Below are 57,671 nucleotides of genomic sequence, written 5' to 3'. Positions count from 1 at the left end.
AGTCTCATATTTACCAAACTGTAAGATATTACCACCTTTAGTTTGAACAGCACCGTAATCACCTTGAATAAATGTTGCCCATTCCCAAGCCTGAGATCCAACGAATATTAAACCACCAATGATGGTTAAGAACATGTAAAGCGTCACTTTGGCCTTATTCATGTGATGACCTGCATCTACAGCTAGTACCATAGTTACAGAAGACATAATAAGAATAAAGGTCATAAATGCCACATAGATCATTGGTAATTCTTGTCCATGTAAAAACGGAACGTGAGTGAACACCTCATCTGCAATAGGCCATTCCTTTATAAATTTAAATCTTGAGAAACCATAGGCCGCCAAGAAACCAGAAAATGTTAATGCATCAGACAAAATGAAGAACCACATCATCATCTTACCATAACTTGCTTTTAAAGGCTTATTACCTCCATCCCAAGTATTTCCTTCTGTGCCAGTACCAACTACTGTAGAATCCATAAAATTGATTTAATTTTTTTTTAAGATTGGACAAAAATAATCAAATTATATCTCTAAAAAAATATAAAAACAAAAAGAGCACAAGCCAAAGCAGGTCTACGAAATGCCAGAAATTAGCAGCAAGTTCTAAACCCAACATATTATTGGGATTGTACTTTTGTTTAAAATGATTATAAATAACAACAATTATTGATAACAACCCAGCAATAACGTGTCCTATGTGGACAATTGCTATCAAATAAATGTAAGACATCGTAATGTTACTTGTTGGACCTGTAAAATTGTAACCATTACTTATAATTTGATTAAATCCTTCAAATTGACTGTAAACAAATCCAATACCCAACACCAAAGTAACCAATAGCCATATAGTAGTCATCTTTATATCGTTATTTTTTAGAGCTTTTTTAGCTAAAATGAACGTTAGACTACTTAATAAAATGACACCTACACTTACTAAAAAAGCATCAGGTAATTCATAATTTAATAACCAATCTTTATCTTTTCGTTGTTTTGAACTTACAATAAATGCACTGATTAATGCCGAAAATGACATTATTAGTGAACCTATCCCAAACCAAAGCATCATTTTCTTTGATCTCGCATTCTTCTCCTTCTCTGTACCTTGTGTTAAATCCATTTCTATCTCAAAAATTTATCTGCTACATAAATAATCTGAAGCATCGTTATATAAAAAACGCTAGATAACATTAACTGCTTCGCTGCCTTAACTGTTCGTTTCTGAAAAAGTTTTAATGCATAAACTAGCATAAGTACACCCAAACCGAATACTAAAATCGCACCAACAATTGTTAATTTCAGTTCGCCTGTAAAACCAAATACCGGAATAATAGACGCCAATATTGTCCATACACTGTATAAGATTATTTGAACCGCTGTACCTTTATCTGGTTTTCCTGTAGGCAACATAAAAAATCCCCCTTTTTTATAATCTTCATACAAAAACCAGCCTATTGCCCAAAAATGAGGAAATTGCCAGAAAAACTGTATCGCAAATAATGTTCCGGGCTCAATTCCGAATTCGCCTCTAGCAGCAACCCAACCCAACATAAAAGGAATGGCTCCTGGCAAGGCACCAACAAAAACAGCTAATGGAGTCTTTGTTTTTAAAGGAGTATAAACACTAGTGTATAAAAAAATTGAAATTGCACCCCACATTGCGGTTTTAGGGTTTATTATATAAAGTGTGACTAATCCTAATACTGTAAATAAACTAGCAATAATAAAAGCTGTGGTTACTGACATTCTCCCAGCCGGAATTGGTCTGTTTTTGGTACGATCCATCAAAGCATCCAAATCTCGCTCAATAATTTGATTAAAGGCATTTGAAGCACCAACCATAAAATAGCCGCCTAATGCTAAAAGTAAAACGACATTAAAGTTTATTTCAACTGCACCTAATAAGTAACCTGCAATAGCAGAGAACACTACACTTATGGACAATCCCATTTTAGTGATTTCCTTAAAATCGGTGAGTACAGAAGGTGCTGAAATTGTAGATTTTATATTACTCAAATCTTAACGATTATTTCTTTTCTTAGCGAGTGCAAAGATAGTTTGAAAAATACTTCTAACCAATGCCAGATTTGAGATTTATTCTATTTAAAATAACTCTATTACCAATACTAAAAATCGTTATACCAATTAAATAGATCTGTTCTTACACCTATGCTAAACCATAAAGTGTTTGAACTCGTTGTTGAAGCTGTTATGGCTTGCGGATTAAAGTCTCTGTAGATGATATTGGTAAACAGTTTTAAATTTGTTTGAGGATTAATGAGATATCCTGCTTGTAGCTCTGTAATAAAACTACTGGTTTTATTTCCTTGAGCAATTTCGATCCCAGTATCGGAAACTCGTATATCCTCGTCACCATAAATATTTCCACCATAATTAAAACTGTCCTCTGGTGTATTAAAATCAAAGCCTCTTTCTCCAAAAATAACTTTGGCATCTGCAAACCATCTCTTATAGTTATACCGTCCTATAAGAACTAATTCTCTAAAATTAGAACCCCAAAGATGCGCCATTGGTTGATTAAAATGCGCATAGTTAAGTATTATAGAATTATGCGCATATGTGTATGGTCTCACTTGATTATACTCTGCTTGTAATAATAAATTATCAACTTTAAATGCATTATAATATTTGACACCTAATTGAAAACCTAATTTATTTTTCCAGCTTTTTTCCCCACCACTGATGTCACTTAATGAGAATTCATCAACCACAAACTGTCCATATATATTGACCTTATTATTCCATTTATATTTTGCACTTAATCCTAATATTGCATTTCCGGCATCTTGACCTGTCTGAAACTCAATAGCTCTAAAGAAGATAATCGGATTAAGATAATTGACATCAAAACCTCTATTATTAGTGTCAGCCCACATAACAGACTCGAACAATCCGATATTAAGACGCTTAGAAACATTCCAGCTTAAGTAATGATTAGCTATATATTTTGTAAAAAATGCACCATCAACCGTAACTGCATCTCTTACATCTTTTAACCACATCCATGTGCTCGTATATTTTATCTTCCAAAAACTAGAATTTAATTTTAGAAACGGATAAGGGCTAGCAACATCACTTTGAAATAATGATCTGTACCCATCACCTATAAAATTCTTGCCATGACCAAATTGAATATTTAAAAAATCTGCTGGTGTATAAGACAAGTAAGCTTCTGCAACAGGATAATCATATGAGTTTTCTTTAAACCTTTTGGCTATTCCTCGACCCGGAATGACAGCAGGATCTGGCCCAAAAGCCTTTAAACTCTCTGCATAATTATTAAAGTATTCTGCAAACCGACCTTGACTTTCATAAACTGAAGTGGACAAATTAAAGCGTTTACCTAATCCTGCTTGAATAAAAATTCCTCTAGTATTATTCCAAGTACTATAATCCGCTTCAGAATCAGAACCTACTTGTAGGTCTAATATAGGATCTACAGTAAACCAATAATCCTTGCCTTGTACTTCAACCAAATGCTCATTATATAACTTTCTTCCAATCCAGGAATCGGTCTGCTTCACGAGTGTTTCTTTTTCAGTCTTTATATCATAATACTTAGCTACATCTGAATAAATAAATGGTTTCGCTGCTGTATGACTATTGGTGCCAATTGCATTCATTTCATCATCAAACCGTGCATAATAAGAATGAGTGAATGGAATATTTAAAACACTACTATATTCTAAATCTACGTAAGGTGTAATTTGAGCATTTACGCTATCAAATTCATTAGATAATGTTGCATTTAAATCATTATTTGCATCAACTGTTTCATTTAAACTCCCATTCTCTTGTTTTAGTGGTGCTTTTAGTGGAATGGATATACTAACAGAATATTGAGAAAAGATTGGTTCACCGTTATATGTCGCTGGTTTTATTTGAGGCAGCATTTGAAACACACGTTCGCTCTCTCTCTTTAACTCCTCATAAATTGCATCGATATATATAATCTTGAATTGTCCCTCTACATTTACTTCAAACAAAACTTGGATATCACCTTGATAATTCTCTTTGTTTACTACTTCAGGAATTTGGAAATTCTCAAAAATGAATGTGTTAAGTGTAAAATTAAAACATGTCTTTAAATCTTGAACATCTTCTTGATTGCAAGCTTCAAAAACAGGTGGTTTTTCATATGCGGAAATATTCTGTGTCCAACCGTAGGACGAAAGAACTAATAAAGAAAATAGCCAGAAATGTTTCATTAAATATTACTATTTATTTAAGCGAAAGATACTTATTTTTTATTTCTAACTGATAGTATTCTATTTCAATAAAAAAGCCGTTATCAACAATAATAACGGCTTAATTTATATCAACTAAACTTATCTAGTTTATCACCTGGAAAGTGATTGGTAAGGTATACAGCACACCTACAGGCACATCTCTTTGAGAACCAGGTATCATTTGAGGTATTTTATTTATAACTCTACGTGCTTCACTTTCTAATTTAGGATGAGGTGCACGCACTTTTACATCTATTACTTTACCATTTTTATCAATAGTAAATTGGGTTTGAATCGTTTGTTTGCCGGATAAACCGTATTCTGACCCTAAATCTGTATTAAATTTCTTGAGCACTAACTTTTGTACCTTCTTTGACATACATTTTTTTCTCTTATCGTTAGTTTTATACTTTTCACAACCAGGATAAATTGGTACAGATTGAATATCTATAAAAGGCACCACAACATTTTCATCTTCAGGATCTTCTTCCTCACTTAAAGTACCAATCTCAACAGGCTCAAAATCATCTGTTGGATCTGTAATCATTAATTTTTCTTCATACTTTGGTGTGTCATCTGGCACTTCTTTTATTTTATCTTTTACTTCTGTTGCTCTATCTACCTTTGGCTTAGTTTCCTTCACCTTTACTTGCTCTACCTTAAATTCTGGTGCAACATCAATTAACGCAACCTCTTCCGTCGCTGCCGTATCAGGAATAAACTTTTTATCCTGAAATTCCATTTCAAAAAGTGCATAGGTACCTAACAAACAAAGTATCAATCCTATTTGAAAATATAGGGTTGAGTTTTTTTGTAGATTTGCATCATGCTTGTTGGACTTTTTTTCTTCAAGTGTGTTCTGACCAACACTCTTGAAATTCTTTTTAGAACTTTTCATAATTATTATTTAAAATGTTAATATTATGATAAAGTCACAATAAGCATACCAAAAGAAAATCCCGTCCAAAATAATTGAACGGGATTTTTATATTTAATGTTATCTTAACTTAAAGCTAATCTTGTACTTGGAATGTAATTGGAATAGAGAATGGCATTACCACAGCTTTACCCCTTTGTTTTCCAGGTTGCATTTTAGGCAACTTACCGATTACTTTTTTAGCCTCCTTTTCTAATGCTGGATGTGGACCACGTGCCACGATGTTAGTTACGTTTCCGCTTCTGTCAACTTTAAATTGGACAAATATTCTTTTCTTTCCAGGTGTTAGTCCTAAATCTTGGGCCAAATCTGTATTAAATTTTCTTGAAATGAATTTATTTACCAATTTGTTCATACAGTCCTTTTTAGCCGCATTACCCTTTTTCTTTTCACAACCAGGAAAAATAGCCACGTTCTCAATTACGTGAAAAGGTACTTCAAGGATTTCTTCTACTTCTTCTTCTACGATATCTTCAACCTCAGCTACTTCAGTCTCCATATCAACTTCTGTATCTTGGATTACAGTTTCTTCAACTTCAACCTCATCTTCAACTACCTCAATGACTTCAGGAGCTGCAGGTGGTGGAGGTGGTGGAGGTGGTGGTGTCGCAATTTGCTCAGTAATAGGCACATCTTCCTCTAAATCATCATCTAAATTAAGTGTATCAACTGCGATATCACTTTTTTCATATGTCTTATAGTTTATTGCCATATATGCTACACCTAACATTAAGGCAAGACCAACCGCGAAAAACAGTGAACTGTTGCGGCTTACGTCTGATTTTGGATTCTTTTTAGGTTCCATAATTTTTTCTTTTGTAAGAGTTGCTAATTTAATTAAATATTAACACAAAAAGCAACACTTAGAATTAATTTAACTTTAATATATTTAATCTAGAAGCAAGTAACGTGCCAAAAACAACACCAAAGCAATTTGCTAAAAGATCTATAAAATCATAAGTTCTATTTGGATTTAGTTTATTTTGAATCAACTCAAGAGTAACTCCAAACAAAAGCAACCAAAACAATATTCCCCAAATCTTTAATTTCTTAGGATAAGTTTTAAAATATAAAACCCACATAATACTAAGAACAGAATATGCTAGGAAATGATAAATCTTGTCATCAAATGATGATCCAAGACTTGGTACACCACTTAAATCTATCAACGTTACAGTAACTAAAATTATAGTGTATGTAACTGCTAATAGTAAAAGTAGATTTCTAACCAGCAATAAGTGCTTTGTAATCTTCAGCTGAAAGTAAGTTCTCAATTTCTGAAGCATCAGAGTATTTAACTTTTATCATCCAACCATCACCATACGGATCTGAATTTACTTTCTCCGGTTCATCTTCCAAACCTTCATTAAATTCAACGATCTCACCTGTTAAAGGCAAAAACAAATCCGAAACGGTTTTCACAGCTTCAACGGTTCCAAACACTTCTTCCGCGTCTAAAGTTTCATCTAAAGTATCTACTTCAACATAAACAATATCGCCTAATTCACTTTGAGCAAAATCAGTAATTCCTACGGTAGCTATTTCACCTTCAATCTTTATCCACTCGTGATCTTTGGTGTACTTTAATTCTGATGGTAAATTCATCTTTTTCTGTTGTTGTATATTAAAAAAACAAAAGTAATTTTTTAATTGCTCGTTTTCAAAAAAATATTGGTCTATTAATTTCCGAAATTATATCTCAATGTAAGACCAGACCTTAATGATGTTTGTGGAAAAGATGTAGAAATGGCGAAATCAGAAAACGTGTAGTCAAAATAAAATATTGCCGTTAGATTTTTACTAAATGCGTAATCTGCTGAAAACTTTGCATTCCATATGGTTTGACCAGCAGTTATCTGATTGTTCTCTAAGTCTAAATATCTTACTATAGTTTTATTATCTCTTACTGATACATCAGCACGCATATTTAAATCGCTCTTCACAACTTGTTTTGGCCCTGCTAAGGCAGATCTAATTCTTAAGTCCTTTATTCTATAACCTAAACCAAGTGTATATTCTCTTCCTTGGATCTCGGTTAATAGATTGTTATCTAGACTTAAGGACAACATACGGTCAGTTTTTATCTCTGTTAATACTTTAATTGAGTTTTTCATTTCAAACTCTAAACGTATTAACGGGCTAAACTGTTCTTCTAAATTAATATTACTAAATAGCGTTCTGTTCTTTAAATTCCCATTCGCATCTTGATTAATTGAATTGATTTCACCCAAGCCAGAATCTGGATTTAGCACTAGATTTTCTACATCATTATCATAATCTAAATTATTTCTGAACTGATTAATAGTATATCTAGATCTATATCCGTGTTGAATAGAAAAACGTCTAAAGTTTTTCTTAAACCACTTTAACTTCATTAATCCTGTGTACTTCAACGTCCAGTTTGGAATAGGTACGTCTCTAAACGCACTTGTGGTTATATTGTTTGGATCTACACCTTGATATGCGGATAAGAAAGCTGGAATCAACACACGTTGACTATTTTTACCAAAACCAATTGGGAAACCTTCTGCATCTGTTCCAAAAGGTGTATTACCATAAAAATCTCGTGCTAATCTATTTGCAATTATTAATCTATTTGCTCTAAAATCATCGAAAGTCTCTGATCTAACCTCATCACTTGGACTAAAAGCTGTCTTAATAAGAGATGTTGTTATCATTAAGTTACCAAATGAATTCGTAATTAAAGCCTCATATTCATCACTAAGACCATCTGGATCGTTAGGGTCATCTATACCCCTAAAGTTTTCTGAAATGTTTTCAGCAAAAGTTTTGTTTCCGACTAACGTAATTTTAAAGTCACGCATTGGCTCAAGATCTGCTGAGTAATCTAATGAACGATTTAATACTTCTGTATACTGCTGATTAAATTCAGGGAAAACAGTTAACCATCCGTTTCTAGCCACAAGTTGTCTAATATCTCTTTGACTACCAAAAGTATATCCTAAGGTAGGTCTCAAAGTTCCAATAAAACCAGGTGTTGGTAGATAACCTGGTAAAAATGTACCGTTATTTTCTGTATAACCTAATTGTACACGTTTTACCATAGTAACAATATCAATCAGCGTATTGTATGCCTTCTTTCCAGCACTTAACTTATTGGAAGAATTAGCTTGTTTATTATTATTGTTACCATTATCCTTTGAGTTGTTTCTATTTCTTCCTCCAGGATTTCTTTGTCTACCACGACCTCTTGGTTTACCCTTTCTAACCAACCCTAAAGACTTATACAAAGTCTCCATATTTAACGTTGAATTGATATTATGGGTATTAGAATTCTGAATAGAATGTCCTAAATTAAAGGTATTAAACTGCCCCGGATTATCAGGGTCTTCTAATTGTAAACCTTCATTTAAATCAGAACCTTTTTGCCACTGAAAAGTCCCTGTATAAGCATAAGTAGTTCTTAGAAAACTCAGTGCTGGTATTTTATATAAAGGTAATTCGTAGTTAACTTGGAGCTGTTGTGTCTGAAAGTTTGGATCGCCAAAATCAAAGAAACCATCCCAAACTCCTAACTCAGGATCTTGTCTACCATTAAGCCTATCATCAATAAAATAGTTTCGTACAATATTAGAATTTGCAGCGGTTAAGTTAGCACTTAATGCATCCGTTAAATTGAAGTTTATTGCATATTGGAAATCGAATGTATAATTTCTTCTGAACAATTCTTCAACACCAATATTGTCACCACCCAACTCAACTTCTCTAAACTTTTGCTTACTGAATTGTCTATTAATATCGGTATTTATAGATATATTGGTTGGTAGCGGATTTATATTGAAATCTTTTAAAATCTTCCAATACTTTCCTTTAAACAACGAATCATTTTTCTTGAAAGGTTCAATTCGTAATGGATTGAAATTATAGTTATAATTGACACCTGCTCTTATGTTTTGATCTAAAGCTTGCTCTATCTCAAAATCTCTATGCTCTACCTGATTATAAGAATAATTAAACGTAAGGTTTTCAACATCATAAAATCTATTTTTTGAGTCACCTGTCTTTTGCTTTCTAACCCCAATAAAGTTGATACTTTTCCGCTTCGTATAATCCTCAGACTGCTGTCTGATGCGTTCCTCCTCCTCATCAGAATCAGCTGCATCTAAACGAGACTCTAAGGTTAGGTCATTATAGAATCTATCGAATTTTGGTGTTACCAATTCTTCACTCTGTGCATAATTAAAAGGTATTTGAAGTCCCCATTTTTTCGGGAACAACTGTCCGATTTGCACATTAGTTACTAAATCATACTGCTGTACATCATCTAAACTTCTTTCATTAGGACCTTGTTCTATCCCACCAAATCCGATGGTACTCCTCCTTCCAGTTACACTAATATCCGCAAAATCCGCAATATTAGAATCCATACTTACCACAGCAGCCCAACCACCATCATTTTCAAGATCTGACATTCGTAATTCATTAAACCAAGCCTCACCACAAATATTCTGCATTGACCCTTCAGAATTAGCATTCTTTAGACCAACCATCAATACTCGAATATTCCCAAAATTCGGATTTCCCTTTATCGCAATACGTTGTTGTTTCACACCACCTGTTCCAACCGGATCGTAAGGAACGTTGCCATTGGCTAGAGGTGTCTCAATAAGGTTTCCGTCAATAACATTATAAAATGTTGGATCTAAATTAGTAAGTGTACCATCATCAATACCGAAAGCTTTAATCTGTTGCAAAAATGCTAAAGGTATGTTGATCTCATTTTCAGCTGGCCAAACACGTTCTTGTTGGGTACCACTTAAAACATCCTCAGTAGGTAATAGTGGAACTTCTATTTGATAAAAATTCTCAGTAAAATCGTTTCCTAATCTTATAAACGCAACCATCTCACCTGGATTCAATACTTCCCCATCTTGAGCCTCAGCATGAATAAACATGCGTAAGTTCTTATACTGACGCATATCTACATTGATATTCTTAAAAACCCCACGTGAATCTTCAGGTTCTAACTCGCATGCTTGTAACACCAATGACTGCTCGTTTTGGCGTATGATATTGTTGTTATTATTCAATTCTTCACGTCTTACACCCGGTGGAATAACGTAATCCCCATCGTTTTCTTGAACACCAACAATAGCAACATTAAACTCTGCATTTGCACTGTTATTTGATGTATCATTATCCAAATCTTGTGTAAAACGTCTCCAGTCACTTCTAACAAGATCTAATGTTGCAAAACGTAATACTGTATTTTCTGTAAACTCTCTTAAATATAAACGTGCGAAACGTACCGATCTAATATCTGAGATACCACCTATTGCATTTGTAGGTTCACTAATTGGTAATCTAAATTGATACCAAGTCACATCTCTTTGGTCTCCATTTGGCAATGTTACATTCCTAACCTTGATATCATTAATTTGAGGGTTATTTAAGTTCAGACTATTCGGTGTCATATCAACCTCATACTCAAAATAACTATCAATAGTGTTCATTGTATTATCTCTATTGATATCTTCAACATCAGGTTGTGTTGTTGAACCTCTATTGGTATCTGTAAAGACATCTGGTGTGTTTCCTTCTTGACCGTTATACTGCTTGTAACGATCAAAAATATTACCATCTGTGTTTAAATAGAATGTATAATTATCTTTTGAAGGATCATCTCCAAATTGCCCACCGAAAGCAGCAATTTCTTCAGCATCATCATAACCATCATAACCAACATCTTGATTTGTTCTCTGCTGGCCTGTAGTAGCAAATGTGTATATCAAAGATTGATTTTGTGGAACAACACCACCAAAATCTGTTGGGTTTAATAAAGACACATTACCATCTTCTGGTAATCCGTTTTCATATTGCTTTTTTCCATCCTTTAAAACGTCCTCTGATATATTACCTAGGTTAACATAAAGTTTTCCTCCTTGACTTGTCGGATTATCCATAAATGGATCTTGAACCCAAAATTCAATATACTCAACATTAGCCTGCTCAAAATCTGTAGATGTAATTTGTCTTGTTATTCCGGCCCAACTATTATTAGGATTTAATGTATCATCTGCAGCCAAAGGGTTAAAATTATAAGGTCCACGCTCAGAAGGATAGTATGCTAAATCTAATGTATTAATTACGGCTGTTTGACCTTGAACGATATCTACCTGTGGAAATACTTCATCAATAAAAACACGTCTGGTATAGAGATCTGATATATCATCATCAGAAATACCATCTGGTCTCTGATTACTATAGAAAATAGGATCTACTGTATACCAGTTTAACATAGCTCTACCAAAACCATTCTCAACTCCATTATTGTCATTACCAGGAATATTGGAAGGTAACTCTTTTGGTCGACTTGATAAAAACCAAGAAAAAGGACTTAATAAATCAATCGCACCTTGAGTTCCTTCAAAATCATCAATATACGCTGTTGCTTCTCCTTCAAAGTCAGTACCCTTTGGTGCTCCAGGTAGTAAATATGCGAATTCACCTCTAACCGAAAGATTGGATGGCACATCTGTATCTACATTTGGTAGTTTATTAACTAGACGCGTTAAAAATGGTACTTCTGTTGAGTAGTTACCATTTACACCAAAGATGGTATTATTGATTGGCTCTGCATTAAAATTAGCTTTTTGTGTTATCGGTCGTTCATTAAGATTTAACAATGTCGCACCCAACACAAAATTCTCATTGAACTGATGTTCAACATTCACACCTGTAAATCGTCTTGTTTGCTGACCGAATACAGCATTATTTTCTACTGAGACATTGATAGGTGTATTTGAGGCCTTTAAGGCTTCATCTAAAATCTCTACACGACCTAGCTGATAATTCACCGTGTAATCTATTCCTTCAACAAGCAAACGACCACCAGCGGTTACTCTCACAGAACCTCTAGGTACATTAAACGCACCTATTGGTATTCCTCCTCCGCCACCGCTACTTTTAAATCGACCTTTTATTTGAAACTTGTTCTTTTCGGCCTCGTCTAAAGCTTGAGTTTTAGTTGATTTATAAAGTAAATCGTAAACATACTTTTCTTGGTTCTCGTTTGTGTATGTATCTAACTCATAGTCTGCATCGTTATTAGCCGGGTTATTATCATCATCTAAAACATCAAAGAGATAACGCCCAAACGGTTCAGTCTTAGTAAAGATAATTTTTCCATTTTGAGTTAACACCGTAAGTCCTGGCACATAATCAAAGAAACCATCTCCTCCTTCTTGAGGATCATTATTGACATTCAATCGATCTAAATGAAATAATCGTATTAACGGAGTTTCGTTGATTTCAGAATCGTCTCCTGTAAATGGTGTATTATTATCAAAAGTTGGAAAGGTTGTTCCTTCAACTGGTCTTATATAATTGACTGGAGATGCTTCGGTATAAAATATATTTAGTCTAAAATCTTCTTGACTCAATTGAAATGCACCTGTGTCATAGATGTTTTTCATCATCAAATCCCAAATCGGTTGATCAACTACTGTCACAGCACTTTTCAACATCTTAAGGATTAAACTCTGATTATTTACAACAGGATTACCTGAAACACCATCATCAACTTGTGTTGCATCTACACCATCATTTGCAAACTCACCAACTTGATAGACTTCCCCATTTATGGTATACTGAAAAGCTACAGCTAAGACTTCATCATTGAGCAAGCGCTGATTTAATGAAATATAACCAAGTTCAGAATTTAATACATAATCCTGACCCTCTTGAAGTTTACGCGCTGCTTCTAATTTTCCGTAATCAAAACCTTCATTGACATTTACTGTAACACCAGCTTCGACATTTGTAATATCTCTAACTGCTTCGGTTAATAATGAACCTGGCTCACCAATATTTGTAGGGTCTAAATCATTATTTTCATTATCTGGTAAAGCCCCAAAATTATTAATAAACCCTGGAGGCAATGGATCGAGACCAATGTCTTCTGGTTCAGATTCTCCTAAATCCTGAAATGCAATAACGTTTCTTACATTATCAATTTGATTATTTCTATTTGTTACCCAAACTTCTACTCTAGTTATCTGCAATCCACCATTATCAATGAATGGATATTGTAACAACGCATCATCATAATTATCCCTAAAATACTGTGCTAAAAAGTAGTGTCTGTTCTCATCGTAATCTCTTGCGAAAAATTCAAATTCTTCAACAGTTCCGCCACCTTGAGCAACTACCGATCTAGACTGCGATTGTTGTTCTGAAAAGACTGCCGTTACAGTTGTCTTTCCAAATTGTAGTTCTGTTTTGACACCGAATAAACTTTGAGCTCCTGTGATTAAGGAACTATTTAATGGCATATTTACGTTACCAACTTCTATCTTTCGAATAATATCATCTTCAGTTGGTGTGTATTCTAACTTTACCAATTGTTGAAAATCGAAGGTAGCTTCAGTGTCGTAATTAGCTGTTACCTGAAGTCTTGTTCCTACTTTACCTAATAGGCTCACACCTATTCTTTGATCAAAATCAAATGTGAAATTTGTACGATTTCTAGGAGAAAAAGCAGGATTATCTTGTCTTGAAAATAAAACACCTAAATCTACTTCCGCGTAACCACTTGGTATAACATTTATTGTATTTCCACCAAAAATGGTTTCAAACAATCCAGAATTGACATAAAACTCTGGTAATAAATTTTTCTGATCCTCTTCAGTTCCATCTTTTTTACCATCCGCGGCATCAGATATTCTTTTATAATACTCTTTAAGCTTTTCTTCTAATACTAACTTCTCAAACTCCTTCGGAGTTAGAATTAATGGGTAATTGATATTGAAGTTCCCAATCTTTTCTGTGTAGATATAACGATCTAGTATTGGATCATAAGTGTATTTTGAAACAATACTATTCGGGTTTGGCATTTTAATATTACCAAAAGCAAAGGTTGTTTTTGTGCTATCTTGTTCGGTTTCTTGACCTAAAGCTATTTGACCCAATAGCATACACACTATTAGAATGCATAAAAAACCTATTGATTTTAATTGATTATAGTTGGTCTTATTCAATTGTATTACAAGTTTTTTAGAGCTTCTTTAATAATTTGCTCCACATCAGCTTCAGGTTGAGCTTTTAATATTCTATCTACCACTTTCTCAGACTGCTTCTTATTAAATCCTAAAACTTCTAATGCTGATAACGCTTCATCTTTATTAGTATTGTTCGGAATTAAAGAAAGTTCATCAATTCCATAAACTTTTAATACTTTATCTTTTAAATCAATAATTACACGTTGCGCTGTTTTTGCACCAATACCTTTTACACTTTGTATTAAAGCTACATCACCACTTGCAATACCTTCTTTAACTTGTTCTGGGGTTAAGGAAGACAACATAGTTCTGGCAGTATTGGCTCCTATGCCACTCACAGAGATTAACAACTTAAATATTTCACGTTCTGCCTTTGTACTAAAACCGTAAAGACTATGCGCATCCTCACGAACTTGAAGATATGTATACAATCTTAAATTTTCCTGATCTGGAATTTGAGAATATGTGTGAAGTGATATATTGATAAAATATCCAACACCATTGCAATCAATTACAACGTCTGTAGGATTTTTTTCAACAAGTTTCCCCTCTAAGTGAGTAATCATTAATTCGAAATAGTTAGATGCCCAAAAGTAATAAAATTATTGACATGACGAACGCATTAAACCCTTTGATACTTACTTATTTTGCTGGCGTTTTTCACGTTCTTGTGCATCAACTACAGCGACAGTAGCCATATTAACAATCTCATCTACACTAGCATCTAATTGTAGAATATGTACAGGCTTGGCCATCCCTATCATTATTGGTCCGATTGATTCAGCTTTATTTAGTTCTTTTAATAACTTATAGGTGATATTTGCTGAATCTAAATTTGGAAATACAAGCGTATTTACTTTTCTCCCAGCTAGTTTAGAAAACGGAAAAATATCTTGTAACATTTTTGAGTTTAATGCAAAGTCTATTTGTAACTCTCCATCAACAATCATTTCAGGATAAGTTCCATGAAGATACGCCACAGCTTCTCTTACTTTTCTAGCATTAGGATTATCTGATGAACCAAAATTAGAATATGATGTCATTGCTATTACTGGTTCTATTCCTAGCATTTTGATAACCTTAGAAGTCATGTAAGCAATTTTTGCCAAGTCGTCTGCTGTTGGGTCAATATTTATTGCTGTATCACTCAAAAACATAGGACCTCTTCTTGTCATCATGATATTGGTTGTAGCAATTCTGCTCACACCCTTTGCCATACCAATTAGGTCTAACATCGGTTTCACTACTTTAGGATAGTTAGCAGAATATCCCGTAATCAGAGCATCCGCATCACCTTCATTTACCATCATTGCGGCAAAATAATTTCGCTCACGCATTATTTTACGTGCATCATACTGTGTGACACCCTTTCTATTCTTTCGTTTCCAAAATGCATCTGCATATCTGTTTTTTCTATCTATTTCTTCGTCAGATTTTGGATCTATAATTTCTATTTCACCATCAAAATCTATGTCTTGCATTAAGGATTTAATAGTATCAATTCTACCAAGTAAAATAGGTCTTGCGATACCTTCTTCATAAACAATCTGTGCCGCTTTTAAAACATCTAATTGATCTGCCTCAGCAAATACTACTCTTTTAGGATTAGCTTTTGCCTTACTAGCAAGCATCCTAATAAGCTTGTTATCTGACCCAAGACGTTCTAGTAGTGTGTTTTTATATCTTTCCCAATCCTCTATTGGTTGTTTAGCAACACCACTTTTCATAGCTGCTTTTGCCACTGCAGGCGGAACTTCTGCAATTAATCTTGGATCGAATGGCTTTGGAATGATATAATCTCTACCAAACGCCAAGCGGGTTGCTGAATATGCAATATTTACTTGCTCCGGAACAGGTTCTTTTGCTAGTTTCGCGAGTGCTTTTACTGCAGCCATTTTCATGGCTTCATTTATCTTTGTGGCTCTCACATCTAAAGCCCCTCTGAATATAAACGGGAATCCTAATACATTATTAACTTGGTTAGGATGATCACTTCGGCCTGTTGCCATTATAATATCATCTCGAGTATCCACTGCTAATTGGTAAGCTATTTCAGGATTTGGATTTGCCATAGCAAAAACAATTGGATCAGACGCCATTGACCTAAGCATCTTTGTAGTCACAATATCTGCCATTGATAAACCTATAAATACATCTGCATCCTGCATAGCTTCGTCTAAGGTGTCTATCTTTCTATCCGTAGCAAATTCTGCTTTTTGTGATGTCAGATTATCTCTGTCTGATCTGATAACGCCTTTACTATCTAACATTACAATATTCTCTCGCTTAGCACCAAAAGATTGATATAAGCGTGTACAAGATATTGCAGCTGCACCTGCACCACTTACTACGATTTTTACATCTTCAATTTTTTTATTGGCAAGTTCTAACGCATTCAATAAGGCAGCAGCTGAAATAATTGCCGTACCATGTTGATCATCATGCATTACAGGAATATCGAGTTCTTCTTTGAGACGACGTTCAATTTCAAAAGCTTCAGGTGCTTTTATATCTTCAAGATTAATTCCGCCGAAAGTAGGGGCAATATTTTTTACTGTTTCTATAAACTCATCGACATTTTCAGTATCTACCTCAATGTCAAACACATCTATATCTGCAAATATTTTAAAAAGTAACCCTTTACCTTCCATTACTGGTTTAGACGCTTCAGGGCCAATATTACCAAGACCTAAAACCGCAGTACCATTAGAAATAACGGCTACAAGATTTCCTTTTGCGGTATACTTGTACACATTTTCTACCTCTTTTTCAATTTCTAAACAAGGTTCAGCAACACCAGGGGAATATGCCAAAGAAAGATCTCTTTGAGAAGTATATTTTTTTGTAGGTACAACTTTTATCTTTCCTGGTTTGGGTTTTGCATGGTAAACCAAAGCTTCTATTCGCTTACTATCTTTGCTCATTCTCTCATTTTATTAAACGGTAAATATACACAATGATTAAACTTTACTAAAGTGAAGACTTTTTAAATACTTTTAATCCCTTAAAAATTGAATATTTCGAATTAAACCAGCGTATTTAGTCCTTTTAACAGCAGATTTTTTAAACACCTTTCTAAATGTATCTTCAGTGACGTCTTCCCAATCTTTTTTTGTCATGGATAACAACTCAGGATGTGGATTAAATAAAGGTTCCTTATGCGGTTTACTAAATCGGTTCCATGGGCAAACATCTTGACATACATCACAACCAAACATCCAATCATCAAATTTGCCTTTAAACTCAGTAGGCAGATTATCTTTTAATTCAATGGTAAAATAAGAAATACACTTACTGCCATCAACAACATAAGGATCTACAATTGCTTCCGTAGGACATGCATCTATACAAGCTGTACAAGTTCCGCAATGATCTGTAACAGCATGATCGTATTCTAACTCTAAATCGATAATTAACTCTGCTATGAAATAAAATGAACCTACTTTTTGGGTTAGCAAATTACTATGTTTACCTATCCAACCTAGACCAGATTTTGCAGCCCAAGCCTTATCTAAAACTGGTGCCGAATCAACAAAGGCCCTACCATGAACATCTCCTATTTCTTCTTTAATAAAGTGAAGTAGTTGTTTTAGCTTGTCTTTAATCACAAAATGGTAGTCTGTACCATAAGCGTATTTAGACAATTTATAGCTATTAGCTGTTTGCTCTTGGCTAGGATAATAATTGAGTAACAACGACACTACACTTTTGGAGTCTTCAACTAGTTTCGTGGGATCGAGACGTTTGTCGAAATGATTCTCCATGTAACGCATTTTACCATGCATGTTTTGGTTTAACCACTTTTCTAATCTTGGTGCTTCCTCTTCAAGAAATTCGGCTTTACTAATACCGCATGATAAGAATCCAAGTCTTTTGGCTTCAGATTTAATTAAATGCGTATATTTTGAGGAATTCGTCATTAAGCTCTTGCTTCAAAACTCAAAAAAGCATTTTTTGGTTTTAGTGTAATTAATGGAGATATCTCTATATCATCAAACTCGGATCTAATCTTGTATTTAAAAACCAATTCACTAACAGCAATGATCATTTCAAACATAGCGAAATTATTACCAATACACTTTCTAGGTCCTGCACCAAACGGAAAGTATTGTGAAGAGAACTTTCTCTCACCTTCAGAAAAACGCCCTGGCATAAATGCTTCAGGTTTTTCCCAAAGATCTGGATGACGATGAATCTCGAAAAGGGAGAATAACAAATTAGATTCTGGTTTAAATGTCATCCCATTAAAACTATCTTCAGTAATATTTACGCGATCTATAAAATAGACCGGTGGATATAATCGCATAGATTCCTCTATAACTTGTTGACAAACTTTAGATCTCATCACCAAGTTCATAACCTCTTCTGACTCCTTTTTAATACTTGAACGTTCTTGATATATCCTTTCTTGCCAATCTTGGTGTTTTGCTAACAATTGAAATGTAAATGTCAGTGCATTTGCAGTGGTTTCATGACCTGCCAAGAATAAAATAAGTATCTCATCAATTAACTGATCCTCATCCATTGCACTTCCGTCTTCATATCTAGCATCTAATAGCATATCTAATAAGTCATTAAATCGTTTACCTGAAGATTTACGTTCATCAACAATACGCTTTAAAATTTGCTTGGCTTCTTCAGAAAAATTTAGGTGCTTTTTAATTTTTCCACTGGCCGAAAACCACCAACCTAAATAGGGTTGTCTTAACTCTTTTATGAGCATCTTCTGATTTTCTTCGGTGATAAATTGTAACCGTTTAATATCTTCATTAGTTGCTGCATTACTAAACAAGGAATTCACTACTGTTTTAAAGGCTAAATCATTAAAAATCGGAAATACATCTATTGTTTTTCCTAAAGGTAGCTTTTCATATTCTTCTGTTATTGCTTCCTTAATCTTATCTAACAATAAGTGTAGTTGTTTTTTGTGAAATGCAGGTTGAATTAATTTACGTTGCGTTCTCCAATGATCACCTTCAATCGTTAATAAGCCTTTACCAACGTATTTTGAAATATCTTCTGTTTGTATTTTTGATTTCTTATAATTTCTTTGATTCTTCTTTAACACATACTCAAGAAAAGCAACATTACGACAAAAGAATACCTTGGTTTTAAATCCTATGCTCAAACAAAATAAGTCACCATTTTCAGAGAATTTCTTATGATGAAAAGGCAAAGGATTTTTAAGAATATCAAAAGCATGTCTCAAAAACTGAGACATAGGTACAATTGGTATGTTAGACACGTCTTTCATTTGAAAATATTTTAGAAACAAATAACTTCAAAACGACAGTTAGCTAGAACAAACCACCTTGTGTTGGTCCTTTTATTTTACCTAAATGTTTATAAGCTAATTCTGTAACTTCCCTTCCTCGAGGTGTTCTCATGATAAATCCTTGTTGAATTAAAAATGGTTCATAAACCTCTTCAATAGTTTCTGGACTCTCACTTACTGCAGTTGCTAAAGTTGTAATACCAACTGGACCACCTTTAAACTTATCTATAATTGTAGACAGTATTTTATTATCCATCTCATCTAAGCCATGGGCATCTACATTTAATGCTTCTAACGCAAATTTTGAAATCTTAATATCAATACTTCCATTACCTTTAATCTGAGCAAAATCTCTAACACGTCTAAGAAGTGCATTAGCGATACGTGGTGTTCCTCGACTACGACCTGCTATTTCTATAGCAGCTTCCATAGAAATTGGTACATCTAAAATTGAAGCACTACGCTGTACTATGTTAGTTAATAATTCAGTATTATAATATTGAAGTCTACTTTGAATACCAAAACGTGCACGCATTGGTGATGTTAATAATCCAGAGCGTGTTGTAGCACCTACTAAAGTAAAAGGATTTAGATTGATTTGAACTGTACGAGCATTTGGTCCAGTTTCTATCATAATATCAATCTTGTAGTCTTCCATTGCTGAATACAAGTATTCTTCTACAATTGGACTTAAACGGTGAATTTCATCTATAAACAAAACATCACGTTCATCAAGATTAGTTAATAATCCTGCTAGATCGCCTGGCTTATCCAATACTGGTCCAGAAGTTACTTTAATTCCAACATTTAATTCACTTGCAAGAATATGTGCTAAAGTAGTTTTTCCAAGACCAGGTGGACCATGGAACAAAGTATGATCTAACGCTTCATCACGTAAGTTAGCGGCTTTCACAAAAACTTGAAGATTTTCCAACACCTGATCTTGACCAGTAAAATCATCAAAGGATAGGGGTCGTAATTGTTTCTCTACATCAAACTCATCAGATGAGAAATTATTAGTTGTTGGATCTAAGTTTTCGTTCATAATTCAAATATAACGAAAAAGCCTTTCAATAATTTGAAAGGCTTTATATTATAATAACTCAATATCAGTTAATTTTTCTCTAGTGTTGAAGTTCTTCTTCACCTTCTTTTAAAGGTACCGTTTGAGGAACAAAATCTTCATCATGACCTGGCTTACTATAGTCATAAGGCCATCTATATACATGAGGAATTTCCCCAGGCCAATTTCCATGCATATGTTCCACCGGTGTAGTCCATTCTAATGTTGTAGATCGCCATGGATTCTTCTCAGCTTTCTTACCATAGAAAATACTACTAATAAAATTATATAAGAATACCAACTGCACTGAACCTGCAATAAGAGCAAACACTGTTATCACTACTTGAGTATCAGTTGTATCATCGAATAAGGGGAAATTTGAGTTGGTATAATAACGACGTGGTAAACCTGCCATACCAATAAAATGCATTGGGAAAAATACACCATACGCACCAACTGCTGTTATCCAAAAATGAATGTAACCCAAATTTTTATTCATCATTCTTCCGAACATTTTCGGGAACCAGTGATAGACACCAGCAAACACACCATATAACGCCGATATACCCATTACTAAGTGGAAATGTGCTACCACGAAGTACGTATCGTGTACATTAATATCTAATGCACTATCCCCTAAAATAATACCTGTCAAACCACCTGTAATGAATGTTGAAACTAAACCTATTGAGAATAGCATCGCTGGATTCATCTGAAGGTTTCCTTTCCACAATGTTGTAATATAATTAAACGCCTTTACAGCAGATGGAATGGCAATTAATAAGGTAGTAAAAGTAAAAACAGAACCTAAGAACGGATTCATTCCTGAGATAAACATGTGGTGACCCCATACAATCGTTGATAAGAATGCGATAGCTATGATAGACATAATCATTGCTCTGTAACCAAAAATTGGTTTTCTTGAGTTGGTTGCTATCACTTCTGAAGTAATACCTAAAGCAGGTAATAATACAATATACACTTCAGGATGACCTAAAAACCAGAATAAGTGCTCAAACAAAACTGGTGAACCACCTTGATAATGTAATACCTCACCTTGAATGAAAATATCAGATAAAAAGAATGATGTACCAAAGCTTCTATCCATAATTAACAATAAGGCTGCTGAAAGTAATACTGGGAAAGAAATCACACCAATAATAGCTGTAACAAAGAATGCCCAAATTGTTAATGGCATTCTTGTCATTGACATACCTTTAGTTCTTAAATTTAATACTGTTACAATGTAATTTAACGATCCTAGTAAGGACGACGCAATAAAGATTGCCATTGATACTAACCACATTGTCATACCTGCACCAGAACCTGGCTGAGCCATTGGTAATGCAGAAAGCGGTGGATAAATTGTCCAACCGGCAGCTGCTGGCCCAGTCTCTACAAAGAAAGACAATACCATTATTACACAAGACACGAAGAATAACCAATATGATACCATATTAAGGAATCCAGAGGCCATATCTCTTGCACCAATCTGCAATGGAATTAATAAGTTACTAAATGTTCCACTTAATCCGGCTGTAAGCACAAAGAATACCATAATGGTACCATGTATCGTTACTAATGCCAGATATATATCTGCGTCCATGACACCTTCTGGTGCCCATTTACCTAATAATGCTTTGAATACTGCATTTTGCTCTTCAGGCCAAGCAATCTGCATACGTATTAATAGTGACATTAAAATCCCTATTATACCCATAACAATTACACCAGTAATTAAATACTGTTTTGCAATCATTTTATGATCTTGACTAAATATATACTTAGTCACAAAAGTCTCCTTGTGATGATGCACGTCGTGATCGTGTGTATCTACTGTTGCTGACATATTCTCTTATCTATTTCTTAAAATGATTCTTAAATAATTAATTTAACGAGTTTGCAAATGTCTTTTGCTCACTCATCCATGCATTAAATTCTTCCTCCGTCTCCACTACAATCTTCATTTGCATATTATAATGAGACTTACCACAAATCTTATTACATAATAGTAAGTAATCGAACTCATATGGATCTAGACCTTCTTCGTCTTCCGCCATCAATGCCTTACTTTTCTCAACTCTAATATTATTAATATTTTTGACTTTATCCTGCATATCAGGATTTTGTCTCATTTCAGCTGTTGTTACAGTTGGTGTAAAAGCGAACTGCGTAACCATACCTGGAACACAATTCATCTGTGCTCTAAAATGAGGCATGTAAGCTGAATGAAGTACGTCTTGAGATCTCATCTTAAACAATACAGGACGACCCTTTGGTAAATGTAATTCGGTAACTACTACATCGTCTTGTGCATTTGGATCATCCTCATCTACACCAAGTATATTAGCCTTATCTAAATCAATCAGCCTAACATTAGCCTTACCAAGTACGTTGTCTGAACCAGCATATCTTGCTTTCCAGTTAAATTGTTGAGCATATAATTCAACTACTAAAGGATCTTCTTCCTTGTCCACATTCATGATATCATTCCAAGTAAATAATCCATAAATAATTAAACCAGCTAGAACTACTACCGGAATACCTGTCCAAATTGCTTCTAATGTATTATTATCAGCATAAAACAGAGCTTTCTTGCCTTTTTCTCCTTTATACTTATAGGCAAAATAATGTAGAAGAAATTGCGTGAAGGTTTGAACTATAAAAATAATTACTAATGAGATAATCATTAAATTATCAATATCAGGTCCGTGCTCAGATGCCGAATTTGATAATAATGGCAAATCACCCAAATACCAAATACATACTATTGTAATGATATATATGAAGGCTAAAAAAGCCAACATTAAATAACCATTAATTTTATTGTCTTTATCAGTGGCTACTGCTGAGTTAGACTCACCTACTTGAGCTAAATCAAATATCTTTATTAATTGCCAAATGGCAACGGCTACAAAAGTTACTAATAAAATTGTTAATAAAGCAGTCATTATCGTTTCTGTTCTTTTTTAAATTAATAATGGAAATGTTCACTTTCCTTCATAAATGGGTTTCCTTTAGCTAACAATGGAGCCTTACTTAGAGCTGTAAACACAACTAGCAAGAATAAACCACCAAATAATAAGATGGAACCTATTTCTGGTAATCCAATATACCATCTTTCAATTACAGTAGCTGGCATTATCCAATTGAAAACATCTAAGTAGTGACCACATAAAATTACTATACCTGCCATTACAACAAACCAGTTGATTCTCTTATAATCACTATTCATTAATAGTAACAGTGGGAAAATAAAATTCATTGCTAACATTCCGAAGAAAGGTAATTTATAGTGCTCAATACGTGTAACGAAATATGTTACTTCTTCCGGAATATTAGAATACCAAATTAACATGAATTGTGAGAACCATAAATATGTCCAAAAAACACTAATACCAAACATAAATTTAGCTAAATCATGAATATGGCTATCGTTAACAAATTCTAATAAACCTTTAGATTTCAAATAAATTGTGATCATTGCAATTACAGTGATACCACTTACAAACATACTTGCAAACACATACCATCCAAATAAAGTACTAAACCAGTGTGGGTCAACACTCATAATCCAATCCCAAGACATCATAGATTCTGTATAGATATAGAATACTAAGAATGCTGCTGAGATTCTAAAGTTCTTTTTGAAGTTTCTGTTATCATCTGCACTATCTTGAGCGATTGAGAATTTTCTTGAGAAGAATCTATATAAAGACCAACCAGCAAGGAAAATAATTCCTCTTACAAAGAAACCTGTTTTATTTAACCAACCAGACTTACCTGCAACTAGTTTATCATAGTTCTCATGACCCTCTACAGTTACACCTTCTTTTAGCCAAATAAATATATGACTATCTGCTACAAAGGCAATTGCTAACACTATTAAACCACCAGGTAAGACATAAGATGTAATACCTTCCATAACTCTAAACAATACTGGTGACCAACCTGCTTGCGCAGCATATTGTATTGCGTAAAACGCTAATACACCTAAAGCAATCATAAAGAAGAAAAATGCCCCTACGTACAACGCAGAGTATGGTCTGTTATGAATTTGATGTAAAGCGTGCTCCTCATGGTGAGTTAATTTACCATGAGCTGCGTCTTCACCGTGATGATCGGCGTGTGCATCATCATGCCCATGATGACCGTGAGCATCTGCTGCGTGAGCGTCACCATGACCATGACCGTCATGATGTTCTGCAGCTAAAACTTCAGAAATATTATCTTCAGTTACACTGTAAGCACTATTGAATCCAGCAACTACGCCCAATAGTCCAAGAACTATCATAACGATTGCAACTATTCTTAATTTACTTGAAATTTTATATTCCATCTATATAATCTTTATCTAAACCTTACTTAGTTAAGTCTGCTTTTAATTTTTCAACATAAGCAACAACCTGCCAACGTTCGTTCTCATTTAATTGATTAGCATAAGAACCCATCGAATTCTTACCGTAATAAATTGTATGATAAATACTTCCTGTTGTAATATCCTTAGCCGCGTAGCTTCCTGGTATAATTAACTCTTTCTTTGCCAGGGTTCCCATTCCAGCACCTTTTTTACCATGACATATTGCACAATAAATTTCGTACATTTCTTTACCATTTTCTAAATCTACTTGGGTAGAATCTAAAGGACTTTTTAACTCTGCTTTAGCCAAATCATAACCTTCTGTTGTATTCTCATAATCGAAAGGTAAAAAATCGCCTCTTGGAATTGTACCTTCTGCCGGAAGTTGTGCTTCAACTCCATTTGAGAAGGCATCAGATTCTTGGTAAGCCTCATAGCCAACAGGTTGATACATGTTAGGCATGTATTGATAGTTTGGTCTTGAATTCTTTTGACAGGACACAAAACCTACTAAAAGTACTAGTACTGATATATATTTTAAAGCTGTCTTCATATTAATGTGCTTCTTCGTCTTTATCAACTATATTTATTTCAACAGCGCCTGTTTCTTGTAACAATGATGTTAATTCACTTTCATTATTATGTAGAGCTATTTCCATTAAAAAATGGTCATCTGTTGTTCTAGGATCAGGGTTTTCAGCTTTTTTGAATGGCCACATTCTACTTCTTAAATAAAAAGTAATTACCATTAAGTGAGCCGCAAAAAACACGGTGAGCTCAAACATAATTGGCACAAACGCAGGCATGTTCTCTAGGTAGCTAAAACTTGGTTTACCACCAATGTCTTGAGGCCAATCTTCAATCATAATGAAATTCATCATTACAATAGCAACCGTTAATCCAACACATCCATATAAAAATGATGCAATTGCAATACGCGTTGGGGCCAAGCCCATAGCTTTGTCTAATCCATGAACTGGAAAAGGTGTATATATTTCTTCGATGTGATGCTTTTCTGCTTTTACTTTCTTAACAGCAGACATTAATACATCATCGTCTGTATAAATAGCATGAATTACCTTTGAAGCTTCCATATACTATATTAGTTGTTTAATAAATTCTTAGCTTGTCCTGACCAATCATCACGTTCTGCTCTTCCTGGGAAAGAACCCGTAATGGCATCTAACAAGTCGTATTCTTTTTTCGTCATCTTACTTACCTGTAAATAAGTAAATATACCAATGCTATTAAGTACTTCTTCCATTTTAGGACCAATACCGTTGATAACCTTTAAGTCATCTGCAGTTTGTGTCTCAGCGTCAAACTTACCAATACCTTCAAATAATGAATTGAGTTTTTCAGTATTGTCTGATGAAGCACTTTCAGTCTTTGTTTCCGCAATTGCTAAAGGATTCGACGTTCTTTCATCTGCACCTGTTCCGACTAAGCTATCTCCTCTTTCTCTGATATTCTTGTAACGCTCACCAGAAGACTTTAAAATCGTCTTAACCTCCGCTTGAGCGATTACTGGGAACGTACGAGAGTACAATAAGAATAACACAAAGAAGAAGCCAATTGTACCGATAAAGATTCCTATATCAACGAATGTTGGTGAGAACATTGTCCAAGAAGACGGTAAGTAATCTCTGTGTAAAGAAGTTACGATAATTACGAAACGCTCAAACCACATACCTATGTTTACTACGATAGAAATAAAGAAAGAGAACATTATACTTGTTCTTAGTTTCTTAAACCACATAAACTGTGGAGAGAATACGTTACAAGTCATCATTGCCCAGTATGCCCACCAGTAAGGGCCAGTTGCTCTGTTTAAGAATGCATACTGTTCATACTCTACACCAGAGTACCAAGCGATGAATAACTCAGTAATATAAGCTACACCTACGATAGAACCTGTAATCATAATTACAATGTTCATTAATTCGATGTGCTGTACTGTAATATAGTCTTCTAGGTTACACACTTTTCTCATAATAATAAGAAGCGTGTTTACCATTGCGAATCCTGAGAAAATAGCACCTGCAACGAAGTACGGTGGAAAAATAGTTGTATGCCAACCTGGAATTACAGACGTCGCGAAGTCAAACGATACAATGGTATGTACAGAAAGTACAAGTGGTGTTGCTAAACCAGCTAATACTAAAGACACTTCTTCAAATCGTTGCCAATCTTTTGCTCTACCAGACCACCCGAAACTTAATAACGCATAGATTTTCTTTTGGAAAGGTTTTACAGCTCTATCTCTAATCATTGCGAAATCTGGTAATAAACCTGTCCACCAGAATACTAATGACACAGATAAATATGTAGAAATCGCGAATACGTCCCACAGTAATGGTGAGTTAAAGTTTACCCATAACGAACCAAATTGGTTTGGAATTGGTAATACCCAATATGCTAACCATGGACGACCCATGTGAATGATTGGGAATAAACCTGCCTGAACTACCGAGAAAATGGTCATTGCTTCCGCAGAACGGTTAATTGCCATTCTCCATTTTTGACGGAATAATAATAGTACTGCTGAAATTAGTGTACCTGCGTGACCAATACCAACCCACCAAACGAAGTTAGTAATATCCCAAGCCCAGTTTACAGTCTTATTAAGACCCCAAACTCCAATACCTGTTGATACAGTATAAATAATACAACCTATTCCCCAAAGGAATGCTACCAAAGAGATGCTAAAAACAATCCACCACGCTTTGTTAGCTTTGCCTTCAACTGGTTTTACTACGTCTAAAGTAACATCGTGATACGATTTTTCTCCAGTAACTAAAGGTCTTCTAATAGGTGCTTCGTAATGAGACGCCATAATTATATAATTGATTCTTTAATTTTTAATTTATGCTTCTGATGTATTACGTACTTTCGTTTGATAAACCACATTTGGTTTTACACCAACGTGCTCTAATAAGTGGTACGCTCTATCATCGTTTACTAATTCTGTAATCTTATCCTCTTCATTATTAACATCTCCAAACGTCATTGCTCCACTAGAACAAGCAGCAGAACAAGCCGTCTTAAATTCATCCTTATTCACAGGTCTACCATCGCGCTTAGCATCAAGGATTGTTTTTTGCGTCATTTGAATACACATAGAACATTTCTCCATTACACCACGAGATCTTACAGTAACGTCTGGGTTTAATACCATACGACCTAAGTCATCATTCATGTAGTAATCAAACTCATCGTTTTGGCTATATAAGAACCAGTTAAAACGACGCACTTTATAAGGACAGTTATTTGCACAGTAACGTGTACCTACACAACGGTTATATGCCATGTGGTTTTGACCTTGACGACCATGTGATGTCGCCGCTACAGGACAAACTGTTTCACAAGGTGCATGGTTACAGTGCTGACACATTACTGGTTGGAATGCTACTTGCGGATTATCCGCTGGACTTTCCATTTCACCGAACTCACTTAATGAGCTTCCTAAACCAGAAATATTATCTTTTTTATCATTATCTCCTTCGAATGAATCTTGAGAAGAATAATATCTATCGATACGTAACCAGTGCATGTCGCGGCTACGTCTCATTTCAGTTTTACCAACTACTGGCACGTTATTTTCTGCATGACAAGCAATAACACAAGCACCACATCCTGTACAAGCATTTAAGTCAATCGATAAATTGAAGTGGTGCCCTACAGAACGATCAAAAGAATCCCAAAGATCAACATCCGGAGATGTCACAGGAGTCTCAACGTGATCTAATGAAACTACCGGAGTTTCATTCCAAATATGCTTATCTTTTGTATTGAAAACCTCTAATGAAGTTTCTTTAATGATGTCTCCACGACCCATTAACGTATTGTGTAACTGAACACAAGCAAACTCATGTGTACCTGAAGTTTTCTCAATAGAAACTTCTTGAACAGCGCTAAAGTTTTGGTATAATGGATAAGCGTTAACACCCGTTTTCATTTCCTCTTTAAGACCATCTGCGGTTCTACCATAACCAAATGATAAACCAACAGATCCTTTTGCCTGACCTGGTTGAATTAAAACCGGAACGTTCTCTACAGTCACGCCATTAACAGTAACATTAGCATAGCTACCATTCAGTCCACCATTTGCAACATTCTCATTAATTAATCCTTTTGCTTCGGCATCAGCTCTAGAAACAGTTACATAGTTATCCCATGACGTTCTAGTAATTGGATCTGGGAATTCTTGTAACCATGGGTTGTTAGCTTGTTGACCATCACCCATTCCTGTTTTAGTATATAATGTCAACTCCATAGCACCAACTTTAGTCGATGATGCTAATGCAGTAGCTGCATTACTTCTTGGTGCTTCTGTAGTTTCTTCTTCAGTTTCCGCAGTTACATTCTCTGCCATAATTCCTTCTGAAGGTATTCCTACATAAACACCATCTTGGATCGCTTTATTAAATGACTCACCATTTAATATATCAGCTTCCCACGTTTCTTTAATATAATCTCTATATAAAGTATCATTTCCATTCCACGCTAAAAGCACATCTTGGAATTGTTTTGTATCAAATAATGGACGAATTGTTGGCTGCATCATTGAATAGTGACTAGCTTTAAATTCGAAATCACCCCAAGATTCTAAACTATGAGGTAATGCAGCAATATATTCTGCATTAACAGAAGTTTCGTCTTGCTTCATTGAGAAAGCAATAGATAATTCTGTTTTCTTTAATCCTTCAGAAAAATCAGCTGAATTAGGTAAAGTATACATTGGGTTAACACCATTCATAATAAGTGCACCAACCTTACCAGCTTTCATATCAGCAATTAACTGCATTACAGCTTTATCGTTACCTTGTCTTGTCTTAACTGTAGTCTTAGCGTCGAACGCTTTAGAGTTTAAATATTCATTAATCTCTAAAGCAACTGTCTGAGCATTCACATCCTGAATACCAGTCATTACTACACCATTACTACCTGCTTTCTTTAATTGTTTAGCTGCAGATTTAACAGCCGCATCTAATCCTTCAGAAAGTTTTGCGCCACCTACTGAATTACCAGTAACGTAGCTATATAATTTAGCTAAAGCTAAACGTTGTTCACTTGGTTTTAACGGCACACGTTTATCCGCGTTTGCACCAGAAAGTGACATATTAGATTCAAATTGAATATGCCTAGACATTTTTCCTTGCTCAGGAACACGGTTCTTTGCATAGCCAGCATCGAATCCTCCACCTTGCCAGTCTCCAATAAAATCAGCACCAACAGAAACTATAGTCATTGCTTTTGACAAATCGTAATTTGCCATGCCGCGTGTACCATATTTAGCTTCGTAAGCGTCTAATGTTGCTGATTCTGAAATCGCATCATAAGTAACATGCTTAACATTAACATACTTCTCAGAAAACTCACCAACTAATTTCGCAGTTGATGGACTAGGAATTGTAGACGTTAAGAATACGATTTGTTTGTCACCAAGACCACTTAACTTAGAAGTGGTTTCAGACATAAAAGTATCCCAAGAGATATCTTTACCACCTTTCATTGGTGCCTTTACCCTAAGATTATCATATAATCCTAAGATAGAAGCATGAACTCTAGCATTAGCTGTTCCGTTAGTTACAGCATCTGTATTGTTCTCAATTTTTATAGGACGACCTTCTCTTGTTTTAACTAAAATACTAGCAAAATCAAAACCATCAGCAACAGTAGTCGCATAGTAATTAGCAACACCTGGAATAATTTCCGTTGGTTGGTTTACATAAGGAATTGATTTAATCACAGGACCTTCACAAGCAGCTAATGAGGCAGCAGCCGTACTAAACCCTACGTACTTTAAGAAATCACGACGCGATGTAGAAGACGACTCTAAAGTCTCTTTATCACCCAAAAACTCATCTGTTGGAATTTCTTCTACAAACTCATTTTGTCTTAGCGTCTCAACAATAGAGCTGTTTTCGTTTAGCTCTTCAACACTTTTCCAGTATTTCTTGTTTGATGACATATTCTTTGTTTAATTTATTGTGATGTTAGCTCAGATAATCTTAACCAACAATAACATTCTTTTAATAATGACACTTACCACATTCTAATCCACCCATCTGTGCAGCAGTCAATTTCTCTACACCATACTTCTTAGAAAGTTCTTCATGAATTTTAGCATAATATTCATTATCCTTCACATTCACCTCTGTTTCTCTATGACAGTTAATACACCATCCCATTGTTAATGGCGCATGCTGATACAATACTTCCATTTCCTCTACAGGACCGTGACATGTTTGACATTCTACACCTGCAACAGAAACGTGCTGTGAGTGATTGAAATATGCGAAATCTGGTAAGTTATGAATACGTATCCACTTTACAGGCTTCGTTTCACCTGTGTAAGCTCTACCATCCCAACCTACAGCATCATATAATTTTTGAATCTCAGCATTGTAATCAACACCATACTCTTTTCCTTCAGCTAAAGTTGTCTCAGAAACTTCACCAATTGACTTGTGACAATTCATACACACATTTAAAGATGGAATCCCAGAATGCTTACTCACTCTTGCCGAAGAGTGACAATATTTACAGTCAATTTCATTTACACCAGCATGTATTCTATGTGAATAATGAATTGGTTGAACTGGTTCATAACCTTGATCTATACCAACCTGCATAAAATAACCATACGCGAAATACCCACTTGCAAGTAAAAAGAAAATTGCTGTGACTAACATTAAGAATTGGTTCTCTACAAATGCTTTCCAAATTGGTTTGCGCTTTACTTCAGAAACATCTAAGCCTTTAGCTTCTGCAAAACGATTTAAAGTGCGCTTCACTAAAATTAAAGCCATTGCCAATAAACCAAATAAAACTGCTAATGCACCTAAGATTAATTCCTGACCAATACCTTGTTCAGCTGGCTGAGCAACAACCCCAGCCACAGGTTCTGGAGCAGGAGGTTTTGGCTGTGCAGTATAAGCTAAGATGTCCGAAATATCTTGATCACTCAATTGAGGAAAAGCAGTCATCGCTGTTTTGTTCCATGCATTATAAACCTTGTTTGCGTAAGCATCACCAGATTTAATTAAAGCAGAACTGTTACGAATCCATGCATTAAGCCACTCTCTATCCAATCCTTCTTCATTAGCCAATCTCATCTCAACATTACGAAGCATTGGACCAGTCATGTCCTTATCTAACTTATGACATGCAGCACAATTGGCATTAAACAGATTTTTTCCGTTTACTGGATCGCCGTCTTGAGCATTTAGTGAAATTGAAAACGTAAGAAATAGCATAAAACCGAAACTCAACAATTTGGAGCTTATAGTACGGTTGATAACGTGTTTCATATTATAAAGATAATTATCGTCTAAACTTTGGTATGATTTTTTCATGAAATATGACTAAAATCATGTTTATAAAAACTCTCGCAAAAGTAAGATATAAAGTCGATTTTCGAAATGCTAATGAAGTGTTAATAATCAATTTATAATTATTCTAAATAAGATTTTATTTTGAATATCGTTTTATAATATACCTTTGTAAAAAAATCTAATAGAATGGCACTAAATATCAAACATTTAAGCTTTATTTTTCTCTTATCAATCTGTTTCTTTTCGTTAAATGCTCAAGAGGGAAATGTTAAAATTGATCAGGATAAAGAGATAGACAAATTGATCGAGTACAAGAAAGATTTGAAGACCAATAAGTTATACAAAATTCAAGTTTACCAGAGTATTGATCCTGACAAGGCCCAACGTGAAAAAATGAATTTCTTAAACACTTATCAAGATTGGCCAGTGGAAATTGTTTGGAACACACCAAACTACAAAGTGTGGGTTGGTAATTTTGCAACGAGGCTTGAAGCTGACAGAGCTCTAGCGAAAATCAAAAAAGATTATATGAACGCCATTATTTTTCAGCCCAAAGTAGAAAAAAGTAAATAAAACCGTTCCGAATAGACATAAAAAAACCGACAATAATTTGTCGGTTTTTTTATGTTCGATAGTTCTGTTATTTCAGAGTCTTCTTCACTTCTACTTCTTGGAATGCTTCAATTATATCGCCTTCTTTAATATCGTTATAACCTTTAACTTGCATACCACAATCGTAGCCTTTAGAAACTTCTTTCACATCGTCTTTAAAACGTTTTAAAGATGCTAATTCACCTGTAAACACAACGACACCATCTCTAATTAAACGTATACCAGAGTTTCTGAATATTTTACCATTTGTAACCATACAACCTGCAATGGTTCCAATCTTAGAAATCTTAAATGTTTCTCTAATCTCAGCTGTACCTGTAACTTCTTCTTTAACTTCTGGTGACAACATACCTTCCATTGCATCTTTAAGATCATTGATAGCATCATAGATGATAGAATAGGTTCTGATATCTATTTCTTCTTTGTCTGCTATTGTTCTTGCATTTCCTACAGGACGCACATTAAATCCTACAATAATCGCATCTGATGCAGAAGCTAATAACACATCACTTTCTGTAATGGCACCAACTCCTTTATGGATAATATTTACTTGAATTTCTTCAGTAGATAGCTTTTGGAATGAATCTGTTAATGCTTCAACAGAACCATCCACGTCACCTTTAAGAATGATATTAAGCTCTTGGAAATCACCTAAAGCAATACGTCTTCCGATTTCATCAAGCGTAATATGACGTTGTGTTCTCACAGATTGCTCACGTTGTAATTGTGTACGTTTCGCAGCAATTTGTTTTGCTTCACGTTCGTCCTCAAATACATTGAACTTATCACCTGCTTGTGGTGCACCATCTAATCCTAATATAGACACTGGTGTTGATGGGCCAGCCTCTTTGATGTTATTACCACGCTCATCGTGCATCGCTTTAACCTTACCACTGTTTTTACCTGCCAGTACGTAATCTCCAACTTTTAATGTACCTGCTTGTACTAAAATAGTAGATACATAACCTCTACCTTTATCTAAGTAAGCTTCTACTACAGTACCAACTGCTGGTTTTGTAGGATTAGCTTTAAGTTCTAATAATTCAGCTTCTAGAAGTACCTTTTCTAGTAATTCTTTAACACCTGTACCAAATTTAGCTGAAATATCGTGAGATTGAATTTTTCCACCCCAATCTTCAACCAATAAGTTCATAGCTGCTAAACCTTCTTTCACCTTATCTGGATTAGCGTCTGGCTTATCAATTTTGTTAATTGCAAATACAATTGGTACACCAGCTGCTTGAGCATGTGAAATTGCTTCTTTTGTTTGTGGCATAATGGCATCATCTGCAGCAACCACAATAATTGCAATATCCGTAACCTGAGCACCACGAGCACGCATCGCTGTAAAGGCCTCGTGACCTGGCGTATCTAGGAATGCTATTTTTTGACCATCTGATAACTCAACTCCATAAGCCCCAATATGCTGTGTAATTCCACCTGATTCACCAGCAATTACATTCTCTTCACGGATGTAATCTAATAATGATGTTTTACCGTGATCAACGTGACCCATTACCGTAACAATCGGCGCACGTGGTTTTAAATCTTCTGGTTTATCTTCAACCTCTTCAATTGATTCTTCAATATCAGCGGTTACAAATTCCACTTGATAACCAAACTCATCAGCAACAATAGAAAGCGTTTCTGCATCTAATCTCTGGTTCATCGTTACCATCATACCAAGAGACATACATGCTGAAATTACTTGAGTTACTCCAACATCCATCATTGTAGCAACTTCACTAACAGTTACAAACTCAGTAACCTTTAGGATTTTACTTTCTGCTGCTTCCGCTTGTAGCTCTTTTTCAGACTGCTCTCTATGTCGATCTCTTTTTTCACGACGGTTTTTAGCTCCTCTACCTTTATTTGATTTACCTTGAAGTTTTTCAAGTGTTTCTCTTACTTGCTTTTGTACTTCTTCTTCACTTGGCTCTTCCTTAACGACTTTTGGTCTATTATTATTACCACGTCCTTTTTGATTACCTCTTCTATTATCAAAGTTTGGTCTTCCACCACCATCATTACCACCTTTACTAATACGACGTCTTTTTCTTTTGTTGCCGTCGTTAGTAGCATTTGCTGCTGGTTTTTTCTCCTCTTTCTTCTTTTTAGGCTTATTGAACTGAGAGAGATCTATCTTTTTACCTGTTGTTACAGGTCCAGTAAGTTTTTGATATTTTGTCTTAAGCGTTCCTGTTTCAGGTTCTTCAGCAGGTTTCTCAGTAGTTTTTTCAGCAGGCTTTTCTGCTTTAACCTCAGGTTGTTTTACCTCTTTTACCTCTTGAACTGTCTCAACAGATTTTGGCTCAACCACTTTTGGTTTTTCTACTTTAGCAACAACCTCTTTTTTAGGTTGCGGCTCTACTTTCTTTTCCTCTTTAACTTCAGGTTTTGAGGCAGCTTTAGGCTTATCTAGATCTATTTTACCTATTTGCTTTGGTCCGCTTAAAGCAGCTTTAGCTTTAACTACAGTCTCCTTTGCGGCTTCAATTTTTTCCTTTTCTTCAATCTCGCGTTCGCGTTGTTCGCGAAGCTGCTCTTTCTCTTTTAGCTTTGCTTCACTTACCTCTTGTGCTTTTTCGCGTTTAGAAGCATCTGTCTGAAATTCATCAGATAATGTATCATAAACTTCTTGCGAAATTTTTGTATTAGGACTTTTCTCTATCTCGATGCCTTTGGATTCTAAGAAATCCACAGCACGATCTAGTGAGATATTGAGTTCCCTTAATACTTTATTAATTCTTATTTGAGCCATAAAATTGCCTGTAATATAACTTAATTATATGTTATTCTTCAAATTCTTCTTTTAGAATTCTAATAACTTCTAAAATTGTTTCTTCTTCTAAATCTGTACGCTTCACTAAATCGCTAACGTCTTGCTCTAGAATGCTTTTTGCTGTATCTAAACCAGCTTTATTAAATTCATCTATAATCCACTCATCAATTTCATCAGAGAATTCTTTTAACTCAACATCTTCTTCCGCACCTTCTCTAAATACATCGATCTCAAAACCAGTTAATTGCCCAGCTAGTCTAATATTGTGTCCACCTCTACCTATCGCTTTAGACACTTCTTCTGGCTTTAACAATACTTCAGCTCTCATGTTTTCTTCATCTAATTTTAATGAAGTTACTCTTGCTGGACTTAACGCTCTCGTGACAAACAACTGAACGTTATTTGTATAATTGATTACATCTATATTTTCATTACCTAATTCACGTACAATGCCATGAATTCTTGATCCTTTCATACCTACACAAGCACCTACAGGATCTATTCTATCATCATAAGAATCTACTGCTACTTTTGCTTTTTCACCTGGAATTCTTACTACTTTCTTCACTGTAATTAAGCCATCAAAAACCTCTGGAATTTCTTGCTCAAACAACTTTTCTAAGAAAATTGGTGAAGTTCTAGACATTATTATTGCTGGCTTGCTTCCTTTAAGCTCAACACTTTCAATAATACCTCTTACGTTTTCACCTTTTCTAAAGAAATCTGAAGGAATCTGCTTGTCTTTAGGAAGGATAATTTCATTTCCTTCATCATCTAATAAAATGATTGCTCTATGACGAATGTGATGAACCTCAGCCGTGTAAATCTCTCCTTCTAATTCTTTAAACTGCTTGTATATATTAGTATTGTCGTGTTCGTGGATTTTAGAAATTAAGTTTTGTCTTAAAGCTAAGATAGAACGTCTTCCTAAGTCTATTAACTTTACTTCTTCTGCTACATCTTCACCAACTTCAAAATCTGGCTCAATTTTTTGAGCTTCAGATAATGCTATTTCCTGATTTTCGTCTTCTACTTCACCATCAGCTACGACTATACGGTTTCTCCAAATCTCTAAATCTCCTTTATCAGGATTTATAATAATATCAAAGTTGTCGTCATCACCATACTTTTTCTTCAATGCATTACGCAATACATCCTCTAGAATCGCCATCAGCGTAACTCTGTCTATTAACTTGTCGTCTTTAAACTCTGAAAATGATTCTATTAATGCTACATTTTCCATAATTGATATGAATTAAAATTTTATCTTAACTTTTGCTTCTTTAATATCGCCATAGGCTATGCTTGCCTCTTTCGTCACGGTCACTTTACCTTTTCCAATAGGTTTAGGTTCTCTAGTCTTCCACTTTAACAGTACAGATTCTTCATCTGCACTAGCAAGTTCACCTTCTATTTTATCACCTTCAATGGTTTTTACCTGAAGATTTCTTCCTATGTGTCTTTTATATTGTCTAGGCATAAGTAGCGGAGAAGTTGCCCCAGAGGACAACACTTGCAATGAAAAGTCTTGTTCTTCTCTATCCATATTATGCTCAATAGCTCTACTCACAAACATACAATCTTCAACCAAAACACCATTATCACCATCTAAAACTATTTTAATAGCATTTTCCGGAGAAATGGTAAAATCAATTAAAAACAGATCTGGCCTCTCATCTAAGGCATTTTGCAATAAATCTTCTACTATCTTTTTGAACATTTCTAATATAAAAAGAGAGGACTTTTCGTCCTCTCGCGTATTCATTCCTTAAATAACGATGCAAATATACATTATTTTTCTCGATTTATCCAAGTTGTGAAGTTCTATATTTTTATTAAATTTATATAACTAACTAAAACAACAATCCATGAAAAGAATCCTTGTTCCTACTGATTTCTCCGAGCAAGCTGAAAATGCCCTTAAGGTAGCAGCGATGCTGGCTAAAAAGCATGATGCTGAGATCTATTTATTACACATGATGGAAATACCAATGCAGCACATTGACCCTGGTGCCGTTAAAAGCGATATTCCAGAAACCTTATTTTTTATGAAATTGGCTCACAAGAAGTTTGAAGACCTCATGGAAAGTGATTACCTGCAGGATATAACCGTTCACGAAACAGTAAAAGCAGATATTACATTTAATGAGATTAAAGAATCTGTAAAAGAATATGAAATAGACATGATTATTATGGGTTCTCATGGTGCTTCAGGTCTAATGGAAATGTTTATAGGATCTAATGCCGAAAAAGTTGTAAGAACTTCTGATGTACCAGTTTTAGTTATAAAAAACGAGCATTCAAGCTTTGATATCAAGAATTTTGTATTTGCTTCAGACTTTAAAAACGACAACAAAGAAACCTACAAGCAAGCTGTTGAATTTGCAAAACTTTTCGATGCTAAAATACATTTACTAATGGTCAATACAGCTAATCACTTTATTACTACTTACGATGCTCGCACTAGAATTAACGATTTTATTTCTAGTGAAGTCTTTGATAATTTCACAACTAACGTGTTCAATGATGTGAGCGTAGAAAGTGGTATTCTAAACTTCTCTGCTGAGATAGATGCAGATCTAATTGGTATTAGCACACATGGTAGACAAGGTATTGCTCACTTCTTTAATCATAGTATCAGTGAAGATTTGGTGAATCATGCAAAACGACCTGTGATTACTTTTAAGATTTAGAATAAATAACCATCCAGAAATTTAAAAAACCTAATCAGTTGGATTAGGTTTTTTTGTTGACCTACTCTGCCTTCACAATGTTTTAGCAGACAAGTAGGGTTTGCTTCGACAAGCTCAGTATCAACTTCTCGCCCAAAATGTATTAGAAATAAAAAAGTCCCAACTCCATTCAGAATTAAGACTTTATCAATTTGTTGGCCTACTAGGGCTCGAACCTAGACTCTTCTGGACCAAAACCAGACGTGTTGCCAGTTACACCATAGGCCAATCTCACGATTGAGCGTGCAAATTTAATACAAACTTTGTCATAGACAAAAAAAATCCTAAAAAATAATTGAATTTACTTAACGTTAACTTAAAAGGATAGGCTTTTAGGTAATAATTGCTAAATTCGCCAGCACTTAAAGAACGGTTTTTTATGACAAATTTTAACTTTAAAAAGTGGAATAATATATTAGCTTGGTTTGTTTTTACTATAGCTTTTATAGTCTACGGCTTAACCATTGAACCTACCGTAAGTTTCTGGGATGCAGGTGAATATATTTTAACTTCATCTAAGCTTCAAGTTGGTCATCCACCTGGAGCACCACTTTTTCAAATGATGGGAGCTTTTTTCTCGATGTTTGCATTAGAACCTTCTCAAATAGGAATGTTACTTAATATGATGAGTGGTGTCGCAAGTGCCTTCACGATTCTATTTATGTATTGGACTATTAGCTTACTTCTTGTAAAACTTGTAAAATTCAATAATGAATCTAACCCAAATAAAGGCATAGCGATATTAGGTAGCGCATTAGTTGGTAGTTTGGCTTTTACATTTACAGACTCTTTTTGGTTTAATGCAGTTGAGACAGAAGTTTATGCTATGGCGACATTAATCATGTCTGTTATGTTTTATTTGGCCTTACGATGGGAGCAAGACATGCACAAACCAAGAGGCAATCGCTGGCTGATTTTGATTGCTTTTATTATTGGTTTGTCTTTTGGTGTTCACTTTATGGGCCTATTGACCATTCCTGCTATAGGATTGATTTATTACTTTAAAAACTACAAAACAATAACGGTAAAGAATTTTATCATTGCCAATGTAGTTTCTGCGGCAATACTACTTTTCATTTTTAAATTGCTTTTACCATCAACATTAAAACTTTTTGGTTATCTCGAAGTATTCTTTGTTAATTCTATTGGATTACCATTTAATTCAGGGACAATAATTACAGTATTATTAGTTGTAGGGTTATTTTATTTTGGGCTTAGTTTTACTCGAAAAAAAGGCTTAATTCATGTCAATACACTAGTACTATGTTTAATGTTTATTTTTATTGGATTTTCATCTTGGATGATGCTACCAATACGCGCAAATGCAAATGTGATTATAAATGAAAATAACCCTTCTGACGCTCGTGAATTATTGGCTTATTATAATTTAGAACAATACCCAGAAACACATTTATTTTATGGTCCTCAATTTACTGAAGTATATTCTGGTGCTGATGAAGATGAACCCTTTGTTGACGACAAAAAGAACTACGAGCGTAATGATAAAACTGGCAAATACGAGATTATAAATGAATGGAAGGATAGTAAACAAAATTATAATCATAATCATGCAGCCATACTACCAAGAATGTGGAGCAGCGAGCATGCCGATAACTACATGATGTTTACTGGCTTGATTGACTTTGAAGTTGACCCTAAAGTTCAAACTCGAGCTTTTAATGAAGCTTATAATGTCTATTTTGATGTTGCTTTAAAGGAAGGTAACTCTGAAAGTATCGCAGATGAGATTGCTAGTGAATATGCTAGTGCTTACGCCTTACAGGAAAAGAAAAGGGTAGATAAAATAGTCAATGATTTTCGAAAACGTGTGCTTGAAGGTGACGTAGATTATGAAGGCTATGCAAATTTCCTTAAGAGTTATGGACAGCAATTTTTGATTATTGAAAAACCTTCATTTTTAGACAATATTGCCTACATGTTTCAGTACCAATTTGGATATATGTACTGGCGTTATTTCATGTGGAATTTCACCGGAAGACAAAATGATGTTCAAGGAAAATATGACGACTTTAATGGTAATTGGATTTCAGGAATAAAGTTCATTGATGAACTACACTTAGGACTGTCTCAAGACAATTTACCAACCGATGTCCTTCAAAATAAAGCTAGAAACACGTATTACTTTTTACCCTTAATATTAGGTTTAATAGGCTTATCGTTCTTATTATTTAAAGACACCAAGCGTTTTTGGGTACTATTGGTATTCTTTTTACTAACTGGTTTGGCAATTCAATTTTACACTAATGTACGACCTTTTGAACCGAGAGAGCGTGACTATTCTGTTGTTGGCTCATTCTATGTCTTTGCAATATGGATTGGTTTTGGTGTTTATGCCATATACGACTTTATAAAGTCTAACTTAAAATCTAAATTATTAGCACCTGTTGTGACGTTAGTTTGTCTAGTGCTTGTTCCTGGTATATTAGCTGCAAATAATTGGGATGATCATGACCGATCTGGCAAGTATACAGCAAATGCAATGGCTCGCAAATATCTAGAGTCTTGCGCTCCTAATGCCATATTATTTACCATAGGCGATAATGATTCCTTCCCATTGTGGTATCTACAAGAAATTGAAGGTGTTCGTACCGACGTTAGAGTTGTGAATACCAGCTTATTTCAAACGGACTGGTACATTGATCAAATGAAGCGTAAAGCTTACGAAAGTGATCCAATTCCATCTCAACTCACACATAATCAATACAGAGGTGGCACCAGAGATGTGATCATTTACAGGGAGATTAACAGAAGGATTGCTAATGACACTTTAGATATTAAAGAATTTATGGATTTTGTGTCTGGTGATGACCCTAAAGCAAAATTTAAACATATTGTTAGAGCCAAAGGAGAGGATCCGAGTGCCTATCCAAAGCATATTCAGAATAGTAATTATTTTCCAACACGTCATATAAGTGTACCAGTCAACAAAGAGGTTGTCTTAAATAATGGTATTGTACAACAAAAAGATGCGGATAAAATTGAAGATAAACTATATGCAACTATTGAAGGCTCTTATTTATATAAGAATAGACTATTAATGTTAGATATTATCGCTAACAATAATTGGGAAAGACCTATATATTTTACGGGAGGTGCATTTGGTGACGACGATTATGTTTGGTTAAAAGACTACTTACAGCTAGATGGTATGTGTTACAAACTTGTACCAATTAAAACGCCAGTGGACAGAGCTAATCCTTATGATATGGGCCGTGTAGATCCTGATCTCATGTACAATATGGTTAAAAAATGGGATTGGGGCGGAAGCGGAGAAGATATCTATCACGATATTGAAACACGCCGTAATAGCATTACATATCGCGGTAACTTAGCCAGACTAATGGAAGCTTTAATTAATGAAGATAAACTAGATAAGGCTGAAGAAATAGCTGATATAGCTATGGAGAAAATGCCAGTTGACACCTTTGGTTTTTATGCATTGCTAGAACCTTATATCAGTGCCTATTATGAAGTTGGCAGTACGGATAAAGGTCGTGCTTTATTTAAAGATGTTTCTGAGAAATATCAAGAAAAGCTGATGTATTATGGTGGATTAGATGAAGAAGATAAAATCTATTTATTAGATGAAATTTACCTAGATATTCAACGATACAGAGCCTTGGTAGATATTGTAGTATTAAAAGACACTGAAGAATTTGCGCTTGAAGAGACTAAAAAATTCAATAGTTATTTAAGTATTCTAGATGAGTTAATGGGTACACCTGAAGAAGAGGAAGAACCTATTGACGATATAGATATTGAAAGTTTTTTGAACGATAGTATTCAAGACGAATTGGCACCTTTAGAAGAATAATTTATAATGAATTATATTCCAGTCAAAACACCAGAATTTGTAAAGTCAATTTTTCCGAGTTTTGTCTGGAATATTAATACATCCCAAAAAGAACTATACCTTACCTTTGACGATGGCCCAACTCCAAAAGTAACAGATTGGGTACTTCATCAATTGCATCTGTATAATGCTAAAGCCACGTTTTTCTGCATTGGCAACAATATTGATTTATATCCTGAAATATTTCAACGTGTTATTAGCAATGGGCATTCAATTGGTAACCACACCTATAATCATTTAAAAGGCTGGAAAACTTCTTCTCAAGAATACACTAATAACACCAAAAAAACTGAAGCATTATTAATACGTCATTTCGAAAGTTCAGAATCCTTTAGTAATAATCTTTCCGCACAACTTAAATTATTTAGGCCACCTTATGGAAAAATTAAACCAAGTCAAAGTAAGGTGATTTTAAAACTTGGATATAATATTATTCTTTGGGATATTTTATCATTTGATTGGGATCCAAGCACAAGTCCGGAAAAATGTGTAACAAACATCATTTCAAAAACTAACCCTGGCAGTATTATCGTTTTTCACGACAGTGTTAAGGCCTTTAAAAACCTTGAATATGCTTTACCAAAAGTCTTAGAATATTATAGTAAGAAAGGATTTGAGTTTAAAGCAATTACTAAACAAAGTCTTGAATAATTCCAATCAAAGTATTAGCGTCTTGCTCACCACTGTGACGCCATTTCATCTCGCCATCCTTGTAGATTATAAGTGTTGGTAGACCTTTAACCCTTAATGCCTCTGCAAGCTCTTTGTTTTTATCTACATCAATCTTAATCACTTTAGCTTTGTCACCAAGTGCAGCAGCAACATCTCTTAGTACCGGATGCATAGCAACAGACTCATCACTCCATTCTGTGTAGAAGTCTAACAGAACCGGGATTTCAACATCTATTAATTCCCCAAATTTTGACATATTTTATCGTTTTTTTGGCAAATGGGTAATACAAACCTACATAAATTTTTGACTCTTAATTTATATAAGACTTATATTGCATAATATAAAAATAAACAATTGTTTATAATTAAACTGATTTTGAACCTTTTTTAAGTTCTATCACTGTAATTTCTGGCCAAATGCCAACTCTTCCAGGAAACGCCAAGTAACCAAATCCTCTATTTACATTGATATATTGCCCTAACTCCTGATAAATCCCTGCCCAATACTTATATCGCCACTTTACAGGACTCCATTTAAACCAACCAGGTATTTCAATACCAAATTGCATGCCATGTGTGTGACCACTTAAAGTTAAATGATAATGCTTTTCATCACTAATAACTTCTTCTTCCCAATGGCTAGGATCATGACTTAATAAAATTTTGAAATCGTTATGATCTACCAAACTAGAGGCTTTTTTTAAGTCTCCAGCTTTTTTAAAACCTCCTTTACCCCAATTTTCTACACCAACCAAAGCAATACGGTCATCTCCTCTTTGAATAAACCTATTTTCATTTAAAAGTAAATCAAAACCAATTTCCTTCTGTATTGCCTTCAAATCTTCAAGATTCTGATTTTTATCTTCTTTAGAATTCCAACGCACATAATCACCATAATCATGATTACCTAAAACTGAATATAAACCATCTTTAGCATTTAACTTCTTAAAAATATTTATATATGGCTTCATTTCACTAGCCTTGTTATTCACCATATCGCCAGTGAATACAATCATATCGCTTTCTTGCTCATTTATAAGGTCAATGGCATATTCAACTTTGTTAGGATTATCAAAACTGCCAGAGTGCACATCACTAATTTGCGTTAGCTTAAAACCATCAAAAGCCTTTGGAAGATCTTCAAAATGTAATGTATATTTTAAAACCTTAAAATTATATTTGCCTTTTATCACCCCATAAAGAATAGAAGAAAAAGGAATTGCCGCAAGTCCTAAAGCAATTTTTGAAACAAACTTTCTACGGCCTTCAAAACTAATCTTTACATCGTTAGATTGCGTCGTCAGTTTTTCAACAACGTACATAATCGCTCTAAACACATCTTCACCAAATAGCACAATCCCTACAATAATCTTCGGAACAAAGAACAAAATAAACAACACCATAGCCAGAGAAAAACTGAATGGAATTCCGTTTGACCTATCTATAGTCACTGCTTGGTAAATACAATTTCCTATTATACCAATTGAAATAAGCCAATACAACACGTTCCACCAAGTGCTTTTAGTGATCGTTTTAAAAGATTGGAAGGTATAATAATCTAAAATTGCGATTATTAGTATGAATAATATTAATCTAAACATAGAGGTAATTTGTGTAGCAAAGATACTAATATGCCCTGTCGCATATCTTATCAATTTGTTAAAGCTAGTTAAATAAAAAGTGTTGAATAAATGCAAAAATCCCGAATGCTCTCATGTTCATTCGGGATTTTTCTTAATCAAATCAATTATAAAACTTTAATCAAATATTTTTGTCCAATCCCTATTAGCCGGACGATCTAGATACCAATCAGGGTTGAGCGTTCCTCCACTAGTTGCCCAAGAAGCAAAGTTTAAATATGCATGATTTATTGCAGATGATTCAATCGGATAATCAAATGGCGTAGCTATATTAATTGCCCATGGCAATCCGTTTTCAGTCTTATAATAGTACCCAATTGATGGATCTGTTGCATCAGCTGATGTACCGAACCAAGTCAGATCTGCAAGATCTGTTGGACTCTCGCCTGGTAAATGCACTTCTTTAGTTCTATCGCCATTTATAAATATGAAAGGATCATAAGGAGGCAAACCTGAGACATTTTGAGAAATTGGGTTTGTTAGCTCAATAACTGTACTTATTGTAACAGGTGACGTATATGGATTTTCAGGAATTGTATTTATAAATGCCCCTCCTTCGCTTTGAATAACATTATAAACATTATCAAATATAATTATTGAAGCATTTGTTTGATTGGACTCCGTACCATTACCAATATTAAAAATGATATTATCTTGTAAATCTTGACCCGTTACGCTCGCAATATCGCCTGAGGTTAGACCATCTAGTTCAATTCCAAAACCATTTTGAAAACCAGCACCTACCGCTTTTACAGTCCAATCAGCCTCAATACGAACTAGCTGATTATCACCATTTAAAACATGTGCTATATTGTAATCTAATACTAAATCATTAAAGTCATAATCACCTTTGTTTGGCCATAGATCTTCATAAGCTAAAGAACCTGTAAATGTATTTCTCACGGCAACTGTTGGATCTTCAGGAAACTCATCAATATCATCCGAGATACCATCATCATCAGTATCTGTTTCTGGTGTGACAGCAGGTATATTTTCTATTGCCACTGCTTCCCAAGGATTAGCGGTAACATAGAAGACTAAATCATTAAAATCTTCATCACTAGAGCCATTAGAACGCGGTAGATCTTCGAAAGCATTAAGTAGAAGTTCACGTCCAATATCCATTAACTGCACAGTGTGCTGTCGCATTGCAGGATTACTTTCATTGGTATTAAATTCTGGTTTTGAATAATATTTAGTAGCATTTACATTTACACCAGAACCATTCCAAGCATTTTGAAAAAGCACCCATGAAATAGTTTGACCTGCATCAAATCTACCCAAACGTATTTTATCACCGGCATATAATTCACCGCCTGAATATGCCAAAGAGGCATTTGGCAATACTACATGAATAGAGTCAATTTCGCTGGTATTAGCAGGTGGATTGTCCGTGTCGTAGACATAATAACCTAATGCATTTCTGTATCCTGCTCCCTCCGTTACAAAAGTCACCCAAACATCACTTTGATCTTCGATGATAACATCCAATTCATTTCCTGTAGTCAGATATTCAGGATTGTAATCTGGTACAGGTCTACCTTCTGGTAAAGATGCATTTACATCGTCTAGAAAGGCTTGATTTAAATCATCACCTTCAGATTCTAAATAATGTGGTAAACCTTTATTCGTTCCTGCATTATATGTGCCCATGTAGTAATAATTATTAGATATGTAAATAGGGTCTGAGTTACTATTATTAGACCTATCTTCTCTCGGTTCCGGCTGACCGCCAAAAGAAAGATTTACATATGGTGACACATCCACGGTTTGTTGATTTGCAAAACCTATACTGTGTACCTGAACAAATACCTCCTCTAAATATGCTGGTACTTGAATTTTACTTTGCATTATCCCCATCGCATTAGTAAATGCAGAAGACAAAAATTCACCCCCGAAATCTGGGTGTTCAGTAAAAAAACTCACTTTAATTCCGGACAAAGGCTCATCAGTAATACTCATCACCTCGATCTCGATATTCATCTCGGTAACTGTAGTAAAATCAAAGTCTGAGGGAATACTTAAATTTGTAATATCATTGGTTGATGGGTCAACTTGATCCTCCTGAGCATCTTCAATATCCATGTTACATGAGTAAAAAAGAATAAGAAGGATTACGGTTAAATAAAATCCTTTTTTCATGTTTGTAGTTTTTGGTTCATTCAAAAATCTTAATCTTATTGGACTTTTTTAATTGAAAATCGCTCAGTCGGAGTTTTCGGTCGTTAAATTGTTCATTCATTAAGTTAAAAGGAATAAGGCAAAATCTCAGTATTACCACCTTAAAACACTGAAAATGTGGGATACATATGATTTAAAACTGTCTAAATCTAATTTCCAAATTAGAATTTAATGAAAATTATTGCCTAGTATTTTCAGTATATTAGAGGGAAATTACTTTCTGTTATAATGCGATTTAAATCATTAATTCTTTCTTCTTTTTTTATAATAATCATAAGTTGTACAAATTCATCAAACACTAACAGCGCTAAAAAAGATCAACCACTAATAAAATATGTAAATACTTTTATTGGAACAGGTGGACATGGCCATACTTTCCCTGGAGCAACAATGCCATTTGGTATGGTACAATTAAGCCCTGACACACGCTTAGATGGCTGGGATGGTTGTTCTGGCTATCATTACTCAGACAATTATATTTATGGCTTTTCGCATACACATTTGAGTGGTACCGGAATTAGTGATTATGGTGATATTTTACTTATGCCAACAAATGCTATAAATTTCAATAATGGAGCTGATGGTAAGCCCGGCTATCGCGCTCATTTTAGTCATGATAATGAAATTGCTGAACCAGGATTTTATAAGGTACATCTAGATTCTACTAATATCAATGTAGAACTTACAGTGACTTTACGCAGTGGTATTCATAAATATCAATATCCTTCCCCTAAAGATCAGTATCTAATATTGGATTTAGAGCATCGTGATAAACTAATAGACTATGAGATTAATTGGACTGAAAAAGACAGATTTGAAGGTTACAGAAATAGCGAAGCTTGGGCCAAAGATCAGCGTTTATTTTACTCCATCGTGTTTTCTAAAAGAATAAAGAAAGTCTTTTATGAAATAGACGGCAATACAACTTCAATAAATACCGACTCAAAAAGTAAAAAAGCTGCCATCCTATTTGATAATCCTGAAAATGAACCAATTTTTATTAAAGTTGGAATTTCTGCAGTAGATATAGAAGGTGCTCGCAAAAATCTAGAAGCCGAAATTGGAAAAAAAGATTTTGAGACGGTTAAAAAGGAAGCTCAACAATACTGGGAAACTCAACTCGAAAAAATTGTGATTGAAAGTAATGATTTAGACAAAAAAACCAACTTCTACACATCTATGTATCATACCATGATTGCACCAAACCGCTATCAGGATGTTGATGGTCGTTATCGTGGTATGGATTTAAAGATACATCACGCAAATTTCGATTATTACTCAGTGTTTTCGCTTTGGGATACATATAGAGCTGCACATCCATTATATACTATAATTGAAGAAGAACGCTCCAATCATTTCATAAATACATTTTTAGCAAAATATGATGAAGGAGGCATAATGCCAATGTGGGATTTAGCAGGTAATTATACCGATTGTATGATTGGTTATCATGCAGTACCTGTCATAGCAGATGCCTATTTAAAAGGCATAAGAGATTATGATACGGAAAAAGCCTTCGAAGCCATGAAACACTCATCTACTAGAGATAAATTTGGACTTGAAGCCTATAAAAAATATGGTTTCATACCTGTTGATGAAGAAAGTGAATCGGTCTCAAAAACTTTAGAATATGCTTATGACGATTGGACGATTGCAATGATGGCAAAGGATATGAACAAAACCGAAGATTATACCACTTACATTCAACGTGCTCAGTATTATAAAAATGTTTTTGATCGAGACAGTAAATTCATGCGAGGTCGTTTCAGGAATACCTGGTTTTCGCCTTTTAATCCATATGAAGTGAATTTTAATTATACAGAAGCCAATGCATGGCAATATAGTTTTTATGTCCCTCAAGATATTTCAGGATTTATCGAATTGTTAGGCGGAAAAGATGAATTAGAGCACCAATTAGATAAATTATTCTCTGCAAATTCTGAAACTTCTGGTAGGCATCAAGCAGATATAACAGGTTTAATCGGTCAATATGCACACGGTAATGAACCTAGTCATCATATGGCCTACCTCTATAATTTTGTAAACAAACCACATAAAACTCAAGAAAAAGTATATCAAATTTTAACTGAACTGTATAAAAATGATCCAGATGGCATTTCAGGCAATGAAGATTGCGGACAAATCAGTGCGTGGTATGTCTTTTCGTCTATGGGATTTTATCCTGTAACACCAGGAAGCAATCAGTATATTATTGGCACCCCACTTTTTAATAAAACCACCATAAATCTCGAAAACGGAAAAAAATTCAATATCGTAGCACATAATTTAAGTGAAAGTAACATATATATTGAATCCGCAAAACTTAATGGTAAAAATTATGATGTTACTTATCTTTCGCATGAAGACATTGTCTCTGGTGGTACGCTAGAGTTTCACATGACTAATAAACCATATGGTTGGGGCACCAAGGAAGGACAAGAACCTAAAACAGAAATTACAGAACATATCATCTTAGCTTCTCCATATATCGAAAAAGGAGATATTACATTTAGAGATTCCACTTCTGTAAAGCTTAATACTTCAGAATCTAGAGCTCAAATATATTATGCTATTAATGATTCTGATTTTAAATTATACCAAAACCCATTCACAATCAACCAAAACTCGACTGTAAGTTTATACGCAAAAAAAGGTAAACTTAAAAGCCCTGTTTTATCTACTCCTTTTTATAAAATAGACCCTAATTTGAGTATAACTCTCGAAAGTGAATATGCCAATCAATATTCTGCCGGCGGTAATGATGCTTTAATTGATGGTATTAGAAGCACAAAAAACTATCGCACTGGCAGTTGGCAAGGTTACTTGAACACAGATCTAATCGCAACAGTAGACTTAGGTAAAGAAAGGCCAGTTGAAGAAATTTCAATAAACTTTTTAAGAGATCAAGGTGCTTGGATTTTTTATCCTAAAGAAGTGAAATGCTTGGTTTCTTCCGATAATAAAACATTCCTAGAATTACCATCTCAAGTTATTAATGCCTCAGAGGAAAATAGTAATATTAAAATTAAGTCAACAACATTCAAAATTCCCAAAGAAAAGTATCGATACGTGAAAATTGTAGCAAAAAAACTAGGTAATTTACCAATCTGGCATATTGGTCATCCGATGGATGGGAAAAGCTGGATTTTTGCTGATGAAATTTCAATTAAGTAAATTGACTTTATGAATAAAATATTTTTATCATTTTGTTTTGGCCTATGCATCACCTCTTGTAAACCTAAATTTAATTTAGCAAAGGAATTACCCAGAATTACCAAACTTGTAAAACATCAATTTACTAATAAAGAGTACTTAGAAAACTATCCGAATTACACGTTAGATTCAATACCCAAAGAAAAACTATATAAACATTTAGATAGCATTGAAAATTATATTGCTTCTAATTTATATAAACCTTCAGATATCATATCACAAAAGGTAATTATTCAAAAAATAAGTAACACCAAAAGAATTGACAGCGTCTACTTTAAAATTATAAACTACTCAAAAACTCAAACAATTAAAAAGAATAAATCTAATTATAATTTATATGAATTTACCAACTCACTAGATAGTGAGTTCATCGAATATAAGGATGAAAACTCAGATACGATTACTGTTACACAAAATTCTAATGTCTTATCATTTTGGGAAACAACTGATAAAAAATGGAAACATATCTTTTACAACGACATGTTCAATGAAGGTCTTTTCGGGCTAAACTCAGCTCAAAGAATAATTGAATTATATTTCAAAGACATTTTTATAGAACCAATTAACAAATGGGATAAGGAATCTATACAAATATTCTATGACGCATACAATGAAGACAAAAGCAACTATAAAAAAGATGGAATTGACATGGACAAATTCATAAAATGTCGAATAAAATATACTCAAAAAGCCGAAGAAAAATTTAGCTTTGAAATACCTGATAAATTTTATGAAAGCTCGACTTTCTTTGACCAATCAATAAAATGTAGAATCTATTCAAAAAAAACTAACTAAACACAAATATGAGCAACCAAAACAACAAATCTGCCTTGGCAACCCTAGTGACAGTATTCTTTTTCTGGGGATTTATTGCAGCATCAAATGGTGTATTTATCCCATTTTGTAAAACTTATTTTAATATAGACCAATTTCAATCGCAATTGGTGGACTTTGCATTTTATGGTGCCTATTATATTGGTGCTTTAATGCTCTTTATAATGTCTGGCACAATTAAAAAAGACATTATGAATAATTGGGGTTATAAAAATGGTATTATCTATGGATTATTACTTTCTGCGATTGGTGCGTTTGTCATGTATCCTTCAACCTCAGGAGCAGAACAAGGTCAAACCAATATTTTTTATCTCGTACTTATTGCTTATTTCATTGTTGCATTAGGGTTTTCATTACAACAAACAGCAGCAAATCCTTTTGTTATTGCTTTGGGTGATCCAAAAACAGGTTCACACAGATTAAATCTAGCAGGTGGTATTAATTCCTTCGGAACAACTATAGGGCCTATTGTAGTAAGTCTTGTAATTTTTGGTTCTGCCACTTGGAGCACGGATGAACTAGCCAATATGATTAAGAATAATGAAATAACTTTAGGGACAGTACAAACCCTATATTTAGGCGTTGGCGTATTGTTCTTGCTAGCCGCTGCATTATTCTATTTTTCGAAGAAATTACCATCCTTAAAATCTGATACCATCTTTGAACCTGCTAATAAAGCTAGAAACTTATTGATTGTACTTACTCTAATCATATTAGGTTGTTTCGGTTATATTTTTAGTACCTATACTGGAAATACAGAAGCCTCAGAAGCTGTCGAAAACACAAGACTTATCCTCTTGTTTATTGCACTTTTTGCTGTTATTGTATCTGTATTTATTGCTAATACAAGTGCAAGTAAGAAACCAGAAGGTTGGGGCGCAATGAAATACCCACAATTAGTTTTAGGCATGCTCGCCATTTTTATGTACGTAGGTGGAGAAGTCACTATCGGAAGTAACCTTGGCGAATTATTAAAACAACCTGTGGCCGACACTAACCTAAATGCACTTGGACTTCCTGTATTAAACGATTCTCAATTAGGACTGTACATTTCATTGTATTGGGGAGGACTTATGATTGGCCGTTGGGTTGGAGCAATCACTGTTTTTAACCCAAGTACTGGTCTCAAAAAAGTACTACTTATTATTGTTCCATATGTTGCCTTTGCCGTAATCCTTTGTGTTAACTGGATTGCTGGAAATGAATTCTCAACAAATGAAATACTATTTTTCGCTATCTGCATTGCTGTGCAAGTTATAGGATTCTTTTTAGCCAAAGACAAACCAGTAAAAACACTCAAAATATTTAGTCTATTAGGAGTAATAGGAATGTTAATTGGCTTATTTGGATCTGGTAATGTGGCTTTATTCGCATTCTTATCTGGTGGTTTATTCTGTTCAATAATGTGGCCATGCATCTTCACATTAAGCATTGCAGGATTAGGTAAATATACATCTCAAGGATCTGCTTTTTTAATTATGATGATATTAGGAGGTGCTATTATTCCGCCTGTACAAGGAAAACTTGCTGACGTATTTAGCATTCAATCTTCTTATTGGATTGCAGTAGCTTGTTTTGCTTACTTATTATTTTATGCTTTTAGAGCTAAAACAGTCTTAGATAAACAAGGTGTTGAGTATTAATAATGACTCAATTTAGATCATATGGACAGAAGAAAATTCATTAAACAAACTGCATTAACAGGAGCAGGACTAACTTTACCTAACACTTTGGTGAGTTGTAATGATAATAACAACGATGCCTCAGAAGTAGAAACAAATACCATTGTCAATACTAAAAACGTACCATTAGTTATTGCCACGTGGCATGTTAAGGAAGCCACGGCAAAAGCCATGCAAGTATTACAAGCTGGCGGTAATGCTTTGGATGCCGTTGAACAAGGCTGTAGAGTTGAAGAAGCGAATGAGAAAGGACAATCAGTAGGTAAAGGCGGCTTACCAGACAGAGATGGCAATGTGACTTTAGACGCCTGTATTATGGATAAGTATGGTAATTGTGGCTCAGTAGTATATCTTCAAAACATTACGCATGCTGTATCTGTTGCGAGGAAAGTAATGGAAGATACTCCACATGTAATGCTTGCTGGTGAAGGTGCCAAACAATTTGCTATTTCAAAAGGATTTAAACCAGAAAATCTATTGACCGAAGCTTCAAAAGTAGCTTGGGAAAAATGGAAAGTTGAAGCCGAGTATAAACCAATTATAAATATAGAAAATCATGATACTATTGGTATGCTAGCCATAGATAAAAATGGTGATATTTCGGGTGCATGTACCACAAGTGGTTTAGCCTATAAAATGGGTGGGCGTGTTGGTGATAGTCCAATTATTGGTTCTGGACTGTTTGTAGATAACGAAATTGGTGCTTGCGTCGCTACCGGATTAGGTGAAGAAGTAGTAAAAACCGTAGGAAGCTTTTTAGTGGTCGAACTCATGCGTCAAGGAAAAACGCCTCAGCAAGCTTGTGAAGAAGCTATAAAACGTATAGTAGATAAACCTAATAGTAACTATAAAAACTTTCAAGTGGGTTATATTGCCGTAAATAAAAAAGGTAAAACAGGAAGCTACTCAATACACCAATGGTTCAGTATGACTAAATTTCAAAATGGTGTAAACAAACAAATTCAGTCAGATTACTACAATAAGGTCTAAAACCACTTTACTGTTAACTTTGCCAATTTCTCTTTAAAATTAGTGTAAGGAGGAAATAACAATTCATTAATACCCATAGTATTCTGCTTTATTGTAGCGCGCATATTACTAAATGCTTTAAAACCGTAATATCCATGACTTTTTCCTATACCACTATTATTTATACCGCCAAATGGTAAATGATGATTGGAGTATTGTACCACATTATTATTAATACATGTACTTCCGGCACGTGTATTATTTACGACCTTTTCAATGTTAGTGCTACTTTTGCTATATATATATAAAGCTAAAGGTCGTTCTTTAGAGTTAATGTAATCTAATGCTTCCACTAAAGTTTTATAGGTAACAATAGGTAGTATGGGTCCAAATATCTCATCGTGCAATAACGTAGCTTCTTGATTGAGATTAGAAACCAATGTCGGTTCTACGAAGTTTATATTCTCATCAGTATCACCACCAAATACAAAATTTGCATTGTAATGCTTCGCATTTTCTAAATGTGCTTGTAATCTTTTAAAATGCCTATTGTTAACTATTCTGCTATATGAGTTAGAGTCTTTTTGGTTTTCTGTAAAGAACGTTTTAACCCATTTTGAGCAAAGTCCTTTAAATTCATCTTCAACTTGTTGGTCTATTAATATGTAGTCTGGTGCAACACATATCTGGCCTGCATTCACAAATTTCCCCCACATAATGCGCTTTGCAGCTTTATTTAGATTTGCTGTTTTATCAATGATAGTTGGAGATTTTCCACCTAACTCTAGCGTTACGGACGCGAGGTGTTTTGCAGCGGCTGCCATAATAATTTTACCAACGTTTGGCGAACCAGTAAAAAAGATATGATTAAATGGTAATTGTAATAACTGAGTTGATGTTTCAACTTCGCCTTCTACCAATGCAACCTCATCCTCTGTGAAAATATCTTTTACAATCTTTGCCATTAATGCTGATGAATTAGATGTCATTTCAGAAGGCTTAATAATAGCTGTATTACCAGCTGCTATGGCAGAAACCAATGGCCCAAATGTAAGATTGAAAGGAAAATTCCAGGGCGAAATAATTAAACACACACCTTTGGGTTCATATTTATAATAGGAACTAGACCCTATTAAAGCCATTGGAGTTGTTACTTTTTGGTTGCGCATCCACTTATGCAAATTTGCCTTAGCAAATTTAATTTCACCTAAAATTTGATATATCTCCGTAAGTTCAGCTTCTACAGTTGGTTTACCTAAATCTTTATGTAATGCCTTAGCAATGTCACCTCTATAGGTAACTTCTAATGCTTTTTTTAATTTATTAAGCTTTTCTACTCTTTCAGATCGAGTAGTGTTCCCTATGTTGTACTGGTTATTCTTTTGCTTGATAAAAAGTTGGTAATATGGGTTATTTCCAAAATCTGCCATGGAATAAAATGTAATTTTTATGGTTAAACGGTTTTAAGGTGTGCATTTCATCGACATTTTCTACATAGACCTACATTTTACCTATATTTCTTAATTTTTTACCGATATTTTTCCCGTATTTACTGGGCTCAGAGCTCATTTTGTGTATTTCGTCGATGTTTTCTGTAACGGCATTCATATTATCTAATTTCCAGCTGTTTTCGTCCAAATTATTCAATATCAAGAAGGTTTCGGTTGTTACTTTGAAGTGTAATTAAGACACAAATGCCCCTTAAAATTATGAAAAAAGCTGTAGTTATCATATTATTTTTAACAATGTCATTAGCAGGTTTCGCACAACAAAATAACGAAGTTGCTTTAAATAATGATACTGAGCTAGTTGAAACTATTAAAGAAGAAACAGTTGCAACAGCTAAAGTTTCTGTTTCAGCAAAAATGAAGGCTAAAGTTTTAAAAATTAACCGTAAAAAAAGTAACGAAATCATAAGTATCAAAGCTTATAGAAAAAGTTTACAAATAAAAGTAAAGACTGTAAAGCTTTGCTAAATACATGCTATTAACCAATAAAGGAGCCGGAACAATTGTTTCGGCTTTTTTTTGCAAGTAGGATTCTAATATTCAAAGTATTATCATGAAAACTATAAATTGGTATTTTAGCAACGGTAATTATCATTAAGAATATGTCTAAAATTCGTGTTATCATAGTTGAAGATGATCCAATTATTTGCGAGGATATAAAGCAAATGCTTACTAATGCTAATTATGACACTGTCGCTATCTCATATAATAAGGTAGATGCCATCAATAAAATTGACGCATTACAACCTGATTTAGTTCTACTTGATATTAATTTAGAAGGTGAGTTTGAAGGATTTGATGTTGCTAATCATATTAATATTAAACACAGAATACCATTTATCTATGTTACCTCCTATTCAGGTAAAAAAATAATTGATGCTGCCAAAACAACCACTCCTATGGGTTATATTGTAAAACCATTTAGGGATAAAGAACTATTTTCTACTTTAGAAATTGCACTGTATAATTATGCTCGATTCATGATGCCTGTAGTACTCAAAAAGGATGAAATAAATAAACGAATTAAAACTCCATTAACACAAAAAGAATTTGAAACCTTAGAAGGCTTATATCAAGGAAAAACCAATCAACAGTTAGCTGATGTTCAATTTGTAAGTATTAATACCATTAAAACACATATAAAGAATATCTACGAGAAAATGAATACCAATACTAGACTTGAAACTATAACTTTGTTGAAAGAACTCCTTAAGTAGATTGCTTTTGAAAATCTATCTTAAATATAACACCTTTATTGCTCTTTATACTCACCTTACCGTTTAGCTTACTACTGAACAGCTCAACGAGCTTTAGACCAAACGATTCCTCACTTTGCCTGTTAGCCATATCGTATCCAACGCCGTTATCCTTTATTTCAATTTGGTATAAGCCATTTATTTCTTCACAAACTAAATTAATTTTAGGCGAAACTATTGCTTGGTCAGGAAAGGCATGTTTAACAGAGTTACCTATTATCTCGTTTACTATTAATCCCACAGAAATAGCACTTTCAAAATTCATGAACACATTCTTTGCCTCAATATTTACAATAATATTTGCAGTTGTCTTTTCAAATGCACTAAAAATATTATCCACCAAACCTTCAAAATAAGTTTGTATGTTTACTGTACTCAAACTATCACCGTTATATATATTCTTATGAAGAATAGCTAATGAATAAATACGATTTTGATTGTTCTTAAGAACTTCACGGGCACTATCATCTCTCACATAATTAGATTGTAAATTGAGTAGACTAGAAATCATTTGAAGATTATTCTTTACCCTATGATGTGTTTCGTGCAATAACAATTCTTTATCTTTTAAAGCATTTGAAATAATTTTATTCTTGTTATTTATTTTTGAATTAAACCAAAGTAAAAGTACTCCTCCAACAAGTAGGATAACAATAACAAATATGGCAATACCTCTAACTATCCTCGATTTTGATGCTTCCGACTCTAAAATCTTCTTCTCTTTGCTGAGTAATAAGATTTCGGAATCTTTTTTCTGTTTTTCGTATTTAGCATCTTTATCAGCTATAGTTTGTAAAGATGTTTTGGAATAAATAGAATCACTAATTACTTTTAACAGCTTATGATGTTTAATTGAAGTTTTATAAGCACCTATATTTTCGTATGCCTTAGAGAGAAGCCTGTGGGCGCGTTCTTGTTGATGTAAAGACTGATGTTCTTCATATTCAAATACTTTATTTAGATACTTAAGTGCTTCTTTTGGTCTATTTAATAAAATTAAAATTTCCGCAATACTTATTGCTGACTCACAAATATCATAAGTGCTTGCCAAGTTTTTTCTAATTTCATATGATTTTAGGTATGCTTTATAAGCTTCTTCATACCGTCCTTCATGCTGTCTTAAATATCCAAAATAATCATGATGATATCCCATTTCGGTGAGCGTAGGAAAAGCTGCATTAAGACCTCTTTCTTTAAGCAAGTGAAATTCAGCTTCTGTAAATCGGCTCATTTCAGTGTAAAGCAATCCTAAGTTGGCATGAATATGTGCCATACCCATACTGTCATTAAGTTTTTTAAATGCACTCAAAGCCTTTAGGTATTCTTTTTCAGCCTTTAAAGGTTGCTCCAAATCAGAATAAAAACTAGCTAACGAATTACCAATACCAGCTTTTTGAGCGTTATTTCCTAATTTATTATAGATAAATGAAGCTTCAAGTAAATAATCTTGAGACAGCGTCATATTACCAAT

At 34.3% G+C, this 57,671-nt stretch carries 40 protein-coding genes and 1 tRNA gene (2 of these 41 only partly in view); 10 read left to right on the top strand and 31 right to left on the bottom strand.

What is annotated here, in order from left to right:
• The 22 genes from HRU50_RS08385 to HRU50_RS08280 form a co-directional block, all read right to left on the bottom strand.
• Positions 1-480: the 5' end (the start) of a cytochrome c oxidase subunit 3 gene (locus HRU50_RS08385; RefSeq protein ID WP_296350111.1), read on the bottom strand. The gene continues 522 nt to the left of window position 1, outside the view; 480 of the gene's 1,002 nt are visible here — the first part of the coding sequence; it begins with the start codon at positions 478-480; its stop codon lies off the left edge, out of view.
• A 40-nt stretch (positions 481-520) separates the two neighbouring features.
• Positions 521-1,120, bottom strand: a complete 600-nt coding sequence (locus tag HRU50_RS08380; protein WP_296350109.1) for a cytochrome c oxidase subunit 3 — start codon at positions 1,118-1,120, stop codon at positions 521-523.
• A 2-nt stretch (positions 1,121-1,122) separates the two neighbouring features.
• Positions 1,123-2,016 (bottom strand): heme o synthase, encoded by an 894-nt coding sequence (gene cyoE / locus HRU50_RS08375; RefSeq protein WP_366927367.1) that lies wholly within the window; start codon positions 2,014-2,016, stop codon positions 1,123-1,125.
• 110 nt (positions 2,017-2,126) lie between these two features.
• Entirely contained in the window at positions 2,127-4,229 is a 2,103-nt protein-coding gene (locus tag HRU50_RS08370) for a gliding motility protein RemB (protein WP_296350107.1), read from the bottom strand.
• 124 nt (positions 4,230-4,353) lie between these two features.
• Positions 4,354-5,148 (bottom strand): energy transducer TonB, encoded by a 795-nt coding sequence (locus HRU50_RS08365; protein ID WP_296350105.1) that lies wholly within the window; start codon positions 5,146-5,148, stop codon positions 4,354-4,356.
• A 115-nt stretch (positions 5,149-5,263) separates the two neighbouring features.
• Positions 5,264-5,992: an energy transducer TonB gene (locus tag HRU50_RS08360; RefSeq protein ID WP_296350103.1), complete on the bottom strand. Its 729-nt coding sequence runs from the start codon at positions 5,990-5,992 to the stop codon at positions 5,264-5,266.
• Between the two features lie 64 nt (positions 5,993-6,056).
• The gene (locus HRU50_RS08355) at positions 6,057-6,422 is read right to left on the bottom strand and encodes a VanZ family protein (RefSeq protein WP_296350101.1); all 366 of its coding nucleotides are present in this window, start codon (positions 6,420-6,422) and stop codon (positions 6,057-6,059) included.
• Entirely contained in the window at positions 6,412-6,792 is a 381-nt protein-coding gene (gene gcvH / locus HRU50_RS08350; protein WP_296350099.1) for a glycine cleavage system protein GcvH, read from the bottom strand. Before gcvH ends, HRU50_RS08355 begins: the two co-directional genes overlap by 11 nt.
• A gap of 74 nt (positions 6,793-6,866) precedes the next feature.
• Positions 6,867-14,123 (bottom strand): cell surface protein SprA, encoded by a 7,257-nt coding sequence (sprA, locus tag HRU50_RS08345; protein ID WP_296350097.1) that lies wholly within the window; start codon positions 14,121-14,123, stop codon positions 6,867-6,869.
• A gap of 68 nt (positions 14,124-14,191) precedes the next feature.
• Positions 14,192-14,773, bottom strand: coding sequence for a Holliday junction branch migration protein RuvA (gene ruvA, locus HRU50_RS08340; protein WP_296350095.1), 582 nt, complete (start codon positions 14,771-14,773; stop codon positions 14,192-14,194).
• Between the two features lie 72 nt (positions 14,774-14,845).
• Positions 14,846-17,131, bottom strand: coding sequence for an NADP-dependent malic enzyme (locus HRU50_RS08335; protein ID WP_296350093.1), 2,286 nt, complete (start codon positions 17,129-17,131; stop codon positions 14,846-14,848).
• 72 nt (positions 17,132-17,203) lie between these two features.
• Positions 17,204-18,127 (bottom strand): tRNA epoxyqueuosine(34) reductase QueG, encoded by a 924-nt coding sequence (queG, locus tag HRU50_RS08330; protein WP_296350091.1) that lies wholly within the window; start codon positions 18,125-18,127, stop codon positions 17,204-17,206.
• A complete protein-coding gene (locus tag HRU50_RS08325) occupies positions 18,127-19,461 on the bottom strand; it encodes a cytochrome P450 (protein WP_296350089.1) in 1,335 nt (444 codons plus the stop codon). The genes queG and HRU50_RS08325 overlap by 1 nt, the downstream gene beginning before the upstream one ends.
• A 43-nt stretch (positions 19,462-19,504) precedes the next feature.
• Positions 19,505-20,527: a Holliday junction branch migration DNA helicase RuvB gene (gene ruvB, locus HRU50_RS08320; protein WP_296350087.1), complete on the bottom strand. Its 1,023-nt coding sequence runs from the start codon at positions 20,525-20,527 to the stop codon at positions 19,505-19,507.
• A gap of 79 nt (positions 20,528-20,606) precedes the next feature.
• The gene (locus HRU50_RS08315; protein WP_296350085.1) at positions 20,607-22,394 is read right to left on the bottom strand and encodes a cbb3-type cytochrome c oxidase subunit I; all 1,788 of its coding nucleotides are present in this window, start codon (positions 22,392-22,394) and stop codon (positions 20,607-20,609) included.
• Positions 22,395-22,431: 37 nt separating this feature from the next.
• A complete protein-coding gene (locus HRU50_RS08310; protein WP_296350081.1) occupies positions 22,432-23,496 on the bottom strand; it encodes a cytochrome c oxidase subunit II in 1,065 nt (354 codons plus the stop codon).
• 23 nt (positions 23,497-23,519) lie between these two features.
• Positions 23,520-24,884 (bottom strand): quinol:cytochrome C oxidoreductase, encoded by a 1,365-nt coding sequence (locus tag HRU50_RS08305; protein WP_296350080.1) that lies wholly within the window; start codon positions 24,882-24,884, stop codon positions 23,520-23,522.
• Between the two features lie 22 nt (positions 24,885-24,906).
• Positions 24,907-25,458: a cytochrome c gene (locus HRU50_RS08300; RefSeq protein WP_296350079.1), complete on the bottom strand. Its 552-nt coding sequence runs from the start codon at positions 25,456-25,458 to the stop codon at positions 24,907-24,909.
• A gap of 1 nt (position 25,459) precedes the next feature.
• Complete coding sequence (locus tag HRU50_RS08295) at positions 25,460-25,999, bottom strand: DUF3341 domain-containing protein (RefSeq protein ID WP_296350077.1); 540 nt, start codon at positions 25,997-25,999, stop codon at positions 25,460-25,462.
• A gap of 8 nt (positions 26,000-26,007) precedes the next feature.
• Positions 26,008-27,741: an NrfD/PsrC family molybdoenzyme membrane anchor subunit gene (gene nrfD / locus HRU50_RS08290; protein WP_296350074.1), complete on the bottom strand. Its 1,734-nt coding sequence runs from the start codon at positions 27,739-27,741 to the stop codon at positions 26,008-26,010.
• 30 nt (positions 27,742-27,771) lie between these two features.
• Positions 27,772-30,879 carry a TAT-variant-translocated molybdopterin oxidoreductase gene (locus HRU50_RS08285; protein ID WP_296350072.1) on the bottom strand — a complete coding sequence of 1,036 codons (3,108 nt, stop codon included), beginning with the start codon at positions 30,877-30,879 and terminating at the stop codon, positions 27,772-27,774.
• Positions 30,880-30,940: 61 nt separating this feature from the next.
• Positions 30,941-32,221 carry a c-type cytochrome gene (locus tag HRU50_RS08280; protein WP_296350167.1) on the bottom strand — a complete coding sequence of 427 codons (1,281 nt, stop codon included), beginning with the start codon at positions 32,219-32,221 and terminating at the stop codon, positions 30,941-30,943.
• A gap of 210 nt (positions 32,222-32,431) precedes the next feature.
• On the opposite strand from HRU50_RS08280, the gene HRU50_RS08275 reads away from it, so the two are divergent.
• The gene (locus tag HRU50_RS08275; RefSeq protein WP_296350069.1) at positions 32,432-32,818 is read left to right on the top strand and encodes an SPOR domain-containing protein; all 387 of its coding nucleotides are present in this window, start codon (positions 32,432-32,434) and stop codon (positions 32,816-32,818) included.
• Between the two features lie 67 nt (positions 32,819-32,885).
• Here the strand turns inward: HRU50_RS08275 and infB are convergent, their stop codons facing one another.
• The 3 genes from infB to rimP are packed head-to-tail and all read right to left on the bottom strand — an operon-like array spanning position 32,886 to position 37,359.
• Positions 32,886-35,618, bottom strand: a complete 2,733-nt coding sequence (infB, locus tag HRU50_RS08270) for a translation initiation factor IF-2 (RefSeq protein ID WP_296350067.1) — start codon at positions 35,616-35,618, stop codon at positions 32,886-32,888.
• 31 nt (positions 35,619-35,649) lie between these two features.
• On the bottom strand, positions 35,650-36,882 hold the full coding sequence (gene nusA / locus HRU50_RS08265; protein WP_296350064.1) for a transcription termination factor NusA: 1,233 nt from the start codon (positions 36,880-36,882) through the stop codon (positions 35,650-35,652).
• A 12-nt stretch (positions 36,883-36,894) separates the two neighbouring features.
• Positions 36,895-37,359 (bottom strand): ribosome assembly cofactor RimP, encoded by a 465-nt coding sequence (rimP, locus tag HRU50_RS08260; RefSeq protein ID WP_296350062.1) that lies wholly within the window; start codon positions 37,357-37,359, stop codon positions 36,895-36,897.
• Between the two features lie 148 nt (positions 37,360-37,507).
• Between rimP and HRU50_RS08255 the strand changes: the two genes are divergently transcribed.
• Entirely contained in the window at positions 37,508-38,332 is an 825-nt protein-coding gene (locus HRU50_RS08255) for a universal stress protein (RefSeq protein WP_296350059.1), read from the top strand.
• Positions 38,333-38,526: 194 nt separating this feature from the next.
• Here HRU50_RS08255 and HRU50_RS08250 read toward each other — a convergent pair.
• A tRNA-Gln gene (locus HRU50_RS08250) sits at positions 38,527-38,599 on the bottom strand.
• A gap of 151 nt (positions 38,600-38,750) precedes the next feature.
• On the opposite strand from HRU50_RS08250, the gene HRU50_RS08245 reads away from it, so the two are divergent.
• Both HRU50_RS08245 and HRU50_RS08240 read left to right on the top strand, forming a co-directional pair.
• Positions 38,751-42,206: a DUF2723 domain-containing protein gene (locus tag HRU50_RS08245; RefSeq protein ID WP_296350058.1), complete on the top strand. Its 3,456-nt coding sequence runs from the start codon at positions 38,751-38,753 to the stop codon at positions 42,204-42,206.
• Positions 42,207-42,212: 6 nt separating this feature from the next.
• Positions 42,213-42,896, top strand: coding sequence for a polysaccharide deacetylase family protein (locus HRU50_RS08240; protein WP_296350057.1), 684 nt, complete (start codon positions 42,213-42,215; stop codon positions 42,894-42,896).
• On the opposite strand, the gene HRU50_RS08235 is transcribed toward HRU50_RS08240, so the two are convergent.
• The 3 genes from HRU50_RS08235 to HRU50_RS08225 form a co-directional block, all read right to left on the bottom strand.
• Positions 42,877-43,173 (bottom strand): thioredoxin family protein, encoded by a 297-nt coding sequence (locus HRU50_RS08235; protein WP_296350055.1) that lies wholly within the window; start codon positions 43,171-43,173, stop codon positions 42,877-42,879. The genes HRU50_RS08240 and HRU50_RS08235 overlap by 20 nt on opposite strands.
• Before the next feature lie 109 nt (positions 43,174-43,282).
• Positions 43,283-44,518 carry a metallophosphoesterase gene (locus HRU50_RS08230; RefSeq protein WP_296350053.1) on the bottom strand — a complete coding sequence of 412 codons (1,236 nt, stop codon included), beginning with the start codon at positions 44,516-44,518 and terminating at the stop codon, positions 43,283-43,285.
• 156 nt (positions 44,519-44,674) lie between these two features.
• Complete coding sequence (locus HRU50_RS08225; protein WP_296350051.1) at positions 44,675-46,699, bottom strand: LruC domain-containing protein; 2,025 nt, start codon at positions 46,697-46,699, stop codon at positions 44,675-44,677.
• A gap of 267 nt (positions 46,700-46,966) precedes the next feature.
• Here HRU50_RS08225 and HRU50_RS08220 point away from each other — a divergent pair, with 267 nt between their 5' ends.
• Genes HRU50_RS08220 through HRU50_RS08205 form a run of 4 tightly spaced genes read left to right on the top strand, consistent with a single transcriptional unit; the run spans position 46,967 to position 53,457 of the window.
• Positions 46,967-49,912 (top strand): GH92 family glycosyl hydrolase, encoded by a 2,946-nt coding sequence (locus HRU50_RS08220; RefSeq protein WP_296350049.1) that lies wholly within the window; start codon positions 46,967-46,969, stop codon positions 49,910-49,912.
• A 9-nt stretch (positions 49,913-49,921) separates the two neighbouring features.
• A complete protein-coding gene (locus tag HRU50_RS08215; protein ID WP_296350047.1) occupies positions 49,922-50,746 on the top strand; it encodes a hypothetical protein in 825 nt (274 codons plus the stop codon).
• Between the two features lie 8 nt (positions 50,747-50,754).
• Positions 50,755-52,428, top strand: a complete 1,674-nt coding sequence (locus HRU50_RS08210; RefSeq protein WP_296350045.1) for an MFS transporter — start codon at positions 50,755-50,757, stop codon at positions 52,426-52,428.
• Positions 52,429-52,449: 21 nt separating this feature from the next.
• A complete protein-coding gene (locus tag HRU50_RS08205) occupies positions 52,450-53,457 on the top strand; it encodes an isoaspartyl peptidase/L-asparaginase family protein (RefSeq protein ID WP_296350043.1) in 1,008 nt (335 codons plus the stop codon).
• On the opposite strand, the gene HRU50_RS08200 is transcribed toward HRU50_RS08205, so the two are convergent.
• Positions 53,454-54,866, bottom strand: a complete 1,413-nt coding sequence (locus tag HRU50_RS08200; protein WP_296350041.1) for an aldehyde dehydrogenase family protein — start codon at positions 54,864-54,866, stop codon at positions 53,454-53,456. The two genes, HRU50_RS08205 and HRU50_RS08200, sit on opposite strands and share 4 nt — an antisense overlap.
• A gap of 279 nt (positions 54,867-55,145) precedes the next feature.
• On the opposite strand from HRU50_RS08200, the gene HRU50_RS08195 reads away from it, so the two are divergent.
• The gene (locus HRU50_RS08195; protein WP_296350039.1) at positions 55,146-55,412 is read left to right on the top strand and encodes a hypothetical protein; all 267 of its coding nucleotides are present in this window, start codon (positions 55,146-55,148) and stop codon (positions 55,410-55,412) included.
• 134 nt (positions 55,413-55,546) lie between these two features.
• Positions 55,547-56,161 carry a response regulator gene (locus HRU50_RS08190; RefSeq protein ID WP_296350037.1) on the top strand — a complete coding sequence of 205 codons (615 nt, stop codon included), beginning with the start codon at positions 55,547-55,549 and terminating at the stop codon, positions 56,159-56,161.
• On the opposite strand, the gene HRU50_RS08185 is transcribed toward HRU50_RS08190, so the two are convergent.
• Positions 56,154-57,671: the 3' portion of a histidine kinase dimerization/phosphoacceptor domain -containing protein gene (locus HRU50_RS08185; RefSeq protein WP_296350035.1), read on the bottom strand. Its footprint extends 414 nt past the window's final position; the window shows 1,518 of its 1,932 coding nt (coding positions 415-1,932); its start codon lies off the right edge, out of view — the gene reads right to left on this strand; it ends in the stop codon at positions 56,154-56,156. The genes HRU50_RS08190 and HRU50_RS08185 overlap by 8 nt on opposite strands.

It is taken from the genome of Winogradskyella sp. (assembly GCF_013213835.1).
Taxonomy (GTDB): Bacteria; Bacteroidota; Bacteroidia; order Flavobacteriales; family Flavobacteriaceae; genus Winogradskyella.
Note: the sequence above shows the minus strand (reverse complement) of the source record. Positions and strands in the feature narration are given on the sequence as shown.

Excerpts from the sequence above, each read along its gene's own strand:
- HRU50_RS08380 (WP_296350109.1), bottom strand. The coding sequence starts at position 1,120 with ATGGATTTAACACAAGGTACAGAGAAGGAGAAGAATGCGAGATCAAAG.
- HRU50_RS08370 (WP_296350107.1), bottom strand. The coding sequence starts at position 4,229 with ATGAAACATTTCTGGCTATTTTCTTTATTAGTTCTTTCGTCCTACGGT.
- HRU50_RS08365 (WP_296350105.1), bottom strand. The coding sequence starts at position 5,148 with ATGAAAAGTTCTAAAAAGAATTTCAAGAGTGTTGGTCAGAACACACTT.
- HRU50_RS08360 (WP_296350103.1), bottom strand. The coding sequence starts at position 5,992 with ATGGAACCTAAAAAGAATCCAAAATCAGACGTAAGCCGCAACAGTTCA.
- gcvH (WP_296350099.1), bottom strand. The coding sequence starts at position 6,792 with ATGAATTTACCATCAGAATTAAAGTACACCAAAGATCACGAGTGGATA.
- sprA (WP_296350097.1), bottom strand. The coding sequence starts at position 14,123 with ATGCTATTGGGTCAAATAGCTTTAGGTCAAGAAACCGAACAAGATAGC.
- ruvA (WP_296350095.1), bottom strand. The coding sequence starts at position 14,773 with ATGATTACTCACTTAGAGGGGAAACTTGTTGAAAAAAATCCTACAGAC.
- HRU50_RS08335 (WP_296350093.1), bottom strand. The coding sequence starts at position 17,131 with ATGAGCAAAGATAGTAAGCGAATAGAAGCTTTGGTTTACCATGCAAAA.
- queG (WP_296350091.1), bottom strand. The coding sequence starts at position 18,127 with ATGACGAATTCCTCAAAATATACGCATTTAATTAAATCTGAAGCCAAA.
- HRU50_RS08325 (WP_296350089.1), bottom strand. The coding sequence starts at position 19,461 with ATGAAAGACGTGTCTAACATACCAATTGTACCTATGTCTCAGTTTTTG.
- ruvB (WP_296350087.1), bottom strand. The coding sequence starts at position 20,527 with ATGAACGAAAACTTAGATCCAACAACTAATAATTTCTCATCTGATGAG.
- HRU50_RS08315 (WP_296350085.1), bottom strand. The coding sequence starts at position 22,394 with ATGTCAGCAACAGTAGATACACACGATCACGACGTGCATCATCACAAG.
- HRU50_RS08310 (WP_296350081.1), bottom strand. The coding sequence starts at position 23,496 with ATGACTGCTTTATTAACAATTTTATTAGTAACTTTTGTAGCCGTTGCC.
- HRU50_RS08305 (WP_296350080.1), bottom strand. The coding sequence starts at position 24,884 with ATGGAATATAAAATTTCAAGTAAATTAAGAATAGTTGCAATCGTTATG.
- HRU50_RS08300 (WP_296350079.1), bottom strand. The coding sequence starts at position 25,458 with ATGAAGACAGCTTTAAAATATATATCAGTACTAGTACTTTTAGTAGGT.
- HRU50_RS08295 (WP_296350077.1), bottom strand. The coding sequence starts at position 25,999 with ATGGAAGCTTCAAAGGTAATTCATGCTATTTATACAGACGATGATGTA.
- nrfD (WP_296350074.1), bottom strand. The coding sequence starts at position 27,741 with ATGGCGTCTCATTACGAAGCACCTATTAGAAGACCTTTAGTTACTGGA.
- HRU50_RS08285 (WP_296350072.1), bottom strand. The coding sequence starts at position 30,879 with ATGTCATCAAACAAGAAATACTGGAAAAGTGTTGAAGAGCTAAACGAA.
- HRU50_RS08280 (WP_296350167.1), bottom strand. The coding sequence starts at position 32,221 with ATGAAACACGTTATCAACCGTACTATAAGCTCCAAATTGTTGAGTTTC.
- HRU50_RS08275 (WP_296350069.1), top strand. The coding sequence starts at position 32,432 with ATGGCACTAAATATCAAACATTTAAGCTTTATTTTTCTCTTATCAATC.
- infB (WP_296350067.1), bottom strand. The coding sequence starts at position 35,618 with ATGGCTCAAATAAGAATTAATAAAGTATTAAGGGAACTCAATATCTCA.
- nusA (WP_296350064.1), bottom strand. The coding sequence starts at position 36,882 with ATGGAAAATGTAGCATTAATAGAATCATTTTCAGAGTTTAAAGACGAC.
- rimP (WP_296350062.1), bottom strand. The coding sequence starts at position 37,359 with ATGTTCAAAAAGATAGTAGAAGATTTATTGCAAAATGCCTTAGATGAG.
- HRU50_RS08255 (WP_296350059.1), top strand. The coding sequence starts at position 37,508 with ATGAAAAGAATCCTTGTTCCTACTGATTTCTCCGAGCAAGCTGAAAAT.
- HRU50_RS08245 (WP_296350058.1), top strand. The coding sequence starts at position 38,751 with ATGACAAATTTTAACTTTAAAAAGTGGAATAATATATTAGCTTGGTTT.
- HRU50_RS08240 (WP_296350057.1), top strand. The coding sequence starts at position 42,213 with ATGAATTATATTCCAGTCAAAACACCAGAATTTGTAAAGTCAATTTTT.
- HRU50_RS08235 (WP_296350055.1), bottom strand. The coding sequence starts at position 43,173 with ATGTCAAAATTTGGGGAATTAATAGATGTTGAAATCCCGGTTCTGTTA.
- HRU50_RS08230 (WP_296350053.1), bottom strand. The coding sequence starts at position 44,518 with ATGTTTAGATTAATATTATTCATACTAATAATCGCAATTTTAGATTAT.
- HRU50_RS08225 (WP_296350051.1), bottom strand. The coding sequence starts at position 46,699 with ATGAAAAAAGGATTTTATTTAACCGTAATCCTTCTTATTCTTTTTTAC.
- HRU50_RS08220 (WP_296350049.1), top strand. The coding sequence starts at position 46,967 with ATGCGATTTAAATCATTAATTCTTTCTTCTTTTTTTATAATAATCATA.
- HRU50_RS08215 (WP_296350047.1), top strand. The coding sequence starts at position 49,922 with ATGAATAAAATATTTTTATCATTTTGTTTTGGCCTATGCATCACCTCT.
- HRU50_RS08210 (WP_296350045.1), top strand. The coding sequence starts at position 50,755 with ATGAGCAACCAAAACAACAAATCTGCCTTGGCAACCCTAGTGACAGTA.
- HRU50_RS08205 (WP_296350043.1), top strand. The coding sequence starts at position 52,450 with ATGGACAGAAGAAAATTCATTAAACAAACTGCATTAACAGGAGCAGGA.
- HRU50_RS08200 (WP_296350041.1), bottom strand. The coding sequence starts at position 54,866 with ATGGCAGATTTTGGAAATAACCCATATTACCAACTTTTTATCAAGCAA.
- HRU50_RS08195 (WP_296350039.1), top strand. The coding sequence starts at position 55,146 with ATGAAAAAAGCTGTAGTTATCATATTATTTTTAACAATGTCATTAGCA.
- HRU50_RS08190 (WP_296350037.1), top strand. The coding sequence starts at position 55,547 with ATGTCTAAAATTCGTGTTATCATAGTTGAAGATGATCCAATTATTTGC.